At 73.5% G+C, this 45914-nt stretch carries 36 protein-coding genes and 1 pseudogene; 18 read left to right on the top strand and 19 right to left on the bottom strand.

The features are described 5' to 3' along the window. Nucleotides 1-179 precede the first annotated feature (179 nt). Complete coding sequence (locus Q8R60_14150; GenBank protein ID MDP3713613.1) at nt 180-10865, bottom strand: hypothetical protein; 10686 nt, start codon at nt 10863-10865, stop codon at nt 180-182. Between the two features lie 262 nt (nt 10866-11127). Here Q8R60_14150 and Q8R60_14145 point away from each other — a divergent pair, with 262 nt between their 5' ends. From Q8R60_14145 to Q8R60_14135, 3 genes and pseudogenes are all read left to right on the top strand, one after another. After that, on the top strand, nt 11128-11586 hold the full coding sequence (locus Q8R60_14145) for a hypothetical protein (protein MDP3713612.1): 459 nt from the start codon (nt 11128-11130) through the stop codon (nt 11584-11586). Further along, nucleotides 11555-12004, top strand: a pseudogene (locus tag Q8R60_14140) (SDR family oxidoreductase). Before Q8R60_14145 ends, Q8R60_14140 begins: the two are co-directional and overlap by 32 nt. A gap of 92 nt (nt 12005-12096) precedes the next feature. After that, a complete protein-coding gene (locus tag Q8R60_14135; GenBank protein MDP3713611.1) occupies nt 12097-13143 on the top strand; it encodes an SDR family NAD(P)-dependent oxidoreductase in 1047 nt (348 codons plus the stop codon). Here Q8R60_14135 and Q8R60_14130 read toward each other — a convergent pair. From Q8R60_14130 to Q8R60_14120, 3 genes are read right to left on the bottom strand one after another with little or no spacing between them, the layout of a single operon-like run. Beyond that, nucleotides 13124-14581 carry a carotenoid oxygenase family protein gene (locus Q8R60_14130; GenBank protein ID MDP3713610.1) on the bottom strand — a complete coding sequence of 486 codons (1458 nt, stop codon included), beginning with the start codon at nt 14579-14581 and terminating at the stop codon, nt 13124-13126. The two genes, Q8R60_14135 and Q8R60_14130, sit on opposite strands and share 20 nt — an antisense overlap. 1 nt (nt 14582) lies before the next feature. After that, nucleotides 14583-15800, bottom strand: a complete 1218-nt coding sequence (locus Q8R60_14125; GenBank protein ID MDP3713609.1) for an acetyl-CoA acetyltransferase — start codon at nt 15798-15800, stop codon at nt 14583-14585. Beyond that, nucleotides 15797-17200: a wax ester/triacylglycerol synthase family O-acyltransferase gene (locus Q8R60_14120; GenBank protein ID MDP3713608.1), complete on the bottom strand. Its 1404-nt coding sequence runs from the start codon at nt 17198-17200 to the stop codon at nt 15797-15799. The genes Q8R60_14125 and Q8R60_14120 overlap by 4 nt, the downstream gene beginning before the upstream one ends. Nucleotides 17201-17366: 166 nt before the next feature. On the opposite strand from Q8R60_14120, the gene Q8R60_14115 reads away from it, so the two are divergent. Next, nucleotides 17367-18215 carry an EAL domain-containing protein gene (locus Q8R60_14115; protein MDP3713607.1) on the top strand — a complete coding sequence of 283 codons (849 nt, stop codon included), beginning with the start codon at nt 17367-17369 and terminating at the stop codon, nt 18213-18215. Then, nucleotides 18212-19402: a hypothetical protein gene (locus Q8R60_14110; GenBank protein MDP3713606.1), complete on the top strand. Its 1191-nt coding sequence runs from the start codon at nt 18212-18214 to the stop codon at nt 19400-19402. The genes Q8R60_14115 and Q8R60_14110 overlap by 4 nt, the downstream gene beginning before the upstream one ends. 14 nt (nt 19403-19416) lie before the next feature. Here the strand turns inward: Q8R60_14110 and Q8R60_14105 are convergent, their stop codons facing one another. The 3 genes from Q8R60_14105 to Q8R60_14095 form a co-directional block, all read right to left on the bottom strand. Then, nucleotides 19417-20187 carry a thioesterase family protein gene (locus tag Q8R60_14105; protein MDP3713605.1) on the bottom strand — a complete coding sequence of 257 codons (771 nt, stop codon included), beginning with the start codon at nt 20185-20187 and terminating at the stop codon, nt 19417-19419. A gap of 191 nt (nt 20188-20378) precedes the next feature. Then, complete coding sequence (locus Q8R60_14100; protein ID MDP3713604.1) at nt 20379-21386, bottom strand: ATP-binding cassette domain-containing protein; 1008 nt, start codon at nt 21384-21386, stop codon at nt 20379-20381. After that, nucleotides 21383-22396 carry an ABC transporter permease gene (locus Q8R60_14095; protein ID MDP3713603.1) on the bottom strand — a complete coding sequence of 338 codons (1014 nt, stop codon included), beginning with the start codon at nt 22394-22396 and terminating at the stop codon, nt 21383-21385. Before Q8R60_14095 ends, Q8R60_14100 begins: the two co-directional genes overlap by 4 nt. Before the next feature lie 121 nt (nt 22397-22517). Between Q8R60_14095 and Q8R60_14090 the strand changes: the two genes are divergently transcribed. Continuing rightward, a complete protein-coding gene (locus Q8R60_14090) occupies nt 22518-23411 on the top strand; it encodes a hypothetical protein (protein ID MDP3713602.1) in 894 nt (297 codons plus the stop codon). Further along, nucleotides 23408-24376, top strand: a complete 969-nt coding sequence (locus Q8R60_14085; GenBank protein ID MDP3713601.1) for an NAD(P)H-quinone oxidoreductase — start codon at nt 23408-23410, stop codon at nt 24374-24376. Before Q8R60_14090 ends, Q8R60_14085 begins: the two co-directional genes overlap by 4 nt. 140 nt (nt 24377-24516) lie before the next feature. On the opposite strand, the gene Q8R60_14080 is transcribed toward Q8R60_14085, so the two are convergent. Then, nucleotides 24517-25392 (bottom strand): hypothetical protein, encoded by an 876-nt coding sequence (locus tag Q8R60_14080; GenBank protein ID MDP3713600.1) that lies wholly within the window; start codon nt 25390-25392, stop codon nt 24517-24519. Continuing rightward, nucleotides 25389-26561, bottom strand: coding sequence for a cysteine desulfurase-like protein (locus Q8R60_14075; GenBank protein ID MDP3713599.1), 1173 nt, complete (start codon nt 26559-26561; stop codon nt 25389-25391). The genes Q8R60_14080 and Q8R60_14075 overlap by 4 nt, the downstream gene beginning before the upstream one ends. A 90-nt stretch (nt 26562-26651) precedes the next feature. Here Q8R60_14075 and Q8R60_14070 point away from each other — a divergent pair, with 90 nt between their 5' ends. Further along, complete coding sequence (locus tag Q8R60_14070) at nt 26652-27107, top strand: bacterial proteasome activator family protein (protein ID MDP3713598.1); 456 nt, start codon at nt 26652-26654, stop codon at nt 27105-27107. Nucleotides 27108-27116: 9 nt separating this feature from the next. Here Q8R60_14070 and Q8R60_14065 read toward each other — a convergent pair whose 3' ends face one another. Continuing rightward, on the bottom strand, nt 27117-27917 hold the full coding sequence (locus Q8R60_14065; protein MDP3713597.1) for a Cof-type HAD-IIB family hydrolase: 801 nt from the start codon (nt 27915-27917) through the stop codon (nt 27117-27119). Between the two features lie 70 nt (nt 27918-27987). On the opposite strand from Q8R60_14065, the gene Q8R60_14060 reads away from it, so the two are divergent. Further along, the gene (locus tag Q8R60_14060) at nt 27988-28629 is read left to right on the top strand and encodes a hypothetical protein (protein MDP3713596.1); all 642 of its coding nucleotides are present in this window, start codon (nt 27988-27990) and stop codon (nt 28627-28629) included. On the opposite strand, the gene serS is transcribed toward Q8R60_14060, so the two are convergent. Next, nucleotides 28620-29879 (bottom strand): serine--tRNA ligase, encoded by a 1260-nt coding sequence (gene serS / locus Q8R60_14055; GenBank protein MDP3713595.1) that lies wholly within the window; start codon nt 29877-29879, stop codon nt 28620-28622. The two genes, Q8R60_14060 and serS, sit on opposite strands and share 10 nt — an antisense overlap. Before the next feature lie 39 nt (nt 29880-29918). Here serS and Q8R60_14050 point away from each other — a divergent pair, with 39 nt between their 5' ends. Beyond that, entirely contained in the window at nt 29919-30617 is a 699-nt protein-coding gene (locus Q8R60_14050; protein ID MDP3713594.1) for an AIM24 family protein, read from the top strand. 13 nt (nt 30618-30630) lie between these two features. On the opposite strand, the gene Q8R60_14045 is transcribed toward Q8R60_14050, so the two are convergent. Further along, nucleotides 30631-31248 (bottom strand): class I SAM-dependent methyltransferase, encoded by a 618-nt coding sequence (locus Q8R60_14045; protein ID MDP3713593.1) that lies wholly within the window; start codon nt 31246-31248, stop codon nt 30631-30633. Between the two features lie 40 nt (nt 31249-31288). Next, nucleotides 31289-31837: a DUF4446 family protein gene (locus tag Q8R60_14040; protein MDP3713592.1), complete on the bottom strand. Its 549-nt coding sequence runs from the start codon at nt 31835-31837 to the stop codon at nt 31289-31291. Nucleotides 31838-31880: 43 nt separating this feature from the next. Between Q8R60_14040 and Q8R60_14035 the strand changes: the two genes are divergently transcribed. The 3 genes from Q8R60_14035 to larC are packed head-to-tail and all read left to right on the top strand — an operon-like array spanning nt 31881 to nt 34125. Further along, nucleotides 31881-32180 (top strand): hypothetical protein, encoded by a 300-nt coding sequence (locus Q8R60_14035; protein ID MDP3713591.1) that lies wholly within the window; start codon nt 31881-31883, stop codon nt 32178-32180. Nucleotides 32181-32204: 24 nt separating this feature from the next. Beyond that, nucleotides 32205-32957: a nickel pincer cofactor biosynthesis protein LarB gene (gene larB / locus Q8R60_14030; protein ID MDP3713590.1), complete on the top strand. Its 753-nt coding sequence runs from the start codon at nt 32205-32207 to the stop codon at nt 32955-32957. Between the two features lie 7 nt (nt 32958-32964). Beyond that, entirely contained in the window at nt 32965-34125 is a 1161-nt protein-coding gene (larC, locus tag Q8R60_14025) for a nickel pincer cofactor biosynthesis protein LarC (protein ID MDP3713589.1), read from the top strand. Here larC and Q8R60_14020 read toward each other — a convergent pair. After that, on the bottom strand, nt 34122-34631 hold the full coding sequence (locus Q8R60_14020) for a hypothetical protein (GenBank protein ID MDP3713588.1): 510 nt from the start codon (nt 34629-34631) through the stop codon (nt 34122-34124). The genes larC and Q8R60_14020 overlap by 4 nt on opposite strands. A gap of 140 nt (nt 34632-34771) precedes the next feature. Here Q8R60_14020 and Q8R60_14015 point away from each other — a divergent pair, with 140 nt between their 5' ends. The 4 genes from Q8R60_14015 to Q8R60_14000 are packed head-to-tail and all read left to right on the top strand — an operon-like array spanning nt 34772 to nt 38387. Further along, complete coding sequence (locus tag Q8R60_14015) at nt 34772-35731, top strand: iron-containing redox enzyme family protein (protein MDP3713587.1); 960 nt, start codon at nt 34772-34774, stop codon at nt 35729-35731. Between the two features lie 10 nt (nt 35732-35741). Then, nucleotides 35742-36947 (top strand): arginine deiminase, encoded by a 1206-nt coding sequence (locus tag Q8R60_14010; protein ID MDP3713586.1) that lies wholly within the window; start codon nt 35742-35744, stop codon nt 36945-36947. Nucleotides 36948-36974: 27 nt separating this feature from the next. Further along, nucleotides 36975-37418, top strand: a complete 444-nt coding sequence (locus Q8R60_14005) for a hypothetical protein (GenBank protein ID MDP3713585.1) — start codon at nt 36975-36977, stop codon at nt 37416-37418. Between the two features lie 54 nt (nt 37419-37472). Then, nucleotides 37473-38387 (top strand): DUF4262 domain-containing protein, encoded by a 915-nt coding sequence (locus Q8R60_14000; GenBank protein ID MDP3713584.1) that lies wholly within the window; start codon nt 37473-37475, stop codon nt 38385-38387. Nucleotides 38388-38460: 73 nt separating this feature from the next. Here the strand turns inward: Q8R60_14000 and Q8R60_13995 are convergent, their stop codons facing one another. Next, entirely contained in the window at nt 38461-39240 is a 780-nt protein-coding gene (locus Q8R60_13995; GenBank protein ID MDP3713583.1) for a DUF5926 family protein, read from the bottom strand. A 180-nt stretch (nt 39241-39420) separates the two neighbouring features. Here Q8R60_13995 and Q8R60_13990 point away from each other — a divergent pair, with 180 nt between their 5' ends. After that, nucleotides 39421-40362, top strand: coding sequence for an FAD-dependent oxidoreductase (locus Q8R60_13990; GenBank protein MDP3713582.1), 942 nt, complete (start codon nt 39421-39423; stop codon nt 40360-40362). Here Q8R60_13990 and Q8R60_13985 read toward each other — a convergent pair. The 4 genes from Q8R60_13985 to Q8R60_13970 form a co-directional block, all read right to left on the bottom strand. Beyond that, nucleotides 40346-41551, bottom strand: a complete 1206-nt coding sequence (locus Q8R60_13985; protein MDP3713581.1) for an ATP-binding protein — start codon at nt 41549-41551, stop codon at nt 40346-40348. The two genes, Q8R60_13990 and Q8R60_13985, sit on opposite strands and share 17 nt — an antisense overlap. Beyond that, on the bottom strand, nt 41548-42351 hold the full coding sequence (locus Q8R60_13980) for a glycerophosphodiester phosphodiesterase family protein (protein MDP3713580.1): 804 nt from the start codon (nt 42349-42351) through the stop codon (nt 41548-41550). The genes Q8R60_13985 and Q8R60_13980 overlap by 4 nt, the downstream gene beginning before the upstream one ends. Before the next feature lie 13 nt (nt 42352-42364). Then, nucleotides 42365-43318, bottom strand: a complete 954-nt coding sequence (locus Q8R60_13975; protein ID MDP3713579.1) for an NAD(P)-dependent oxidoreductase — start codon at nt 43316-43318, stop codon at nt 42365-42367. A 1143-nt stretch (nt 43319-44461) separates the two neighbouring features. Continuing rightward, nucleotides 44462-45914, bottom strand: a 1453-nt coding sequence (locus Q8R60_13970; GenBank protein ID MDP3713578.1) for a DUF222 domain-containing protein, incomplete at its 5' end; no start/stop codon positions are given.

Raw genomic sequence — 45914 nt, 5'->3', positions numbered from 1 at the left:
GCCGGCATCGTCGTCGACCGCGTCCACGACTCCAACGTCGCCCGGTCTTGCTCCGTCAGTTCCACCACAGCAGTAGATGGCATGAGCCATCGTGACTGCCAACGCCGGCTATGTAAAGGAACTAATGCCGCACGACACTAGGCGAGCCCTCCCGCTCTCGATCCTATGCGGGTCGCCGCTCAGCAGCCGAGGTTGTTGCCCGGGTGCGCGGCGTGCGTCGGGCTGTTGTTGCCCGACAGCGGGATCGCGAGCTGCCGGGTGCCGTCGGTGCCCGACGCACCGTCGGCGCGAGCCAGCTCCTGCAGCGCCCTGACCGTCGACGGGCTAGGCACGCGCAGGACGTAGCCGCGGCCGTAAGCGCCCTCGCAGACGAAGAAGACGTTGTAGGCGCCGTTCCAGTCGACGAGCCGGTCGCCGGGCACGGGTCCAGCACCGCCGACGTCGGCCTGGAGGGCGTCCGGCCCGTCACCGCCGAAGACGACGTCGGACCCGTTGACCGTCGCCGCCACCAGGTCGGTGTCCGCGACAGGCGCGAGCGCGGCCCATCCGGGCGAGCCCACCAAGGGGCTGCCCTTCCACCAGGTGCCGATCGGCCAGCCGTCGCGCGTCGCCGTCCTGCTCTTGCCCTGACCGGCCGCCATCGCCTTCAGGTCGACGAGGTCGTCGCCGAAGCCGGCGTAGACCCGGTCGTCGCCGAGGCCGCCCCAGACGACGTCCGAGCCGTCACCGCCGAAGACGAGGTCGCTGCCGTCGCCGCCGTTGACGAGGTCGTCGCCCAGACCGGCGAAGACCCAGTCACGGCCGGTGCCGCCGAGCACGACGTCCCGGTCGCCGCCCAGGGCGTCGAGGACCTCGACGTCGTAGCCGAACGACTCCTCGAGGACGGCGACGGAGAAGGCACCGTCGGAGGTCGTGACCCGTCGCGCACCGCCGAGCTCTGCGGGAGTGACCCTCCGCAGCCGGCCGTGGTCACCCACGAGGGCGTTGCGGCCGCCGGCAGCGTCGAACCAGTCAGCGCCGCCACCACCGAAGGCCACGTCGTCACCGGCACCGACCGAGATCCAGTTGCGGACGGGCGCGGCCAGCCCGTGGTCCTTCGCACCGGCCACGTCGACGCGTGCGACCGCGCACGCCTCCGCGGTGGGCTGCGCCGTGCACGTCTCGACCGTGCGGGGAGCCGTCGCGACCCGGGACACCAGGTCCATCCGGTCTGGCACTCCCAGGACGCCGGTCAGCGACCCGTCGGCGCCGCGGTAGTCGACGTGGCCCCAGTCGCCGAAGACCAGGTCGTCTCCGGCCCCGCCCTGCAGGCGGTCGGCACCGTCACCGCCGAAGGCGGTGAAGCCGAGCACCGAGCCTGCGCCGAGCAGGCTGTCGTCGCCCTGCTCGAGGTTGACCACGAGGACGCCCTGGTCGGCGCCGAGGCCCACGGTCACCACGTCGTTGCCTGCCCCCGTGTTGAGGGTGCTGGTCGTGCGGACCGCACCGGTCCCGCTGCGGCCCTCCCAGGCCAGGACCGCCCGGTCCGCACCGTCACGCCGCGCGCCGGTGAGGGAGACGGTGTCCGCCTGCGCACCGAGCCACGTCGTGACGCCCTGCGCAAAGCTGCCCTCGGTCGCGGTGTAGGTCACCACACCCAGGCCCGTGACGGCGAGGCTCCGGTCCGTCGCCGTGGCGGTCCGCCCGACCGTGCTGTCCCTGTCGCTGACCATGAGCAGGTTCTCGCCGCCGGCAGCGTCCAGGTCGACGCCGCCCCGGATGTCGTCGAGGGTCCCGCGCAGCAGGCCGGGGACGGGCGCACCCAGCACTCGGGGCTCCGCGCTGCTGACGAAGACGCGGTCGTCGGCAGCCGAGGTCCGGAGCTCGGTCGAACCGGCCAGGGTGCCGCGCACGTTGACGTCGTCCGCCGCCGTCCCCGTCTTGATCCGCAGGACGTCGACCGAGGCGTCGTGGCGGACCGGCGCCGCCATCTCGAGGCCTGTCACCTCGGCGAGGTCGGCCATCGTCAGGACGCCACCCCACGAGCGCGGCCGGGCCGTGCGCAGGTCGACATCGGCCCGCACGGGCACGGTGCGGGACCCGGAGTCGACCTCGACGACGTCGACGCCGTCACCGCCGTAGACCTCGAGCGGCGCAGTCACGCCGACCGCGGTCCCGCTGCCTGCGCGGACGGTGCCGCCACCTCCGTCGGTCCAGACCCAGGTCGGGCCGTCGACGGCGTCGAGCTGCACCCGGTCTGCCCCACCACCGGTGTGGACCTCGGTGCGACCCTCGCGGGCAGTGGCGGCGTAGGGCGCCTCTGCCGGCAGGGAGTACGCCGCATGAGTGCCGACCGCCTCCAGCACGTCGGCGCCCGAGCCGAGGACGACCCGCAGCCGGTCGAGGCCGCGCAGGCCGATGCCGCCCTGCACGATGTAGCTGCGCGGACTCCCGTCAGGGCCGAGCTCGGCGAGCGCGAAGGTCTCCGGAGCGGCGTCGGTCAGGCCCGCGATGCGGATGCCAGCGGTCGGTCCGGTGCCCTCCCGCCTGATCGTCCCGGACTGACCCGCTGTCATGGCCGAGCCGTCGACGTAGGCCGTGTGCTTCGCGGTCTTGTCCACCGCGTCGCCGGGAATCAGCGCGTCGACCGGGCTGTAGGCCACGTCGCCGGCGAGCAGCAGCGGCTCGGGGAAGGCGAGGTCGACCGAGGCAAGAGCGCGCTCCGCCGCGGGCGACAGGTTGCGCAGGTCGGCGACGACCTCGACCGTCCCGTCGACCTTGCTCAGGTCACCGGCATCACCGACGACGTAGGACGATCCGTCCTCACCGCCGATGAGGTAGGTCTCCGAGCCGCTCGGGGCGCCGCGGACCCAGAAGACGTCGTTGCCCTGCAGCCCGTAGAGCACGTAGCGCTGGACGTTGGTCGCCGCGCTGTCGATGGCGCACGCGCCACTCGCCGACACGGGTGCTCCACGGTCGGGCTGGCGGGGCAGCGCTCGGAGGCCAGGTGTCCCGGCCAGTCCGCCTGCCGCGATCGCCGCCTCGTCGAGAGTCGAGGAGCGGGTCAGCCGAGGGTCGAGGGCGGAGACACCGGGGGCCGTGCTGCTCGGCACGCAGACTGAGACGCCGGTCGGCGTGACCGTGAAGCCGTCCTGCAGCTCGGTGCCGATGGCCACGAAGGTGTTGAAGCCCGCGCCGCCGTCGACGGCCACCTCGTTGTTCGCGACGTACTCGAAGTCGTACTTGAAGGTGTCGTTGCCGTCGCCGCCGGTCGCCTTGATGGAGCCGTTGGAGATGAAGGAGCGCAGCGTGAAGGTGTTGTCCCCGCCGCCGCCCTCGAGGGTCAGCGTGTCCCTGTTGCTGTAGACGGTGAACTCGTCGTTGGCGTCGCCGCCCGTGACGGTCGTCGGGTGGCTGATGCCGTAGGACAGCCAGCCCCGGATCGACTCGCGGTAGCGGAACTGGTCGTCGCCCCAGGGGCCCTCGGTGAGCGAGCCGACCGGGCTGGACGGCGAGGTCGGGGTCCGCACTGCCGCCACCCCCGCTGCGGTGGCCGGGGTGATGGTGTCGGCGTTCCAGCCGAAGATCTGCCCGACCTGGAAGTGGCTGCCGACCGTGCCGGAGCCGCGGCCGCCCTGGATGGTCGTGGCGGTGGCGACGTCGTCGAGCGACACGTCGTCCTCGCCGGCGACGCCGTCGACCAGCAGGCCCTTGAAGGAGCTGTCGTAGAAGACCAGCTGCGTCGCGCTGGCCGTACCGGTGTAGGAGTGCGACACCGGCACCGGGCCGCCCGGGGCCTGGGATGGCGCGGTGGGCGACAGGGCCTTCGTGTTGGCTGCGTCGCGGCTCAGCACGGCGACGACGCCCTCGTCGGCCTTGGAGGCCGCACCGCCACGGTCAGGTCCGGTGATGGCCTGCCCCTTGACGCGGGCCCGCAGCAGGATCTTGTCGGTCCCGGTCGTCCCCTGGACCACCAGTGTGTCGGCCTTGGCGCCGTCGTCGGCGCCGTAGTCGTGGGCGCGCACGGTGCGGTCGTTGCCGTTGGTCTCGACGGTGACGATGTCTGTGCCGGGGCCGCCGTCGACGTACATCCCGACGGGGCCGTCGAGGACCCTGAAGTCGTCGGCGCCCGTCGACCCGAGCAGCCGGGCCATCGAGGTCGGGTCGCTGGTCTCGATCACGCCTGCCGAGGAGGTGAAGCGGCCGCCGAGGCCGTCGACCACACCGGTCACGCCCGCGCTCGAGGTCCCGAGGTCGAGCACCATCGAGGTGCCCTCGTGCTCGATGCGGTCGTTGCCGTAGCCACCTGGAGCGGGCTGGTAGACGACGGCCGACGGGCCACCGCGGACCAGGTCGTCGCCGCTGCCGAGGACGACCACGTTGCAGCCGGTCGCGCAGCTGCCGAGCCCGTTGCCCGAGGTGACGTCGCGCGGGCCCGTCCCGTCGGCACCGATGACGACGGTGTCGTTGCCGGCGCGGGTCTCGATGCGGTCGGTCCCTGTGCCGCCGTCGAGCAGGTCGTCGCCGCCACCGCCCTTGAGCGTGTCGTTGCCGGCACCCCCGAAGACGTTGGCCGGGGTGGTGACGTCGGTGGAGATGGTGACGGTGTCGGCGCCCGGACCGAGGTCGGCGTAGATCTCCTCGACCGCGTCGACCGCGAACAGCATCGCGTCATAGGTCGAGCCCGCCAGGCCCGCGGCGCCGCTGACCCTGAGGTACTGCGTGCCCCTCTTCCCCTCGGACCCCGTCGTGTCGGTCCAGAGGTCAACCGTGAAGCCCTCGTCGGCGATGGTCCTGCCGTCGAGCCGGTCAGCGGCGTAGGGACCGGCGTTGAGGATGAGCCGGCGCTCCTCCAGCTGCGCCACCCGAGGCGCCTCAGGGCAGGTGATGGACTCGTCGACGAGCACCCAGTCCTGCGCCCACGAGCCGCTCCACACCTTGATGCCCGCGACCGTGGCGGAGCCACCGAAGGCCAGGCCGGCCTCGAGCTGGACCGTCGGCCGGAAGATGCAGAAGGCGTCGGCGAGGCTCGCCTCCGGGCCGTCGATGCGGTGTCCCTTGATGACGCGTGCCATCTCGTCGACGTGGAACATCCCGTCGCCGCGGCCCGCCTCCGGGATCGCGGGCGACTCGTCGTAGAGGTCGAGGCCGCCCTCGAGCCGGACGTAGCCCGACCCGCTGAAGGTGGCCTCGGCGATGCCGAGCACCGCGAAGCGGCCGTCGACCCGGGCGGAGACGCGCCCGCCCAGAGCGATCAGCGGCAGGTCGCGCTCTCCGTCGTAGGCGTCGACGAGGTAGAGGCCGTTGACGGGGTTGCCACTGGTGAGGCCGTGCGAGCTGTAGCCGACACCGACGCGCAGGACGACGCCGACCGCTCCCTCCAGACCGACGGACAGCTCGGCCTCGAGGAAGGCGACGTCGAGCTTGAACAGCGTGCGGGAGAACTTGATGCTCAGCCCGAAGTCGACCGGCGGAGGGGCGATCTCGATGAAGCTGACCGGGTCGACCTCGCCGCCGAAGAGCAGCGTCGCGGCCGACATCGGGTTGTCCAGGATCGGCATGCTGACGATCTGCCCGAACGACGGCCGCTTGGGCGGCGTGCCCGCGAAGGTCGTGGTCGCCGGCCCACCGGTGCTGACCCGCGGTGCGCCCGGCTTCGCCGGAACCTTGGGCGCGGGCGGCGTGAAGGTCTTCGACCCGCCCGCCGAGCTCGACAGGGTCCCGATCAGCTCGCGGATGAAGGCCAGCTCCGGGACGGCCCAGACCCCGCCCGTCTCCGGCTCGAAGAAGCCCGACTCCGCCTTCGGCAGGACGGTGTAGCCGCCCAGGTCGACGAAGGTGCCCTTGGCCATGGGCGTCGGGTCGTCCTTCAGGCTGGTGGCCACCTCGTCGAGGTCGAGCAGGAAGCCGAACAGCTTCCACGACGCGTCGCCGGACAGGGCGACGTCGAGCATCGAGCGGACCGTCTGGTCGACGACGGGGATCTCGGTGTTGAGCGCGTCGCGGACCGGCTTGGCCTGCGCGACCGGGTTGTACTTGTTGAGCTCCACCAGCGCGGGCTTGACCACGCCCTCGAGCAGGCCCGAGGCGTCGATGGCGACGAACGAGTCCTCGTCGGCCTTGCCGATCGAGAGGTTGGGCGAGGGCAGCTCGAGGCCCTTGGCGAGGACCGCGTCGACGGTCCAGTCGAAGTGGACCGGGAAGCGCAGGACGGGGACCTCCTTGGCGAGGTCGTCCGGTGTCTGGATGACGATCTTCGCCGTCGCCGCGACGCTGATGCGCGGCTCGAAGATGCTGTCGAGGGTGCGGCGGCGGCTGGTGATGTCGCTCAGCGTCAGCGCGCTCGGCATGTCCAGGGCGAAGCCGGCGGCGTTGGTGCCGTCCGGGCCGAGGGTGCCGGTCAGCCCGAGGTCGATCTCCTCCAGGGTGAAGACGGTGACGCCACCGACCTTGAGGCCCCTGCGGTCGGAGGCGCTGCCCGAGCCGCCTGCGGCGTCGAGCTCGGCGCGGCTGTGCTGCAGGGTCGCCTTGCCGTAGATCTCCAGCAGGCGCGTGGCCTCGTCCTCGCCGTCGAGGTCGAAGCCCTTGACGTAGAAGCCGTCAGCGAGACTGAGCCCGAGGGTCAGGCCGAGCCGGTAGCCGGCCGTGACCTCGAGGTTCGCGCGGGTGTCGAGCTCGAAGCCCGGCACGTCGAGCAGCTTGGGGGTGTCGAGCGTGCGGAGGTACTGCTGCTCGAGGGTGAGCCCCAGCTCGACGCGGGTGGCGTTGCCGATCTCCACCTCCTCGCCGTCGTCGTCGTAGAGGCGCAGCGCGATCTCGCAGGTCCCTGCAACGGCCAGCGGCGCGCACACCTCCTCCTGGAGGGTGTCGTTGATGCCGTCGACGAACGGCCCCTGCTCCTCCTCGACAGTGGCCCAGAGCTCGTCGACCGCCGTGGAGAACGCCTGCAGGTCCTTACCCACCTGCGAGAGCTTGGCGAGCTCGTCGCCGACCAGCGGCAGGCTCGTCGACAGCGCGTCACTGCTCGCCAGTGCCCGGCCGACGAAGCGGCTGGTCTGCGACGTCCCGCGCACCAGCGTCTCGAGGTCGAGCGTGAGGCCGGCGAGCTCCCAGTCGGCCGGGCTCTTGCCGGGGGCGAAGGTGCCCGTCCCGCCGTCGACCAGGTCGGCGAGGTCGGCGCTCCAGGCGAGCTCGAGCGGTCCGGCGGGGCCGCCGATGGCCGCGTCGACGGAGAGCGCTCCCCCCCAGGTGAGCGAGGAGCCGGCCCCGTCGACGAGCAGGTCGCTCAAGCGGCTCAGGGTGAGCCGACCGTCGGTGCCGAGCGCAGACAGCGCGACCGTCACCGAAGGCGTCGCCTCGACGCGACCGCTGACGTCGGTCGACAGCGGGCCGAACGTCACGTCGCCGGCCACGTCGGCCGAGACGGTCCCGGACAGCGTCGGGTCCGTGGCCTCGTCGACCGCGAGGAAGAGACGGTCGTCCAGCGGGTCGGTGGCCGCGCCGTCGAGCATCAGCCCCAGGGTCGGGGTGAAGCTCGCACTGCCCTGCGCGGTGAGCTGCGCGCCGCCGTCCGACGGCGCGATCCGGACGGGTAGGGGTCCGTCGTCGCCGAAGCCGACGTCGAAGCTGAAGGGGTACGACGCAGACTCCTCGACGCTGAGCGGCACGGCGACGAGAAGTGCGCGCTTGCCTGCGTAGGCCTGGATGTCGACGGTGACCAGCTCGGCCGGGAGGCCGGCGCTCACGAGGCCGGCGGCGAGGGCTGCCTGCAGGGCCGTGAGGCTCTGCGGGTCCAGGCCCTCTACGGTCTCGGCCAGAACGCGGAGCTTGGCGTCGAACGCGACCAGGTCCTGCACCGAGACCCCGACGAAGGGCAGCTCGAAGGCGGCGTCGCCGGTGCTCGTCACGCCGGCGAGGCGGTCGAGCAGGCCAGTGACCATCCGCACGACCTGGGCCGGCGTCGTGGAGCGCAGGCCCGTCCACTCGCCGAGGGAGTAGCACAGGCCGGTCTCGCCCGAGGTGAGGTCGGCGCAGCTGCCGTCCACCGTGATGGTCGTCGGCCGGACGAGGTCGGCCACGTCGCCCTGCAGCCGGAACTGCGCGGGCGCGGTCGGGAAGGCGAGCGCGTTGGCGAGCCGGAGGTCGACGGCCATCGAGCCGCCGAGCGAGGCGTCGACCAGCCCGGTCAGGGACGCCGGGCCGGTGGGCGGGGTCTCTGCCTTCGCCGCGTCCGCGGCCGAGGCCATCCCCGCGAGGGTCAGCGGCTTGCCCGTGGTGTTGGTAAGGGTGAGCGCCACCGTCGGCAAGACCGTGGCGCTGCCCGTCAGCCCGAGGTCGAGCAGGCCGAGCTGCGCCGTGCCGCCGAGCCCGGTGCCGGTGATGCCGACCGACGCTGCGGCCAGCGGCTCTGTGCCCAGCCCGGAGATGGAGAGGCGGTGGCCGATCGAGAGCGGCGCGCCGGGCGGCGGGACGTAGTAGACGAACGACGGCAGGGCCTCCCGCGCCGCTGTCGACGCGGCCAGCAGGTGTTGCTTGGCCAGGGCCGCGCACGCGGTCACGGGCACGGTCGGGGCGGCTGTCGTGCCGGCGAGCGACGGGTTGTCCGCGAGGAAGTCCGGCAGCGCGCGGGCGTGCTTGAGCCCGACTCCCCGACAGACCTCCTCGTCGGTGACGGTGTGAGCTGTGTCGGCGGCGTCGTCGACCCCGGGCAGCAGGACCTTGCCGCCGTCGGTCCACGCGAGCGTGTCGCACGCGGCGGTCGGCTCGCCGTCGCTCAGCACCTTGTTGGCCGAGGCGAAGGCCGTCGTGCTGTAGCCGGGCAGGATGCCGAGCGCGACCCCGCGGCACAGGTCGCCGGGGACGATCCAGTCGCGCGCCGGGTGGCCGGGGTCGACCACAGCCTGCGCCTCGGTGAGCCCGAGCGCCGTCTTGATCTCTTCCTTGGTCCGCAGGTCCATGCGGAGCTGGAAGGCGAGCGTCGCCGACGCGGTGCCCTTCCAGGTGCCGGCGCTCAACGTGGTGCTGATGCCCCCAAGCGGCCCGAGGTCGGCGGAGCGCGTCATGTCGTCGCCGACGGCGAGGTCGAGGGTCGGCCCGGCGTCGCCGGCAGCGACCCCCGTCGGGGTCGTGCAGGTGCCGGCGTCCTCGAAGAGCACCCGGCAGACCGACAGCCGCACGTCGTAGGTGATGGCGTCCGGGGTGACGGTCAGCCCCTCGAGCGCACCGGCTGTGCCGCAGGTCATGAGGCCGCTCCGGCACAGCGTGGCGACGAGGTCCTGCGCCGACGGGTCGCGCCGACCCGCCGTCGTGCCGTCGCCCTCGAGCTCCTCGATCAGCCCGGTGACCTCGGCCCCGACCTGGTCGGACAGCGCGAGGACGTCACCGACGGTCAGGCCGACGGCCGGCAGCTCGGTGCCGAAGCCCTCGACCCCGTCGAGCGAGCGCAGCCAGGACCCGACCCACTCCAGGCCCATGACGAAGGCGCGGGTGTCGAGCGTCGCGAACTGCGGCAGCTCGGCGGCCCGGAAGGCGGAGTCGCCTGTGACGACCGGTGTGGTCGTCGCGAGCAGGGCCAGGCTGGCCGCGGAGGTCTCGTCGGTGAGGGCGACCAGACCCGCGAGGTCCCAGGTCGCGGGGCTCCACTGCACGCCCAGCGGCGAGGTGCCGGTGGTGAGCGCGACGCGCGTCACGGCGGCTGCGCTGTCGTCGTAGGACACCGCGCTCAGGTCTAGGCGCAGGGAGCCGCTCACCGAGGATGTGGTGCTGCCGGTGCTGCCGGTGCTGCAGGACGTCGCGCAGACGACCTTGGCCGAGAGGGTGTCCACCACGACCGCCTGCTCGGGGGTCACCGTCACCATGCCGATGCGGGCGGTGCCCGGGAGGGTGAGGGAGCGCGGCTCCATGCTCAGGTCGATCGCCTTCAGCACCGGTCCCGTCGTCGCACCGGACGTGAGGGTCAGCGAGCCGCGCAGGTGCAGGTCGAAGGTCGTCGTGCCGTCCACGGCGTAGGGCAGCGCGGACACCGTCGTGAGCTGCGTGGAACTGCGCCGCCCGCTCGACTCCGACGGATCGAAGGCCATCGTGATGTCGGACCCGCTGAAGGTCACCGCACCGATGCCCGGGACCGCCGTGAGCGCGGCAGCCACACCGTCCTGCGTCGTGGCCTGCCCGGCGAGGGTGATCGCGTCCGCGAGCGTCGGGAGCAGGGCGGTCAGCGGTCGCGGCGTGGACGCCAGCCGCGCGGTCGCGGACAGCGGCGGCGGCTCGGTCGCTCCCGGCACCGCGTCCGGCACGACCACCGTCGACGGACCCGCCACCGGTGCGACGTTCTGGAACCACGTGCCGACGAAGGGCAACGGTCCGAAGGCCTTGCCGTCCACCTGCACCGCGCTCAGAGCGCTCAGGGGTCGCCGGGCGTCAGCCGCCGTGAGCGGCACGACCTTCGACAGCTCCGCGGACACCACCGCGCCGGTCGCGTCAACGGCCGTGCCGCCCGGGATGACGACCGCCGAGACGTTGGGGGTCACCTCCCCCGTCGGGACGGTCAGGACGTACGACGAGGAGCTGCCCGTCACCGCCGTCGGGGCCACGCGCCTCGCGCCTGTGCGGACCGACCACGCCGAGGGCGAGACGAGCGGGGTCGTGGTCGTGCCGGAGACCGAGGCGTGCAGCGGCTGCGAGAGCGCGACTGTCAGCGTCGTGTAGGTGGCCGAGGGGACGACCGAGGTCACGGTGGGTGGGTCAGGGGTGGGCGAGACGGCCAGGGCCATCACGGCACCGGTCACCAGCGCCGCACCGACGGTGCCGAGCAGGACGAGGCGACGGCGCGGGACACCCGGGCCCGTCCTGCCGTCGGGACCGCGCTGGCCTCGGCTGCCGAGCGTCATGACGTCTCCTCCCGGGCCGTCGCCCGCGCGTCGTGCGGCTCCGCCGGACACACGCGCGCCGGACGTCAACCAGGGCCCCGGGCCCGTGCCCTCACCGTGTCGCGCTGCCCTGCGGAGCGCCAGCGCCAGCGCCGAACACCATCACAATTGACCAGCAGGTCTGGCCGCAAGGACGACTCTCGGCGGTGCTGACGACCCGGGCTCGGGGCACCTCGGCCGGGGATCGCCCAGGGACCGTCCGACATCTGGTTGGCTGGTGCCGGTGAGCGCCAGCCTCGACCCCACCCCCGTCTACGACGCGATGCTCGCCGACCTCGTCGCGCGCGCCCGCGAGGGCGACGCCGCCACCGGCGTGCTCGCCACCGCCGCGACCCTGCACGAGCCCGGACCCGGCGGCACGTGCCGCGGCTGCGGGCTGCCGACGCCGTGCCCGACCGCTTCGCTGCTCGACAGGTCCGTCGACCTCGACGAGGCACGGCTCGAGGCCCGGCGCCTCCTGCTCGCGCGCGCCGTCGAGACCGCCGCCACCGGCGCAGCGGCACCCGCGGTCGCGCCGGCAGCGCTGCCGGCGGCCGGCCCGCAGGAGCCTCCCGGCGTAGGTCTCGACGAGGACGAGGAGCGGCCAACGCCGGTGCTGCCGAGCGCGGCGGAGCTCTTCGCCCCCAACCCCGGGACGGCGCGGGCGCTCGATGCGCTGCTCGGAGGCCCCACGCGGAGGTAGCCGCGGGTGTAGGAAGGCGACCTCGACGACGAGGGAGCATGTCGTGACGTACTTCGTGACCGGAGCCACCGGGTTCATCGGCAAGCGCCTGGTGGCGCGACTGCTGCAGCGCGAGGGCGACGTGCACGTCCTGGTCCGCGCGCAGTCGGTCGACAAGCTGGCCGCGCTGTTCGACGACCCGCGGGTGAAGCCGGTCGTCGGTGACCTCGCCGAGCCGATGCTCGGGGTCGATCCCGCAGGGCTCGCCGGCGTCACCGAGGTCTTCCACCTCGCCGCGCTCTACGACATGACGGCCAGCGCCGCCACTGCCGAACTGGACAACGAGACGAGCAACGTCGCCGACACCCGCCACGCCGTCGAGCTCGCCAACGCCCTCGGCGCGACCCTGCACCACGTCTCGTCCATCGCCGTCGCGGGTGAGCACAAGGGCTTGTTCCGCGAGGGCAGCTCGCCGAGGCGCGGCGGTCCTTCCTCGCCGACCTCGGCATTCCCGACGAGGTCGTCGGCCACATGGCGCTGGTGCCGCAGTTCGACACCCGCGACGCGGAGCGGGCGCTGGCCGGCAGCGGCATCGCGGTGCCGCCGCTCGCGGACTACGCCTGGCGGCTCTGGGACTTCTGGGAGCGCCGCCTCGACCCCGACCTGCACAGGGACCGCTCGCTGCGGGCCGCGATCGAGGGCAAGCGGGTCCTCATCACCGGCGGCTCGTCGGGCATCGGCGCGGCGGCGGCCCACCAGATCGCCGCGGCCGGCGGCATCCCGATCATCGTGGCCCGCACGCTCGACAAGCTGCTCGAGGTGCAGCAGGAGATCACCGAGGCCGGCGGCACCTGCCACGTCCACACCTGCGACCTGTCGGACCTCGAGGCGATCGACACCCTCGTCAAGGACGTCAACGAGGCCCACGGCGGCGTCGACTTCCTCGTCAACAACGCGGGCCGCTCGATCCGGCGCAGCATCAAGCTGTCCTACGACCGCTTCCACGACCTCGAGCGCACCATGCAGCTCAACTACTTCGGGGCGGTGCGCCTCATCACCGGGCTGCTTCCCGGCATGACGGCGCAGCGCTTCGGTCACGTCGTCAACGTGTCGTCCATCGGGGTGCAGACCGGTGCGCCGAGGTTCTCGGCGTACGTCGCCTCGAAGGCCGCGCTCGACGCCTACTCGCGCATCGCGGCGGCCGAGACCCTCGGCCACGGCGTCACCTTCACGACCATCCACATGCCGCTGGTGCGGACCCCGATGATCGCCCCCACCAAGATGTACGACGCCTTCCCCGCGATCACGCCCGAGGAGGCCGGCGCGATGGTCTGCGAGGCGCTGCGCTCACGCCCGAAGAGCATCAACACCCGGCTCGGCACCGCCGCCGAGGTCCTCTACGCGGTCGCCCCGAAGGTCGCCGACCAGGTGCTGCACCTGGCCTACAAGGCCTTCCCCGACTCGACCGCTGCCAAGGGCTCGGCATCGGCTGGTGGGTCGGACGAGCCGGCGGAGGACCCGCGGCTGTCCGGCGAGCAGCTCGCCCTCGCGCACGTCCTCAAGGGCGTCCACTGGTAGGCGACCAGAAGGAGTGGGTGCCGCTCGAGATGCGGTGCGGCAGCCGCAGTCGGCAGACCGTCGACAGGTCGCGGGCGTCGAGCAGCACGGCTTCGCTGGTGTCGGTCGTCAGGTCGGACACGAAGGTCACGAGGTAGCCATCGTCCTCGGCGGTGGAGCCGGTGCGCGGCGCGAAGGGCGCCTCGCTGCCGATGCGACCCTCGCCGAAGGACACCCGCTGCTCGGCGCCGGTGACCATGTCCTGCTTCACGAGGCCGTCGAAGGCGAACATGCCCGGCACGCCGGTGGCGCAGTAGGCGTAGCGGTAGGGCCGCCCGCCGTGGCCGCCGTTGATCATCCCGAACTCCATGTAGCGGTCCGACAGGTCCTCCTCCTTCACCGCCCCGGTGACGAGGTTGAGCCGGTAGCGGCGCGGCCGCGCCTCGAGCCGGTTGAGGTCGATGTGGCGGTAGAAGGCCTTCCACTCGTCGTCACCGGCCTGCCGGCGCGGCGCGGGGTTGCCCTGGAAGAAGCCGTCGAGCACGATCTCGTCGCCGTCCTCGTAGGCGTTGATCCAGTGCAGGACGTAGGTGGCCTCGCACTCGAACCAGCGGATGTCCTCGGTGCGGCCGAAGCGCGGCACCACCGCGAGGCGCATCGGCAGGTCGGGGTAGAACCGCGGCAGGTGGATGTCGGAGGTGAGCAGCTGCGGGTCCCAGAACAGCGGGTGGTCGTTGAGGATCGAGTAGCACTCGGTGAAGGCCATGTCGTGCGGGAGCCGCGGCCCGGGCAGCGGCACGTCGATCCAGTGGACCAGCTCGCCCGCGGCGCTGACCACGCCGTAGTGCATGTAGGGCGCCTGCTTCGAGTAGTTGAAGACCAGCATCTCGCCGGTGCGCTCGTCGACCTTGGTGTGGGCGCTGATCCCCTCCTCGGGCACCCACGGCAGGGTGCCGCGCGGCTCGAGGGTGAGCCGGTCGTGGGCGTAGAGCTCGCCGCACATCCAGAAGCTGGTCAGCGCCTGCCCGTTGTGCACCACGACGTCGGTCGAGCTCGCGTCCTTCATCCGGGTGCGCGCGCCCCAGCCGTCGGGCCGCAGCGAGTTGGCCGGCATATCGAGCATCCCGGTCCACAGCGGGCCGCCCGCCTCCTGCTCGGCAAGGAATCCGGCGGTCCGCACGAAGCGGTTGCGGTAGGACGCGGTGCCGTCGGCGAGGTGCAGCTGGTGCAGCATCCCGTCGCCGTCGAAGGGGTGGTAGACGCCGATCGAGGGGTGGACGGGGTTCTCGGTGTTGCGCAGGTAGACGCCCTCGAGGTCCGTCGGTATGTCGCCCTCGATCACCTCGAGGTCGGTCGCGTCCCACTCCGCGAGGTTGGGCTGCCACGCCCCGCTGCGGTAGGGGTGGTCGTCGGTCGCGGGCAGCGTCGACAACGGCGCGGACACCTGGACAGCGGTCACGTCAGACTCCGATCAGCAGGCTCACGGTGGTCGTGGTGGAGCCACCGATGTTGAGGGTGCCGAAGGCGCGGGCGCCCTCGACCTGGCAGCCGCCGGCGGTCCCGGTGACCTGCCGCACGGCATCGAGCGCCATCCGCACGCCGGTCGCACCGACCGGGTGGCCGAGACCGATGAGGCCGCCGCTGGGGTTGACGGGCAGCTCGCCGTCGCGCTCCAGCGTCCCGGACTCCACGGCCTTCCAGCTCTCCCCCGGGGCGGTGATGCCGAGGTGGTCGATCGCGAGGTACTCGCTCGGCGAGAAGCAGTCGTGGGTCTCGACCCCGTCGAGCGCGAAGACGTCGGGCAGCCCGGCCCGGCGCAGGGCATCGAGGAACGCCTCACGGACGTGCGGCAGGACGTACGACGACGACGCGCTGCGCCGGAGCTTGTCCTCGAGCGGTAGCCCGACCGTGCGGTGGCCCCAGCCGAGCAGCCGGGGGACGGTCGCGAGGTCCCGACCGTGGCGGCGGGCCCACTCGGTCGCGAACTCCGCACCGGCGAGCACGAGGCCCGCGCCGCCGTCGGTCACCTGGCTGCAGTCGCTGCGGCGTACGACGCCTGCGACCACGGGGTTGCGCTCGTCGTCCTCGCCGAAGTCCGCGACGGTCCAGGTGCGGGTCTGGGCGTAGGGGTTGTCCTTGGCGTTGCGGTGGTTGAGCTCGGCGATCCCCGCGAGGTGGGCGTGGTCGAGGCCGAAGCGGCGGTCGTACTCCTCGGCGACGCGGGCGAACTGGTGCGGCCACACGAAGGGGACGTCGTCGTCCTCGTGACCGACCCAGGCCGCCGCCCGCAGCAGCCGCGCGGCCTCGTCGCCGGGGACGCTGCGCTCCTGCTCGACACCGACGACGAGGGCGACGTCGTAGCGACCTGCCTCGATCTCGGCCGACGCCGCGAGCAGCGCGAGGCTGCCCGACGCGCAGGCTCCCTCGTGCCGGCTCGCGGGCGCGCCCCACAGGCCGGGCACGACCGTGGCCGGCATCGCGCCGAGGTGGCCCTGACCGGTGAAGAGCTGGCCGAACGCATTGCCGACGTGGACGGTCTGCACCTGCTCGGCGTCGACGGCCGCGTCGGCGAGGGTGCCCTCCACGACCTCCCGCACGAGGTCGCTACAGTCGAGCCCCTCCCGCGCGTAGTTGCGGGCGAAGTCGGTCTGCGCGCCACCGAGCAGGAAGACCGTCATGACGCGGTGTCCACCAGCTCGGCGAGCGACTCGCGCAGCAGGTGCGCCAGCCGGTCGACGTCGGGCACGTGGTCGGCGTCGGCGACGAGGCCGTAGGTGACGCGCCCGTGGTAGCTCATGATGCCGATCGCGAGGGTGTGCTCGGGGGCGAGGAAGGCGAGCGGGACGAGCTCCTCGAGCTGCCGACCGAGCAGGTAGATAGGGATCTGCGGGCCGGGCACGTTGGTGACGAGCAGGTTGTAGAGCCGGCTCGAGAAGCCCAGGCGCGAGGCGCGCGCGAGCACCGCCGGCGGCAGGGCGTTCTCGATGGAGGTGAGGACCTTCGCGCCCTCCGCCTGCTTGCCGGACTTGAGGTGCTCCATGCCGGCCCGCACCTGCACGAGGCGCTCCACCGGGTCCTTGGTGCCGACCGGCAGCGGCGCGTTCATGATGGCGATCTCGTTGCCGAGCGCGCCCTTCTTGGCCTCCGGTCGCAGCGACACAGGGACGCAGGCGCGCAGCACCAGGCCGTCGGTGTCCGTGCCGCGCTCGGCGAGGAAGCGACCCAGCGCACCGGCGACGGCAGTGAGCACGACGTCGTTGACGGTCGCGCCGCCCGAGGACGCCTTCACCCGCTTGTAGTCGGCGAGGTCGGTGTCGACGATCGCGACGAGGCGGTGGGGACCGGGCTTGCGGTTGAGCAGCGTCTTCGGCGCGGCGTCGACGAGCGGCTTGGCCGCCTCGACCACAGCGGTCACCGCGTCGGTGGCCGACCGCAGGCCCTCCTTCGGGCTGGTCGCCAGCGCGAGGCCCCGGCCGCCGAGCTCGACGAGGTTGCGCACAATGCCCTTCGCGCCCGCGGCCAGCAGGTCGAGCGACCCGGGCGTCGACTCCGCCGTCCAGGGGGGCGGCTCGGGGTCGACGACGTCGCGCTCGAGGTCGAACAGCACCGTCATGAGGTCGACGCCGCTGACGCCGTCGATCATCGCGTGGTGGGTCTTCGCGACGATCGCCCAGCGACTCTCCCCGTCGACCGCAGCGAGTCCCTCGACGAGCCACATCTCCCACAGCGGCTTGCTGCGGTCCAGGCGCTGCCCGATCACGCGGTCGACGAGGTTGAGCAGCTCACGCTGCGACCCCGGTACAGGCAGGGCGGTGTGGCGGACGTGGTATTCCAGTCGGAACGTGCTGTCCTCCACCCACAGCGGGCGGCCGGTGCCGAGCGGCATCTCCTGCACCCGCTGGCGGTAGCGCGGGAGCCGCGGCAGGCGGGCGTCGATGTGCGCGCGGAAGGCCTCGATCGACGGCGCCGGTCCCTCGAATACCCCGAGCGCCCCGATGTGCATGTGGGCGCCGCCCTCCTCCATGTGGAGGAAGCCCGCGTCGATGCTCGTCAACCGGTCCAGGTGCCCCTGTGCCACGCCATGCCTCCCGATCACGCTGCTGGGTGGCACACCTTGTCACGACACGGAGCAACGCGGATGTGACTGCGGGGTTGCCTGACCTTTCGGTGCTAACCCGCACAAGTCCGCGACGAGATACCCGATCGGGTGCACAGCGGCTCCTCCTGTGAGCCACGCTGATCCGGTGCACCGGTCCCCGCCCCGCCAGCTCAGCGCTGCTGCGCTGACCGCTGCGCTGGACACGGGCGGCCTGACCGTCGTCTACCAACCGGTCGTCGACCTGCGGTCCGGCTACGTCGTGGCGGCCGAGGCGCTGGCCCGGCTGCGCCTGCCCGACGGCGGCGTGCTGCTACCCCCGTCGGCCTTCCTGCCCACCGCGGAGAGGCACGGCCTCGTCGGGCGGCTCGACGCGATGGTCGCCGACATCGCGATCCGGCAGGCCGCGCTGTGGTGGGAGGCGACCGGCGAGCGTCCCTTCAGCATCGGCATCAACGTGTCCGTCGCCGACCTCGACGACTCCGCGCTGCCCTTGCGGATGCAGGCGCTGTGCGCCGAGGCGGGGTTGCCGCTCGACGCGCTCGTCGTCGAGGTCACCGAGTCGCTGCTGTCGGTCGAGGGGCGAGGCCACGAGGACGTGCTGCGCTCGCTCGCGGCGCTCGGCGTCAACGTCACGATGGACGACTTCGGCACGGGCTTCTCCTCGCTGTCTTACCTCAAGCGCTTCCCCGTCAAGGGCATCAAGATCGACCGGTCCTTCACCTGGGACCTCGACACCGACCCGGCCCTCACCGTCGCACTGGTCCGCTTCGGGCTCGAGCTCGGCGTGCACGTCGTCGCCGAGGGCGTCGAGACGGAGTCCCAGCTGCAGGCGCTGTGCCAGGCCGGCTGCCCCTTCGCGCAGGGCTACCTGTTCAGCCCGCCGTTGCCGGCCGCGGAGCTCACCGCGCTGCTCGACCGCCGCTTCGTCCTGCCCCGCCCGGTCGCGGTGCCGCGGCCCCGCACCGTGACGGCAGGCCTACCCTCGCCCCGGTGAGTGCCCTCGCCCGCTACGCCACCGTTCTGCGCCCGCCCGGCGCCAGCGCTGCCCTCACCGCGAGCGTCGTCGGACGGCTGAGCCTCGGCATGACCGGGCTCGCGGTCCTGTTGCTGGTCAAGGACACGACCGGCTCGTACGCCGTGGCCGGTGCGGTTTCGGCCGCCTACGCGCTGGCCTTCGCGGTGGCCGCCCCTGGGCGCGCGCGTTCCGCCGACCGCGGCGGTCCGCGCCGGGTGCTCGTGCAGTGCGGCCTCGTGCACCCGATCGGCCTGGTCGCCCTCGTGGCGCTCTGCTCCGTCGACGCGCCGCTGGTCGCGCTGCTTCTCGCCGCCGTCGCGGCCGGTGCGACCGTGCCTCCGCACGGCGCCGTGATGCGCGCGCTCTGGGGCACCCTGGTGCACGGCCCCGGCATCGCGACCGCCTACGCCCTGGAGGCGGTGGTCGTCGAGCTGTGCTTCGTGCTCGGCCCGCTGCTCGTCGCGATCGGGATCGCGCTGGAGGGGCCGTCCACCGCGCTGCTGCTCTCGGCCGGGCTCAGCTCCCTCGGTGCGCTGTGGCTCGCGGGGCTGCCGGTCGTGCGCACGGTCGAGCCACACCCCGACCGCGCAGCGTCGTCGTACGGCCCGTTGACCTCCCCCGTCGTGCGGGCCCTGCTCCTCACCGTCTTCTGGATCGGGCTGGGCTTCGGGTCGGTCGAGGTGGCGGTCACGGCCTTCGTCGAGGAGGCGGGGCGCTCGACCGGTGTGACCGGGATCGTGCTGGCCGTGTGGAGCCTCGGCTCGATGGCGGGCGGCCTGGTCTACGGCTCCCTGCACCCGACCACCCGGCCCGCCCGGCAGTTGCCGGTGCTCGTCGCCGCGCTGGCCGTCGCCTCGATGCTGCCCGTGCTGACCGGCACCGTGCTCATGCTGTCGGTGGCGCTGTTCGCCTACGGCACGACGATCGCTCCCTTCAGCGCGTGCAACTCGGTGCTGCTCGGAGCGGCCGCGCCGTCGGGCACCGTCACCGAGGCCTTCGCCTGGAACGGCAGCATGATCTTCGCGGGCGCCGCCGTCGGCAGCGCCGTCGGCGGGGTCCTCGCCGAGCACTCCGGGTCGACGGCGGCCTTCGCCCTCACCGCCCTCGGCGGGCTCGGAGCGGTCGGCTCGTCGGTGCTGGGGCTGCGGGCGCTGCGCGCCGGTTAGTCAGGCTCGCCCGGTCAGGGGCGGGGCGCGACGAGCAGCGACTGGGCGCCGACACCGACCGGTCCGTCGAGGTCGGACAGCCGGGTCGTCGCGAGGCCGGTCTCGCCGACGGTCGTGACCGCGTCGACGCAGACCCACTCGCCGACCGGCTGCCGGTGCACGTGGACGGTGAGCTCCGGGTTGATGAAGTGCCACTCCCGCAGGTCGAGCTCGCTGGACAGGCCGTTGCCGCTGTCGGCCACGGCCAGCAGCCGCTGCAGACCGCTCGGCTCCTCGTCGGGCACGACCGACTGGCGCAGGCGGCTCCACGCCGTCGCGGGCCCGGGCTCGAGCCAGTGACCGCTGACGAGGCGCCACTCGACGGCCGAGAGGTAGCCGTCGCCCCAGCCCTCGACCGGTCCGCTCTCGCCCTGCGCGGGCAGCGGGGGCGGGGCCGCGGCGCGCGGGGCGACGGTGACGCCCTCGGTCCTCCGGACCCGCCACGCCCGGGCGACCGCGACGTCGCGACCCTGCGCCGACAGGCTCGCCTCGACGAGCTCGACGCTGCGGCCGGGCCTCGTGACGCGCGCGGTCAGGTCGAGCTCGCCGACCGGGACCGCGCCGAGGATCTCGACGGTCACGCGGGCGACGACGGTGTCCTCGCGCGGTGCGCACCGCTCCACCGCGCGGCCGAGCAGCGCGCTCGGCGGACCCCCGTGCTGGAAGCCCGGGTCCCACGGACCCGTCGTGTGGGTGGTCGCCCACCAGCGGGTCCCGTCGGAGCCCAGCGGCTCGTAGAAGCTCACCCGCCCACCCTGCCACCCACCCCGCTGCCCGCCCCGCCACCCCGCCGCCCGCCCGACCTCATCTGCCGGTCCCGCCCCCTGACTCCCTCGGATTGGGTGGCATTCCTCGGCGTGGCGGCGCGCGGCGCGCCGAGAGAACCCACCCAATCGGTCCCGGGGCGGGGTGGGCGGCTACGGGTGACGGGTGCGGGCTACGGGGAGGGGACGGTCGGGCGGCGGGTGCCGCGGCGCCGGCCGAGCAGAGTGGCAACGCCGTCGGCACCGACCAGCGTGCGGAACTCCGCGACGTCGTACGCCGTGAGGGTCGTGTTACGCCGCGCCCTGGCGGTGGCGGCGCGCGGGAAGCCGAGCAGCGGGGCGAGCTCGCCGAAGTAGTCGCCGGGCTTGCAGAGGGCGAGCCGCTCCTCCTTGCCGTCGGCGCGCTCGCGCAGGAGCTCCACCTCGCCGTCGGTGACGACGTAGACGAGCCGGCCGCGCTCTCCCTGGCGGAACAGCACCTCGCCGGCAGCGAGCTCCACCTGCTGACGGGCGGCGCCGTCGGCGGTCGCGGCCGCGAGGTCGACGACGCGGTCGCCGAGCGGCAGCATCCGATCGTCGTGGGTGGCGACCACGACCACCCGGCCGGCGGTGGCGAGCCGACGCAGCAGCGCGAGGACGCCCTCGACCTGCAGGTAGTCGAGGTGGGCGGTCGGCTCGTCGGCGAGCAGCAGCGGCGGGTCGTGGGCGAGCGCCCGGGCGATCGCGACCCGCTGCTGCTGACCACCCGAGAGCTGTCCCGGCCGGTGGCCCGCGCGGGCGGCGAGGTCGACCTCGTCGAGCAGCTCGGCGGCCCGCAGCCGCGCCACCGCCCGCTTGGTGCCGGTGGCGAGCAGCGGCGTCATGACGTTCTCGAGCGCGGTCAGCGACGGCACCAGGTTGAAGGCCTGGAAGACGACGCCGACGGTGCGGCGGCGGTAGGCGGTGAGGTCCGCGCCCGACAGCCCGACCAGCTCGGTGCCGGCGACTCGGATGCTCCCGTCGCTGGGGGTGAGGATGCCGGCGAGGCAGGACAGCAGCGTGGTCTTGCCGCACCCGGAGGGCCCGAGCAGCAGGACCATCTCACCGTCGAGCGCCTGCATGGTGAAGCCGTCGAGCGGCCGCACGTCGTAGTCGCCGCTGCGATAGGTGACCGTCAGGTCCTCGACCCGCAGGCTCGTCATACCGCCGCTCCGAACGCCAGAGCCGGGTCGACCCCGACCGCGCGGCGCAGTCCGCTGATGCACGCGACCAGGCCGGTGAGGACACCGACGACCGGCAGAGCCAGGACGTAGGCGGTCGGGATCGTGAACGCAATCGGGAAGACCGGCACGAGGGCAAGGGCGACGAGGATCCCCACGAGGCTGGCGCCCACGGACAGCACCACGGCCTGCACGGCGAGGCCACTGGCGAGCGACCGCGTCGACCAGCCGGTGGCCTTGTAGACGGCGAAGTCGCGCGCCCGCTCCAGCGCCGACAGGTAGACGACCGAGCCGATGACGAGCGCGGCGACCAAGGACAGCAGCAGCTGGGCGAGGCGGATCGAGGCGACCGCGCCCTCGAGCGGGCGCAGCAGCCCGAGCCGGGTCTCGTCACGGGTGCGCGACGAGAGCCCCTCGGGCAGCAACTCCGGCACCCCGCGGGTGACGATCGCCGACGCGACGTCGGCGCCGCCGACGACCGCGTCCTGGACGTCCCCGATCCGCAGGAAGAGCAGCGGCTGCCCGGCGTTGATGGTTCGGCCCTCGGTGGTGCCGACGACCTCGAACCGCCTTCCTGCAAGGTCGATCCGCTCACCGACCCGCGCCCCGAGGGAGGTGTCCGCCACGACCTCGCCGACGGCCTGCGGGAGCCGTCCGGTCACGCCGTCCGGCTGACCGAGCCCACCGTCGGCGTAGCCGACGAGGTTGACGTCGACGATGCGGTCACGACGCACCGTGTGGTGCAGGACCACGATCGGGTCGGCCCGCTCGACGCCGGGCATCCGCGCGACCTCCTCTGCCCGGTCGGCCGCGACGACCGACGGAGTCGTGAAGACGCCGTCGACGCCGGTCGGCGTGACCCAGGCGTCGGCGCCCACGAGGTCGACCGTGCGCTGCGCCTCGGCGGTGAAGCTGCTCGACAGCCCGGCCATCACGAGCGTCATCGCGAAGACCAGGGCAGCCCCGGTGCCGGCGATCACGAAACGGCGCACGCGCCACTGGAGGTCCCGCCACGTCGTCAACCACACCCACGCACCCAACACCCTCACGGGGTTTCGCACTGTCGCCCTCCCGACAGCCCACGACCCCCTCCTGTGCCGCAGACTGGAGCCCATGCGCCTGCCCCGTCTCGTCACTGCCGCCACTGCTGCCGCCGTCGCCCTCGTCGCCCTGACCGCCTGCGGGGGTGACCCCGCGACCACCGCCGGAGGGGCCAGCCCGTCGAGCGCGACCACCACCGCGAGCAGCGCGGCCACGCCGGACGCCTCGACCACGTCCGCCGGACCCGGCACCAGCCAGGCGCCGACGACAGGTGGCGGGCCGGCCGCAGCAGGGACCAATGCGCCCACCAGCGGAGCGACCGGCGCAGCGCCCCGTCGTACGACGGCCGCCGTGGCCCCTTCCAGCGCCGGCAAGACGGCCGAGCGGCAGGCGACCGCACCGGGCGACTACCTCTACGACAGCAGCGGGACCTTCAGCCTCGGCGGGGCACCGCAGCCCGTCGACGGCACCTCGACGCTCACCGTCGACCCGGTCGTCGACGGCACGCAGCACTCGGTGCTCGAAGGCGAGGACAGCCGTACCGAGCAGGACGTGCTGGTCCGGGAGAACGGCACCTACGTCGCGCGGCTGCAGATCACCAACGCAGGCTTCGACAAGGCCTTCGAGTTCGACCCTGCCGAGGTGCTCGTGCCCACGCCGGCGACGGTCGGCACGACCTGGTCGTGGGTCGCGACGAGCACCGACGGCAAGACCCGCGCGACGCAGAACTCCAAGGTCGTGCGCAGCGAGACCCTCACCATCGGTGGAAAGCAGGTCGCGACGCAGGTCATCCAGACGACGCTGCGGCTGTCGGGCGACATCAGCTACACCGGCGAGATCACCACCCACTACGCCGAGTCGCTGCACCTGCCCGTCAAGGAGCGGACGAAGGGCAACGGCACGGTCCAGGGCTTCTCGTTCTCGATGGACGTCACCGCGACGGCCCGCTCCACCACGCCCGCGTGAGGGCCGTGACGCTGCCGTCCTTCGGCGGCCCCGAGGCCCTCGTCCTCGTCGACGTCGACGACCCGGTCGCGGGACACGACGAGGTTGTCGTCGACGTCGTCGCGACCGCCGTCAACCGCGCAGATCTCCTGCAGCGCCAGGGCCTCTACCGCCCGCCGCCCGGCGCGACCGCCGTTCCCGGGCTCGAGTGCAGCGGCCGCATCAGCGCCCTCGGCGAGGGCGTCGTCGGGTGGCAGGTCGGCGACGAGGTGTGCGCCCTGCTCTCAGGAGGGGGCTACGCCGAGAAGGTCGCCGTCCCCGCCGGTCAGCTGCTCCCCGTGCCGACCGGCCTGTCAGTGGTCGACGCCGCGGCACTGCCCGAGGTCGCCTGCACGGTCTGGTCCAACGTCTTCGCGCTGGCCGGTCTGCAGCCGGGCGAGACGTTCCTCGTCCACGGTGGCACCTCCGGCATCGGCACCCACGCGATCCAGGTCGCCTCGCGGGCCGGCGCGACGGTGGTGTGCACCGTCGGGTCGCCGGCGAAGGCCGAGCGCGCGCTCGCGCTGGGAGCGGACCGCGCGGTGCTCTACCGCGACGAGGACTTCGTCGAGGTCGTCCGCGGACTCGGCGGGGCCGACGTGGTCCTCGACAACATGGGTGCGGCGTACCTCGGTCGCAACATCGAGGCGCTCACCACCGGCGGGCGGCTGGTCGTCATCGGGTTGCAGGGCGGGGTGAAGGGCGAGCTCGACCTCGCGGCGCTGCTCGGCAAGCGCGCCTCGGTCCACGCCACCGCGCTGCGGGCCCGGCCGCTGCACGAGAAGGCCGCCATCGTCGCGGAGGTGCTGGCCCACGTGTGGCCGATGGTCGAGGCCGGCGAGGTGCGGCCCGTCATCGACCGGGTGCTGCCGCTCGCCGACGTCGCCGAGGCGCACCGCGTCGTGGGCGCCTCCGAGCACGTCGGCAAGGTGCTCCTCACGACCTGACCCGCGAGCAGGACCGCCCCCCGCCCCCGTCCTCGCCCGCTCCCTCATGATCGACAGGCGATCTGCACGTGCCGCCCGGCGAGTCCCGTGCAGATCACCTGGTGATCTCCGGGGGAGGTGGGGAGGTGAGGTCGGGCGCCTCAGGTCGCGGCGGCGCGCTCGCGGTCGCGGGCCTTGGACAGCAAGGGCATCCCGCCGTTGTCGAGGATCGCCGTCGACAGCGGCTGCACCAGGTCGCGCAGCCGCAGGGCGCGCTCCTCACCGAGGACCTCCCATGGCGGCAGCGCGAGCCGGTCGGTGGCGTCCTCGGCCTCCTGCCGGGCGGCCCGGCCGGCATCGGTGAAGGCACCGTCGGCATCGAGCCGGCCGCGGGCCTGCAGGGCGGCGACCGCGCCGTCCCACTCCTCGTCGGAGTAGCCGCGGGTCGCCTGCAGCGCGCGGCGCGACCACGACTCACGGGTCGTCACGTGCAGCACCGCGGCCTGCAGCCCGGTGAGGCCCTGGCCGACGAGCGCCGCGATGTGGCCGTCGCCTCGGAACTCGCGCAGCAGCGCGACCGCGTGCCACAGCCGCAGCGCCGGCGCCTCGGGCCAGGCGAGCGAGGCGTGCCCGGCGTAGAGCGGGCGACCCTCGACGGCGCAGCCGGCCGTGGCCTCGGTGGCGAGCTCGAGCGCCTCGGTCACGTCGTCGAGCAGCGGGCCGCACAGCCGGGTGATGGCCCGCTCGACGCCGCGGTAGCGGGCGGCGAGCACCTGCTCCGGCGAGGCGATGTCCCACGCGTCCTCGATGCCGAGCCGGCACACCGCGGCGGAGAAGTTGAAGAACGTCGACTGCACGACCTGCCACGGCACCGCGCCGAGGCACGCGGCCCGGGCGGGGAAGTAGGCGTGCGCCGGGTTGGCCGCGCCGTCGAGGCCGATCGCGGCGTACTCCTCCTGCGGCTCGGGCGTGAAGTAGACCATCGCGTGGAACGGCTCCATCGCCTTCCACATCTCACGCGAGACAGTCGGGTTCACGGCAGGGCCTCCAGGAGTCGGTCGACGTCGTCGTCGGTGGAGTAGCAGACCACGCCCGCCCGGACCGCCCCGTCGGGGAGCCCGAGCCGCGCCATCAGCTCGATCGCGTAGTAGTGCCCCGCCCAGACCGCGACGCCCTTCGCCCCCAGCTCCGCAGCCACCTGCTGGGGCGTGCGCCCCGCCACCTGGAAGGCCACAGTCGGGGTACGCCGGGTCGGCGCGCCGACCAGTGACACGTCGTCCCTGCCGGTGAGGGAGTCGGTGAGGCGGGCGAAGACAGCCTCCTCGTGCGCAGCGAACCCCGCCATCGCCGACAGCACCTGCTCGCGTCGCGTCGCACCCGCGCCCCACGAGGCGATCCAGTCGACGGCCGCGGTGAGAGCAGCGAGCTGCGCGAAGGCCGGTGTCCCGAGCTCGAAGCGGTCGGGCACCTCCTCGGTGCTGGCGAGCAGCTTGTCGGGGTGCAGTGTCTCGAGCAGCGCCGGCGAGGCCGCGTGGACGCCGAGGTGCGGGCCGTACCACTTGTAGGCGCTGCAGGCCCAGACGTCCGCGCCGCTGGTCGCGAGGTCGACCGGCAGGTGCGGTGTCGAGGCGACCCCGTCGACGACGACGAGGGCCCCTGCGGCGTGGGCGAGCGCGGCGATCCGGGCGACGTCGGGGCGGGTGCCGGTGGCGTTGGAGGCCGCGGTGACCGCGACGAGCCGGGTCCGCTCGGAGACGAGGTCGTCGTACTCCTGGAGCTCGGTCGTCTCGTCGACGTCGGCCCACACGACGGTGGCCCCCGCGCGGGCGGCGGCCTGCACCCACGGGCGGATGTTGGCGTCGTGGTCGAGCCGGCTCACGACCACCTCGTCGCCCGGCTGCCAGGTGCGCGCCAGCGCCGAGGCGAGGACGTAGGTGCCGGCCGTCATCGACTGGCTGAAGAAGACGCCGCGCGGGTCGGCACCGAGCAGGTCGGCCGCCGCGAACCGTGCGGCATCCACGATGGCGTCGGCCCGGTGGCTGCTCGCGAAGGTCCCGTGCCGGTTGGACACCGCCTCGGTGAAGGCGCGGTGGGCGGCGTCCGCGACCGACCGCGGGACCTGCGTGCCGCCCGGTCCGTCGAAGTGGGCGAGGCCCTCGGCAAGGGCGGGGAAGCAGTCGCGGACGGCGCCGACGTCGAGGGTCATAGCCCGAGCCAACCGCATAGGGTGCATCGCATGTCCGAGGAGCAGCAGCAGGTGGTCATCGTGGGTCCCGACGGTCAGCCCGTGGGGAGCATGGCGATCCCCGAGGCGAACGGCTCGGAGGAGCGCAGCCCGGCCGACCTCGTCGAGCAGCCCGCGAAGGTCATGCGGATCGGCTCGATGGTCAAGCAGCTGCTCGAGGAGGTCCGCTCGGCGCCGCTCGACGAGGCCGCCCGCGAGCGGCTGCGAGAGGTCCACTCCCGCTCCATCAAGGAGCTCGAGGACGGCCTCGCGCCGGAGCTGCAGGAGGAGCTCGAGCGGCTGACACTGCCCTTCACGACCGACGCGACGCCATCCGACGCGGAGCTGCGGATCGCGCAGGCCCAGCTCGTCGGCTGGCTCGAGGGGCTCTTCCACGGCATCCAGACCGCGCTCGTCGCGCAGCAGGTCGCGGCCCGCGTGCAGCTCGAGCAGATGCGTGGCCGGCCCGCCATCGGCCCAGGCCCAGACCAGCCCGGCGCGCCCGGCAGCACCGGGCAGTACCTCTAGCCAGACCCGCTAGGAGAACCAGCGCTCGAGGACGTCCGCGACACCGTCGTCGTCGACCGGGCCGGTGACCTCGTCGGCGACCTCGAGGACCTCGGGGTGGCCGTTGCCCATCGCCACCCCGCGACCTGCCCACAGCAGCATCGGGATGTCGTTGGGCATGTCACCGAAGGCGATCACGTCGGCGGCGTCGATGCCGTGCGAGGCCGCGAAGGCCGCGAGCCCGCTGGCCTTGCTGACCCCGACCGCGGAGATCTCGAGCAGCCCGTCGTCGCTGGAGTGCGTGCACTCCGCGAGGTCGCCGAGCGCCTCGCGGGCCGCGGCGAGCAGCTCGTCGGAGCCGTACTCCTCGTGCCGGCCGAGCAGCTTGATGACGCCGCCGTGCACGAGGTCCTCGACCGGCTGGGGAGGCTCCGGCTGCTCCCACCTCGGCACGTAGGTCGCCTCGTGGCCGAAGCCCCGCTCGGGGTGCTCGACGGCGAAGGCGATGCCCGGCACGGCGGCGCGCAGGGACGCGACGACCTCGGCGGCGACGTCGGTGGTGAGCAGGTGCGCCTCCACGACCCGCTCGGTGTGCAGGTCGTAGAGCACCGCGCCGTTGGCGCAGACCGCGAGGCCGCGGTGGCCGGTGGCCTCGACCAGCGGGTGCATCCAGCGCGAGGGCCGACCGGTCACCATGACGAAGGGGGCACCGGCGGCCTCGACGGCGGCGATGGCCGCGACGGTGCGCGGCGACACCGTGCCGTCACTGCGGACGAGGGTCCCGTCGAGGTCGGAGGCCACGAGCCGCGGTGCAGGTGTCAGTGCTGGCATCGCGTCATCCTCTCACCGGCTGAGTAGGACTGCTCAGGCGCCCGGGCTCGTGCGCCGACACAGTGGACCCATGACCTGGTACGCCGCAGCCGCTCCCCGACGCCGGGTCCCCTTCTGGGCCAAGGCGGTCCTCGCCGTGGCCGCCGTCGCCTGCCTCGGCGCCGTCCTGTTCGTCGCCGCCGTGGTGGTCAGCTTCAGCGGGGGCCTCGACGACGTCCTCGACGTCCGCAAGCCGACCCGCGACAGCGGCCACGTGGTGAAGGCCCGGACCGCGGCGGTGGCGGCCCTGCCCGCGCGTCTGGCGGAGGTGACCGGCGGCGTCCCTGGAGCCACGGGCGTGCAGCTCCCGGACGACGGCTGCAGCGTGGGCCAGCACAACTGGAAGATCGACGACAGCTTCGACCTTGACTGCGTCGCCAGCCTGACCGAGGTCTGGCAGGGGGGCGGCGCCGAGTCGGGTCCGGTCGACGCGGAGGCGGCGGCGGTCGCGGCCGCCGTGGGCGCACAGCTCGACGGCCGCTGGTCGCCGGCTCCGAACAGCTACGGCGACACGGCCCGGTGGACCACGGGTCCTGAGGAGACCGCCGACGTCCTCGAGGTGGTCGTCACGCCGCTGGAGCCGGGGTCGCCACTGGGCCGCCAGGCCCTTGCCGCAGGCGCGCGCTACCCCCTCGTGCTGGTGCGGGTGAGCGAGCGCTACGTCTACGAGTGAGCCGCGAGGACCTCGCGGCCCTGCAGCCAGGGCCGCAGCGCCTCGGGGACGTGCACCGACCCGTCAGCCTGCTGGTGCACCTCGAGCAGCACCGCGATGGTGCGACCGATCGCGCACAGGGTGCCGTTGAGGGTCGCCACCGTCTTGGTGCCCGCCGCGCCCCGGTGGCGGATGCCGAGCCGGCGCGCCTGGAAGTCGGTGCAGTTCGACGTCGAGGTCAGCTCCAGCCAGCGCTGCTGCGACGGCAGCCACGCCTCGCAGTCGAACTTGCGCGCGGCGCTGGACCCGAGGTCACCACCCGCGACGTCGATGACCCGGAAGGGCAGCTCCAGCGCGGTGAGGAAGTCCTTCTCCCACTGCAGCAGCCGCTGGTGCTCGGCCTCGGCCTCGGCCAGCGCGACGTAGGAGAACATCTCGACCTTGTCGAACTGGTGGACGCGGATGATGCCGCGGGTGTCCTTGCCGTGCGAGCCGGCCTCCCGGCGGTAGCACGAGGAGAAGCCGGCGTAGCGCTTCGGCAGGGCGTCGAGGACCTCGCCCGAGTGGTACGCCGCGAGCGGCACCTCGGAGGTCCCGACGAGGTAGAGGTCGTCCGCCTCCAGCTTGTAGACCTCGGCCGCGTGGGCGCCGAGGAAGCCGGTGCCCTCCATCGCCTCGGGACGCACCAGGGAGGGCGCGATGACCGGGACGAAGCCGGCCGCGAGCGCCTGTGACATCGCGAGGTTGACCAGCGCGAGCTCGAGCAGCGCGCCGTCGCCGGTGAGGAAGGCGAAGCGCGAGCCGCTGACCTTCGCGCCGCGCTCGGTGTCGATCGCGCCGCCGATGCGCGCGGCGACGTCGAGGTGGTCGAGGACCGGGAAGTCGTACGACGGGACGTCGCCGACCTGCTCCAGCACGACGAAGTCGGCCTCCCCGCCGGGCGGGGCGCCGGCGACGACGTTGGGGACCGCGAGGTGGGCCAGCCGCAGCGCGGCCTCCGCCTCGGCCTGCGCGGCCTCGGCCTGCTTGACCTCTGCGGCGAGGGCCTTGGCCCGCTCGAGCACCGCCGGCCGCTCCTCGGGGCTCGCGGTCTTGACCGACTGCGACACCGACTTCTGGTCGGCCCGCAGGCCGTCGGCCGCGGTCACCGCGGCCCGACGGGCCTCGTCGGCGGCGAGCAGCGCGTCGACCAGGGACGGGTCGTCGCCGCGGGTGGTCTGGGAGGCGCGCGCCCGCTCGGGGTCGTCGCGGAGCAGCTTGAGGTCGATCACGGCCGAAGGCTACCGGCGGTGTCATGGCAGATTGGTGGCATGCGCAGCGACCTGTTCGGGGCCCACCTCGAGACCACCAGCACCGAGACCCTCAGCCTGCAGAACCCCAGGCTCCTCAAGGCCTCCCTCGACGGCGAGCTGCTCGCCCGACAAGGCTCCATGGTCGCCTACCAGGGGCAGGTCGAGTTCGCCTACGAGGGAGCCGGCGGCGTGGGCCGCTTCCTCAAGAAGGTCGTCACCGGCGAGGGCGTCCCGCTCATGCGCTGCCGCGGCAAGGGCGACGTCTTCCTCGCCCAGGACGCCTTCGAGCTCCACATGATCGACCTCGACGGCGACTCGGTGACCGTCAACGGCGACAACGTGCTCGCCTTCGAGCCGGGCCTCACCTGGGACATCCGCCGGGTCGAGGGCGCCTCGGTGATGTCGGGGGGCGTGTTCAACATGGTGTTCACCGGCACCGGCCGCCTCGTCATCAGCGCGTGCGGCACCCCTGTCGTGCTCAACGCCGCGGAGGCCCCGACGTACGCCGATCTGCAGTCGGCGATCTGCTGGTCCTCGTCGCTGCAGACCCGGCTGGTCCGCACCGCCGGTGCCGGCGCCCTCATCCGTCGCGGCTCCGGGGAGGCGTTCCAGCTCGCCTTCGCCGGCCAGGGCTTCGTCGTCGTGCAGGCGTCGGAGGGCCCGGTCGTGCCCAAGCACGACCACGGCGGCGGCGGGGGCGGCGGCCTGTTCGGCTGACGCGCCCTGCCCCTCAGGGGCTGACGGCCACGCCGAGCGCGTCGGCCGCGACGAAGCGCGGCGCGCCCTTCTCATAGAACTCCTCGACGTGGCTGATCTCCAAGCCCGCGCCCGTGACGAGCGCGACGATGGGCCGGTCGAGGTGGCAGCCTCCGGCGATTCGCTGCTGGATGCCGTCGAGCCGACGCTGCCAGACCTGGACCTCCGGGTCGGGGGCGAGCCCGTGCTCGACGAAGTGGAAGGTGCCACCCGGCCGCAGGACGCGGCGCACCTCCGCGAGCGCCCGGCCCACGTCCGGGATCGTGCAGAGCGTCCAGGTGGACAGCGCGCAGTCGAAGGAGTCGTCGGCGAAGGGCAGCGACTGCCCGTCGAGACCGGCCCGCTCGACGCGGGTGGTCGTCGCAGCGAGCCGCTTGGCCGCGAGCTTCCACCCGACGTCGGCGGGCTCGACCGCCGCGACCCGTGTGACCGCCGGCGGGTAGTGCGGCACGTTGAGCCCCGAGCCGAAGCCGAGCTCCAGGACCTCGCCGTGCAGGTCCGCGCAGACGCGGTCGCGCAGTGCGGGTGCGTCACCCATCGCGCAGGCCTTGTCGACGATGCGCGGGACGACCTGGTCGCGGTAGAAGCCCATGCCGACGACTGTCCTCCGGGGACGCCCCGAGGGGAAGCCGTCAGCGGCGGCGGCTGCGGCGGGGGGCGGCAGGGAGGTCGGCGTCCTCGTCGGCGGGCCGAGCGACGGTGCGGGTCGCGTAGCCGATCGCCTGCTCCTCCTCCGGCGACAGCGAGTGGCCGGAGGCGCCGCCCTTGACGCCCTTGGCGTAGGTGCGGGTCTCGGAGCGGCCGTTGATCGAGGTGAGCACGAGGCCGTCACCGGCGTCGTCGAGCAGCGCGGCGGAGAACGACAGCCGCCCGCCCATGTCGCCGAAGGCGTCGTAGCGGACGACGGCCACGTGGCGCAACGCGTCGGACAGGTCCGCGCGCGCGGCGGCGAGGTCCTCGCGCAGCATCGTCACGTCACGGCGCAGGCCCTCGGACTCCTTGTGCTGCGTGGCGATCGCCTCGACGAAGCTCGCGCTGGCATCCTCGCCGACGAGCGTGTCGTAGGCCTTGCGCAGGCGGCCGACGCGCACGAGCAGCGCGAGCGCGAGGCCGAGGGACAGGACGGCGACCCCGGCAGCGACAAGGGCGACGACCTCGAGGGAGCTGTCGTCGAGGAGCACAGCCCGAGGGTAGCGGTCGACCCGTGCCGGGTAGTGCCACGACGTGGACCAGGTACGACGGACAGGCGCCGAGGCGCCGGGCTGGCTGCAGGCACTGCGGGCCGGCTTCGTCCTCACGTGCGGCGCGATGGGCGTCGCAGTTGCCCTGCAGGGCGCCTGGTCGTTCGCCGGCCTGATGGCCGTGGGCGTCTTCATCGCGGGCTGGCAGCTGGTCCACCGCCGCGGACTGACGGCCGAGGAGCTCGACGGGGTGCGCTGGCGCCTCGGTCTCGCCCGCTGGGTCCTCCTCGTGGGCGGAGCGCTGCTCGTCGGGCTCTACCTGCTCTCCTTCGCCGTCGACTGACGCAACCGCACTAGCCTGCGCAACGTGGACCGCGACGAGGTGAGCCGCCTGCTGGAGGCGGTCGCAGCCGGGGCGACGCCGCCGGTGGACGCGCTCGACCGGCTGGTGAGCAAGCCCTACGAGGACCTCGCGCACTCCCTCGTCGACCTCCACCGCGGCTTGCGCACGGGCGACCCCGAGGTCGTCTACGGCGCCGGCAAGACGACGGCGCAGGTGCTCGACATCGTGGGTGCGCTGCAGGGCGGCCGCGCGGTCCTCGTCACCCGCGCGACCCAGGAGACCGCCGACGCGCTCGCGGACCGGTGGGCGTGCACCGTCGAGCCGGGGCCCGCCGGCAGCACCGTCGCGGTCGGCGACCTGCCCGAGCCGCGCGGTGTCGTCGCGGTCCTCGCGGCAGGCACCAGCGACGGGCCGGTCGCCGCCGAGGCAGCTCTCACCGCCCGCGTCTTCGGGGCGCAGGTGACACGCGTCGACGACGTCGGCGTCGCCGGGCTGCACCGCCTGATCGCCGCGCGCGAGGCGCTCGACACCGCCGACTGCCTCGTCGTGGTCGCGGGCATGGAGGGAGCGCTCCCGTCCGTCGTCGGTGGGCTCGTCGGGACGCCGATGGTCGCGGTGCCGACGAGCGTCGGCTACGGCGCGAGCCTGGGTGGGCTCGCCGCACTGCTCGCGATGCTCAACTCCTGCGCACCCGGCGTCAGCGTCGTCAACATCGACAACGGCTTCGGCGCCGGCGTCTTCGCGGCCCGGGTCGCGCGGCGGGCAGCGCCGAGATGACCGCCCCGTGATCGGCTGGCTCGACTGCTCCGCCGGGGTGTCGGGCGACATGCTGCTCGGCGCCCTCGTCGGCGCGGGCGTCGACGTCGCGGTCCTGCAGCGGGCCGTCGACGCGGTGAGCCCCGAGCCGGTCGCGCTACGGGTCGAGCAGGTCACCCGCGGCGGGCTGGCCGCGACGCGTGTCCACGTCGAGGTCGCCGACAGCGCGACCTCCCGCAGCTGGGTCGACGTCCGGGCCCTGCTCGACGCGGCCGACCTCGACCCGCCCGTGCGCGCCCTCGCGACCCGGGCTTTCACGCTGCTCGCCGAGGCCGAGGCAGCGGTCCACGGCACCCACCCCGACGACGTGCACTTCCACGAGGTCGGCGCTCTCGACGCGATCGCCGACGTCGTCGGCGCGGCGGCGGGACTGACGGCCCTCGGGCTCGACGCGCTCACCTGCTCCCCCGTCGCGCTGGGCAGCGGCACCGCCCGCACCGCCCACGGCCCGGTCCCCGTGCCCGTCCCCGCCGTCGTGGCGCTGGCCACCGGCGTGCCCGTCGTCGCCGGGGCGGTCCCGCACGAGGCCGCGACACCGACCGGCCTCGCGGTGGTGAAGGCGGCGGCCACCGGCTTCGGCGTACTCCCCTCCATGGTCCTCACCACGAGCGGCACCGGCGCCGGGGGGCGCGACCCGGCCGAGGCGCCCAACGTCGTACGCCTGCTCCTCGGCACCCCGACCGGTGAGCCGGCCGGTGACCTGATGGCGCTGGTGCTCGAGACCAACGTCGACGACCTCGACCCGCGGCTGTGGCCCGAGGTGCTTCGGCGACTGCTCGCGGCCGGGGCCTCCGACGCGTGGCTCACCCCGATCCTCATGAAGAAGGGGCGCCCGGCCCACACCCTGTCGGTGCTGTGCACCGACGCGGTCGCATCCGAGGTCCGACGGGTCGTCTTCACCGAGACCACCACGATCGGGCTGCGCGAGAGCCGGGTCGCGAAGACCGCGCTCGCCCGCAGCGAGTCCGTCGTCGACGTGGAGGGGCAGCGCATCAGGGTGAAGACCGCGAGCCTCGACGGGCAGGTGGTCAACCGGATGCCGGAGTACGACGACGTCGTCGCCGCGTCGCTCGCCCTGGGTCGTCCCGTCCGCGAGGTGCTGGAGCAGGCGCGGCGGGTGAGCGGCTAGACCTGCTGGAGGAACGTCAGCGACCCGACCCCGCGGGCCAGCGGCGAGCTCACGACGTCGAGGGTGACGAGGGCGGCGTCACGGTGGCGGACCCGCAGCAGCGCGCGGGCGGTGCGTCCGGACTCGAGCGCCTGCAGGGGGGCGAGGCTGTGTCGCTGGTCGGGCTGGGGCCGCGCCCCGAGCGAGAAGTCCACGGCGCAGACGAGGTCGGCGAGGCGGGCCCCCACCTGGTGGTCGTCGAGGTCGAGCAGCACGGCAGCAGCGTCGCTGACCGCGGCGAGCCGACCCTCGGCGTCGACGACGAGGCAGGCGTCCTCCGACGAGGCCACGGCCGACAGCCACGGCAGCAGCGTGCCCGGCTCGAGATCGAGGGTGCGGGGCAGCGGCGCGCCCGTGGGCGCGGGCGCCAGGTCGCGGGGCTCGAGGGCGCGCAGCGGCAGGCGCAGCACGACCGCGCGGTCGTGCTGACTGGTCCCGGTCCCCCCGGCGGCGAGCAGTCGCACCATCAGGCCCGGCACGCTAGTCGCCCGGAACACCCCTGTCTGTGCCCGTCACCCGCACGGAGCAGTGACGGTTCAGTCACCGCGGTGCGGGCACAGGCGGAGTGCTGCTCGCCGCTGCGCAGTGCTCGGACCAGGAGGACGCCATGACCCCGCTCACCTCACTCGCGCAGGTGCTCGCACGAGCGCTCGCCTCGGGCGACCTGACCGGGCTCACCGGTGCGACCCCGGTCGACCGCCGCGACCGCTTCCTCACGCTGCTGGCCGTCTACGACCTGCACACCGCCCCGCTCGAGGTCGTCGGTGACGCGGCGCGCCACCAGCACGCGCCGGAGGTCGCCGCGGTCAAGGCCCGGCTCGAGGCCGAGTGGCTGGTCGAGCTCGAGGCAGCGTGGGAGACCGCCGAGACCCTGCGTACGACGACCACCGCTGACGAGGCCGTGAAGGCGATGCGCGTCATCGCCGCGAAGGACCGGCTGCCCGACGCCTACCGGTGGCTCGCCAAGGACGCGGGTTGGGCCGAGCTGGTCGACTTCCTCGCTCTGGAAGGCGGCCCCGACGGCGGCTTCGACGACCTCGTCGCGGTCTGCCAGGTCGGGCTCGCCGGCAGCGCCAAGCTGGAGCTCGGCAAGAACTACTGGGACGAGATGGGGCAAGGCGACCCCGACGGTGTTCACACCGTCCTGCACGACCGGCTCGTCGCCGCGCTCGACATGCCGCGCGTCCCGCGGTCCCAGATGCCGGTCGAGGCGCTGGAGCGCGCGGCGCTCGGTGGCCTGCTCGCGACCAACCGCTGGCTGCAGCCGGAGATGCTCGGCGCGCTCGGACTGCTCGAGCTGCAGGCCGGCCCGCGCTGCCGATTGGTGCTGCAGGCCTTCGACCGGCTCGGGGCCCCCGCCGACGCCTACCCGTTCTACGTCGAGCACGCCGAGGTCGACCCGGTCCACGGCAAGGACTGGCTCGACAAGGCCATCGCCCCGACCGTCGCGGAGCGCCCCGAGTGGGGTCCGCGGATCGTCAAGGGCGCCTGGTGGCGCTCGCAGGTCAACCTCGCCTTCTTCGAGGCGGTGCGCCGCTCGCTCGTCGGGGAGTCCGTCGCCGCATAGGGTTCGGTCCGTGCCGCACCTCGTGACGTCAGAGACCGGACGGCTGCGCACCGTCCTGCTCCACCGGCCCGGCGCGGAGCTGTCACGGCTCACGCCGCGCAACAACGCCGACCTGCTCTTCGACGGCCTGCCCTGGGTGTCGCGCGCCCAGGAGGAGCACGACGGGTTCGCGCAGGCGCTGCGCGACCGCGACGTCGAGGTGCTCTACCTCGCCGACCTGCTCGTCGAGGCGCTCGAGGTCGCCGAGGCGCGGGCCGAGGCAGTGCACGCCGCGGTGTCCGCGCAGGTCGTCGGGCCCGCGCTCGCGACGTCGCTGCACCGCTGGCTGCTCGACCTGGCGAGCGACGAGCTCGCCGACCACCTCTGCGCCGGCCTCACCCACGAGGAGCTGCCCCGCACCGGACCGGAGGGCGTCGTCTCGCGCATGGCGGGTCCGGGCGACTTCGTCGTACCCCCTCTGCCCAACCTGCTGTTCACCCGCGACTCGTCGGTGTGGGTCGCCGACCACGTCGCGGTGACCCGGCCCTCGATGCCGGCGCGGCAGCGCGAGACCACCCTGACCGGCGCGATCCTGCGCCACCACCCGCGCTTCGCCGGGACCCCGCTGCTCTACGGCGGGTCCAAGGAGGAGGCGTGGTTCGAGGGCGGCGACGTGCTGCTGCTCGCGCCGGGCGTCGTCGCGGTCGGTGTCGGCCAGCGCACCACCCCCGCCGGGGTGGAGGCCTTCGCGCTGCGCGCCTTCGCGAGCGGTGTCGCCCACACCGTGCTTGCGGTCCCGATCGCGCAGGAGCGCGCGACGATGCACCTCGACACCGTCTGCACGATGGTCGACGTCGACGCGGTCGTGATGTTCCCGGCCGTCGCCGACACCCTGATGGCCTTCACTGTCACCTCCGACGGCGACGGCGGGGTCGCCGTCGACGCGCCCCAGCCCTTCCTCGACGCCGCCGCGAAGGCCATGCAGATCGACCGGCTGCGCACCGTCGACACCGGCCTCGACCCGGTCACCGCCGAGCGCGAGCAGTGGGACGACGGCAACAACACCCTCGCGATCGCGCCCGGTCTGGTCGTCGCCTACGAGCGAAACACCGTCACCAATGCCGCGCTCGAGGCGGCTGGCATCGAGGTCGTCCGCATCGCCGGCTCGGAGCTCGGTTCGGGCCGCGGTGGACCCCGTTGCATGTCCTGCCCGGTGCTGCGCGACCCCCTGGACTGAACTGCAAGGGGGGAGTACGACGAACACATGCCCGTGATCACCGGTGTCCGTGTCCTGTTGGCCCTGGCCCTCGCCGTCGTGGCGATCGTCCATCTGAAGATCTCGCCCAACTACGCCGACATCGGCAGTCCGTTGAGCTTGCGCGGCCAGTTCGTCCTGCAGGGCATCGGCGGCCTCGTGCTCGCAGCGGCAGTCCTGACGCCGCTCGTCCGCTCGCTCGGTCGACTGGACCCGCTGGTGTGGCTCGCCTCCCTCGGCTACGGGGTGGTGTCGCTCGGGCCGCTCGTCTACAGCCGCTACAAGCCGCTGCCGATCCCGGGTTTCCCCGAGCCGGGCTTCCAGGAGACGTGGGAGGCCGAGGGAGCGGTGCTGTCTGCCGTGTCTGAGTCCGCTGTCATCGTCTTGGCCCTCGTCGGCCTCGCGCTGACGCTCGCGGCCCGCTCACGCACCCGCGAGCCCATCGCCGCCTGACCGAGCCTGTGGACGGCGGCGGGTCCACCGCCGCCGCGCGGGCATGATGACCGCGTGCTCAGGAGACGACGCGACCGGTCCGAGCCCGCGTGGATGGGGCCGCTGCCCGCAGCGGCAGGGTGCGACTGCCACGTGTGCCGGCCCGAGGGTCCCTACGACGCGATGGACCGGCGGCTCATCGACACCGTGCTGCAGCACGGCTGGCAGGTCACGCTGGTCTCCGACGAGGTCGCCTGCAGCGACCCCGGGCACGACCACGCCGGTGACAGCTCCCACCACGGTGAGGACCACGAGACGGTGGCGTTCGCCTACACCGTGGGTCTCGGGCACCGCGCCGGCCACCCCGAGCTGCTCATGTCCGGGCTCGACCCGCAGCTGATGCACCACGCGCTCAACGACGTCGCCCAGCGGGTGATGGCCGGTCGGCGCTACGCCGCCGGGGACGTCCTCGAGGGGGTGCTTGGCGGCGTACCTGTCGTGCTGGAGCGACTTGCCGACGCCGCGCTCGCCGACACCGTGACCTGGGCGGGGTGGTTCCACCGGGCCCGCCCGGAGGCGCTGGTCGTCGTGTGGCCCAGCACCTCGGGGGTCTTCGCGTGGCAGCCCGGCGCGCCCGATGCCCTCGACGAGCTGCAGCCTCCGGCCTGGCGCGAGCAGCTCCGCCACACGGGCGGTGTGAGCGTCGACCCGGACTGGGTCTTCGCCGAGCCGCCCGAGCATCCCGTCATGTCGTGCACCCACGTCGTACGGCGCGGCGACCCGGTCCTGTCGGCCGCGCGCGAGTCCGACACCTGGACCGTGCACTGCGGAACCCCCGGCCATGTCCCCGCAGAGCTGCTGACCGTGCACCTCGCGCACGTGGTCCGTGCCGCACCGAGCCTGCGACAGCTCGCCGACCTGGCGCCGGGCGAGCAGGCCGTGCGCACCGACCCGGACGCGAGCTGGCAACGGTCACCACCCCAACGCTGATCAGCGCGAGCAATGCCTCACTTCAGGAGATTGGGAAGCGCGGTGTTCCTCGCGTTGATCAGCGACGTCAGGGTCAGCGGAGGGTGAGCTGGCGTGACAGCAGACCGGCGCGCGCGCGGCGGGCGTCGGGGGTGAGCGGGTCGGTGACGGCGAGGGCGGCGTCGAGGCGGGCGCGCAGCGCGGCGGCCGGCTCCTCGACCGCCTCGGCCGGCAGGTCCACCGGCAGGTCCCACACCGGGCAGAGCAGCCCGTGGGCGCGGAACGACCCGACGTAGCGGGTGCCCTCGCCGAGGCCGAGGCCGCCATCGACGGCGACGCGGGCGAGGGCGTCGAGGGTCGGCTCCTCGTCGGTCGGCAGCACCCAGCGCAGGTGCGAGCGCTCGCGCATCCGGCACCAGTAGGCGCTCTCGACGCTGGTGAGCCGCGCGGTCGGGACGACCGAGGCGTTGGCCCGCTCGATGGAGGCGGCAACCTCGCCGTCAGGGTCCGACGCGCCCTCGACCCAGTAGTCGAAGCCGTCGTGCAGCGTGGTCTGCAGGACGTCGTCGGCGAGCAGGTCCTGCAGCCGGGGGGCGTCGGCCGGCGGCAGGCCGGCCGGCGTGATGGCGGCACCGGGGGTCGACTCCAGCGCGAGCGAGAGTGCCCAGCCGAGGTCGCGGCTCGCGTCACCGGAGCGCGCGCCGACCTGCAGCCCGAGGAAGATCTTGCCGTCCGCGCGCACCATCGCCGGCCACGCGAGCGGCAGCACCGTGGACAGCATCACCGAGCGGTCCTCGTGGCCGCGCACGGTCAGCGGCGCGGTCGCGGCCGGGACGACCTCGCGCAGCGCGACCCACTCGGTCTCGGCAGGCAGGCCCGCGAAGGGCCGGGTGACCAGCCGGCGGTCCTCGCGGGGCTTGGACGGGGCGGACTTGCGACGGCTGCTGATCTCGGACTCCCTGACAGGGCGGGACGGTGACAGGACCGGCCGAGCCTAGCGACGCCGCCACGGCGCGGAGTCGCGACACCGACTCGCACGGCCTACCGTCGAGGCGTGCGCGTCGCCGTCGTCGGAGCCGGGCTGTCCGGCGTCGCCTGCGCCCGACAGCTGCACGACGACGGCCACGAGGTGGTCGTGCTCGACCGCGGCCGGGTCGTCGGCGGCCGGCTCGCGTCGCGCCGGCTGCCCGACCGCGACAGCCGCCCGGTCGACCTCGGCGCGAGCTACCTCACCGCCCGCGACCCGGGCTTCCAGGCGCAGGTCGACGACTGGCTCTCGCGTGGCCTGCTGCACCCGTGGACCGAGCACTTCGCCGGTCAGCGGGGCGAGGGCCCGCTGCGCTACGGCAGCCCGCGCGGTCTGCGCTCGCTCGTCGAGGACCTCGCTGCACCGCTCGACCTGCGGCTGTCCACCGAGGTCCGCGAGGTCCGGGGCACCAGCGTCGACGGCCAGGAGTACGACGCTGCCGTTCTCGCCCTGCCCGACCCCCAAGCCGCGGCGCTGCTCGAGCCGGGGACCCCGGCGCACCAGGCCGTCACCGGCCGCGCCTGGGAGCCGGTGGTGGTCCTCGCCGCCGGCTTTGTTGCGCGCACGTGGGACCTCGACGGAGTGTTCGTGCACGACGACCCGGTGCTGTCGTGGGTCGCCGACGACGGCACCCGCCGGGGCGACGGGGCGGCTGTGCTCACGGCCCACTCGACGGGCGGCTTCGCCTCGGCGTACGCCCTGGCCCGTCCTGGTGCTGCTCCTCCTCGCGACCCGGTCGAGGCCGGACCGCCGATGGTCGCCGCGCTGCGGCGGCAGCTCGACCTGCCCGAGCCGGTGTGGACGCACGTGCACCGCTGGTCGTTCGCGCGGCCGGCGGAAGGGCGCGACGAGCCGTTCTGGTTGGCGGACCGGCTGGGCCTGTGCGGCGACGGGTGGGGCACGCCGCGGGTCGAGACGGCATGGCTGTCCGGGCGGCGGCTCGGGGAGCGGCTCAGCCGGGAAGGCTGACCTCGACGACGGTCCCGCCGCCCTCGCGCAGCGCTGCCGACACCGTGCCGCCCTGGGCCTCGACGTAGCGGCGCACGATCCACAGGCCCAGCCCGGCGCCGCCGGGCCGCCCACCTGGCACGACCGGCTCGCCGCGGACGAAGCGGTCGAAGACGCGGTGCAGGTCGGCCGGGGCGACGCCGACGCCGCGGTCAGCGACCCGCAGGACCGCGCGGCCGCCCTCGGTCGTCACGGTGACGTCGACGGGGCCGCCCCCTGGGGAGTACTTCACGGCGTTCTCGACGAGCTGCCCGACGACCGGCTCGACCTTGGCCGGGTCGCCCGTCGCGGGGACGGCGTCGGGAGCGTCGACGCGGACGTGATGGTCGGGCGAGCTGCCTGCCACCCCCGACACGACCCGGCGCACCTCGGCCGCGAGGTCGAAGGAGCGCAGCTCCACCTCGACGCCGGCAGCCCCTGCGTGCGAGCCGCGCATGAGCTGCTCGACCAGCTCCGCGAGGCCGGTGGCACGGCCGACCATCGTCGCCACCATCGCGCGGCGGTCGGCGTCGGGCAGCGACTCCCACCGGTGCAGCAGCGTGTCGCCGAAGCCTCGGACAACGGCGAGCGGCGTGCGCAGCTCGTGACCGGCGACGGCGAGGAAGAGGTCCTTGGCGGTCTCGAGCTCGACGAGCGCCTGCTCGGTCTGACGGCGCTGCAGGTCGGCCGCCTCGACCCGCGCGGCGTCGTGCAGCGCGACCCCGGCGTGGGCGGCGAGCAGCTCGAGCACGTCGAGCTGCTCGGCGCTGAGGGTCTTGCCCGCGTCGAGCGAGACGTAGAGGCCACCGGTCACCGCGCCGGCCGCCTCGGTGGACGCGACGGCGAGCACACCCGCCTGCCCGGTCCAGACCTCGGCGTTGAGGGAGGGGTAGGCCGCGGCGTCCGCGACGAGGGCCCGGCCGCCGGTCGGCAGGTCGGCGAGGGCACTACCCGCGAAGGGGAAGCGCTGGCCGAGCAGCGAGCCGGGCAGCTGCCAGACGGCGGCCACCTCGAGCTGGTCGCCGTCGAGCACGCAGTAGCCCGAGCCGTCCGCGTCGAGCAGCTCCACGGCCCCGCGACACAGCTGCTGCAGCAGCGCCGGGGTGTCGCTCGCGCTCATCGTGCTGACCACCTCGGCGAGGCGGCGCGCGAGGCTGGCCGGGCGGTTCACAGGCGACCGAGTCGGCGCAGCGCGCGTCGCGGGTGGTTGCTGATGACGGCGTCGACACCGAGCTCGACGACCAGGTCGATGTCGGTCGGCTCGTCGCAGGTCCAGACGTGCACGCGGTGGCCGCGCGCCTGCACCCGCGAGACGTACGACGGGTGGGCGCGCACCACCTCGATCGACGGCCCGGCGGCGTAGACCTGCGACGGCAGCGAGCCGTCGCGGTAGCGCACCGGCACGCGGTCCATGAGGTAGACGGTCGGGACCTGCGGCGCCATCGCGTGCACCCGCCGCAGCGAGGTGGGCGCGAAGGACATGACGGTGACGGGGCTGACGCTGCGGGTCAGCGGCCGGGCCACCCCGTAGCGCTCCAGCAGGTCGACGAGCGCCCGCTCGACGAGCCCGCCGTACCTCGTGGGGTGCTTGGTCTCGATGTGCAGCTCGACCCTCGTGCCCTCGACGAGCTGCAGCAGCCGCTCGAGGGTGAGGACCCGGCCGCGGTCGAGGTCGGGCTCCTCCCAGCTGGCCTCGAGCAGCGGGTCGCCGCCCGCCTTCTTCCACGAGGCGAAGTCGAGCTCCGCGAGCTCGGCCAGCTCCAGGGTCGACACGACTCCGCGGCCGTCGGAGGTGCGGTCGACCTTGCGGTCGTGCACGCAGACGAGCACGCCGTCGCGGGTCAGCCGCACGTCGCACTCCAGGGCATCGGCCCCCTCGTCGATCGCGAGCTCGTAGGCCGCGAGGGTGTGCTCCGCATGGCTCGCCGAGGAGCCACGGTGCGCGACGACCTGCGTCCTCCCCCCGGTCACGTCGTCGATCCTGTCAGGAAGGACGACGGCGTACGACGGGATCCGCTGCGTTCACCACATCGAGGACGGGCTCACCCGCGAGGGCGCGCTGCAGGTTGGCCTTCGCCTGGGCCACGATCCGCATCGCCGCCTGCTGCGAGGTGCCCGCGAGGTGCGGGCTGAGCAGGACGCCGTCGAGGGCGCGCACCGGGTCGCCCATCGGCAGCGGCTCGGTGGAGAAGACGTCGAGCGCGAAGAGCACGCCCGTGGCTGCAGCCTCCGTGACGGCCTCCTCGACGAGCACCTCTCCTCGGGCGGCGTGGACGAGGACGGACCCGGGCTTCATCCGGCGCGGGTCGACCAGACCGCGAGTCTCGGGGCCGAGCGCGATGACGAGCACGACGACGTCGCTGGTGGTGATCAGCTCGTCGAGGCCCTGCCAGGTCGCGGGCGCGTCCGGCTTCTGGCTGCGCGACCAGTAGGTCACGTCGCAGCCGAAGGCGGTGTAGAGCCGCGCGGCGAGGACTCCGATCGGGCCCATGCCGACGATGCCGACCTTGCTGCCGGCCAGCTCCCGACCGCCGAGCTCGGTCTGCGGCCACTCGCCTCGGCGTACCGCCTGGTCCGCCTGCAGCGTCTTGCGCAGCACGTTGAGCGTCGCCCCGACGCACCACTCCGCGACGCTGACGCTGTTGGAGCCGGCGCAGTTGGCGACCGGCACCCCCTGGGCCGCACACGCGGCGAGGTCGATCCCGTCGGTGCCGACGCTCGGCTGCTGCACGAAGCAGACCCGGTCACCCGGGGTCGTGATGCGCAGCTGCGGGGTCCAGTCACCGAGCAGCAGGTCCACGGTCGGTACCAGTTCCTCGACCGCGGCCTGGGTCCGCTCGGCCGGCACGACGACTTCGAGCCGCTCGTCACCGAACAGCAGCTCCAGCAGGTCCTTGGGCATCGGCGGCAGGGCCAGCAACCGCCACGGCTCGGTCATGCCTGCGGACGCTACTGGTCGGGCGCCAGGCCGGCGCGACCCGGCAGGTGTCGAGCTCACCGCTGGCTCGCGGCGTGGGTGCGGGGTGATCACCGCGCGGAACCGCGCTTTATCGGGCGCGAGCAGTGAGCGGAGCGCGTGCTGATCACGGGTGTGCCCGGTGTCCGACGCGCTGTCTCGGTGGACGCTCCGCACCAGAGCGCGGACATCTGACCGAGTCCTGCGTCAGGAGGAGGCAACGCTGGGGCACTTTCTCACGGTTGACGATCACCGACGTGGCGGGACCTACCTCCCTTCGGGGGTCCAGCCGCCGACCGGACGTTCACCTCATGAGGGTCGGGGAGCGCGCAGCTGCTGGCCCGAAGTGAGATGGCCGATGACGGGCTGTACGCCGGCCACCCGGGTCTCGTCGTCGACGTGTACGGAGACATGGTCACCATGAGCGTTGTCGCCGGCTACTCGGTCGCCATCAGTCGCGGCGACCTGAGTCCCCTATTCGATGGCGACTACATCAGCAGGGGGCGGCGAGTCGTGCAGAAGTCGCATCCGACAGAGGATCGACAGGTCGGGACGTGCTTCGAGATTGCCGGTGACGAGTGGCCAGTGGGCCACGAGCCTTCTGTCTAACTAAAGCGGAGGCGCGGACCAGCTACCGGCACTTCGTGGCGGCCGATTTGCCCTGCGGCCCAGCGGCAAGTCCACGGGTCTCGAGTCGTGCGCGATCTCAGCAAGCCCCCCGCGGCTCGCGCTCGGGACTGCTTGCGTACTCCCATCAGCATGAGCGAGGCCAAGAAACCCCCGGCGGCGGCGGCGAGAACCCCAGCCACCGTGGCAACCGCACTCGCGGGCCAGGTAGGCGTCAACAGTAGAAGGACGCCGGCCAGGGCGTAGAGCTGATAGATCTTGTTGTACACCGCTTTGATCGTCGGCTGTACGAACGGCGGCGGCCCTGCCAGCGCGACCCCTGCAGCCAACCCGAGGTGCGCAATGGCAGTAAACGGGCGGCCGGCGGCTGTGAGGACCACGGCGACAGTGACAAGCCCGATCATAACGATCACTCGCGTAGGTGACCAACGACTCATCCGGGTTCAGGCGCGTTCATCTGGCAGCGGAAGCAGACCACTTCGCAGAGGATGATCCCGGTTACGCGGCCGCGGAGCTGAGGATGGTGTGGAGGCGGTGGCTCGCCGCTGCTGCGGTGCGGGCCTGGCGCGGCGGTCGCGTGGGCAGGGGTGGCGGCCAGGCCTGCGTGCTGTCGTGGTCGGCGGTTCGGAAGCCGCGTTGGTCGAGGAGCCGGCCGTCGCGCAGGCGCAGGGCCGCGCCGTCGTGGACGCGGGCGTGGCAGCTGCTGGTGCCGTGGCACAGCGGGGCGCAGTTGACGAGGTCGGTGGTGCCGCCGTCGCGCCACCACAGGGCGTGGTGGAGCTCGAGGCGGTCAGCGGGGGCTTGGCAGCCGTCGGTCGCGCACCGCCACTGCCACTGGGTCATGCTCGCGAGCCATTGCGGGTGGGTGAAGACCCGGCTGCCCCGTCCGACGTCGAGCACAGCGCCTTCTTGGTCGAGCACGACCCGGGTGAGGGTCGCGTTGCACAGCAGCATCTCCAAGGAGGTCTCTGCGACCGCGCTCCCGTCGGGGTAGGTCGCGGGTGGCACCGGGTCCCCGAGCAGCTCCGGAGGCAGTGCCGCCTCGGATCCAATGGTGCCGGTGGTGTCGGTGTGCGGGAGGAGCTGCCCGTCGCGGGTGAACAACGGTTCGGTCAGCGGGTCGGGGAGCCGGGCGCCGCTGTCGGGGCACGTGACCGGCACGCCGTAGAGGTCGCGCTGGCTCTGGTGCGCCGCGAGTCGGGCTTCGGGGACGGTCACGACGAGCTGCACCCCACGGCCCCGGGTCACGGTCTCCGTCCGGGCCATCCAGAAGCTGGCGATCCCGACCAGCGCGTCGACGTCACGCTGCGCCGGGGTGCGGGTGTCGCCTGCGGTCTGGTCGTTGCGCCGCCACGCGCTCAACGCTGCTTTCAGGACCTGCCCGCTGTGGGGGTCGAGGGTCCCGATCAGGTTCCACATCCCGGCGAACCCCTCGGTCAGGGAGGCCTTGCGCTCGGTGACCTTGTCGCGGTCCTCCTGCGCTGCCGGCTCCGGGGCCAGAGCGCGCAACCGCTTCGACAGCTCGCGTTGGAGCACGAGGGGGTCGGTGAGCTCCGCGAGGTCGCTGAACGCCTGCTCCTGCTCCACCAGCCACTCAGGGGTGTTCAACGCGGTCCCGAGGACGCGCTTGTCGAGCAGGTCGAGGCTGGTCAGCAGCACCGAGGCGTGCGCGGCGGTGATCCGCGCCGACCGCAGCAGCCGCTCCACCGCCGGCCGCGCCCGCAACCCGCGGGCGAGCTTCGCCCACCGGCGCGCCTCACCCGGGCTCATCGGCGCGGACGTCTCTGTCGCGGAGTGCCGGGCGAGCCAGGCCCACTGCGCCCGCGACCCGGTCTGCTGCCAGGTCTGCGTCGCATCCACGACCTGCAACCGGCCAGCGAGAGCGGCGGCGATCTCGGCCTGCATCGCGAGCAGCTCGTGCACATCCGCCGCAGCCGTGAGCCCGTCAGCA

The organism is Mycobacteriales bacterium (assembly GCA_030697205.1).
In the GTDB taxonomy this organism is placed as follows: Bacteria; Actinomycetota; Actinomycetes; order Mycobacteriales; family SCTD01; genus JAUYQP01.
Note: the sequence above shows the minus strand (reverse complement) of the source record. Positions and strands in the feature narration are given on the sequence as shown.

What these genes read in the sequence shown, in the direction of transcription:
- Q8R60_13975 (MDP3713579.1), bottom strand. Translation starts at nt 43,318, where the DNA reads ATGACCGAGCCGTGGCGGTTGCTGGCCCTGCCGCCGATGCCCAAGGAC.
- Q8R60_14050 (MDP3713594.1), top strand. Translation starts at nt 29,919, where the DNA reads ATGCGCAGCGACCTGTTCGGGGCCCACCTCGAGACCACCAGCACCGAG.
- Q8R60_14150 (MDP3713613.1), bottom strand. Translation starts at nt 10,865, where the DNA reads ATGACGCTCGGCAGCCGAGGCCAGCGCGGTCCCGACGGCAGGACGGGC.
- Q8R60_14015 (MDP3713587.1), top strand. Translation starts at nt 34,772, where the DNA reads ATGACCCCGCTCACCTCACTCGCGCAGGTGCTCGCACGAGCGCTCGCC.
- Q8R60_14100 (MDP3713604.1), bottom strand. Translation starts at nt 21,386, where the DNA reads ATGACGAGCCTGCGGGTCGAGGACCTGACGGTCACCTATCGCAGCGGC.
- Q8R60_14005 (MDP3713585.1), top strand. Translation starts at nt 36,975, where the DNA reads ATGCCCGTGATCACCGGTGTCCGTGTCCTGTTGGCCCTGGCCCTCGCC.
- Q8R60_14065 (MDP3713597.1), bottom strand. Translation starts at nt 27,917, where the DNA reads ATGCCAGCACTGACACCTGCACCGCGGCTCGTGGCCTCCGACCTCGAC.
- Q8R60_14020 (MDP3713588.1), bottom strand. Translation starts at nt 34,631, where the DNA reads ATGGTGCGACTGCTCGCCGCCGGGGGGACCGGGACCAGTCAGCACGAC.
- Q8R60_14045 (MDP3713593.1), bottom strand. Translation starts at nt 31,248, where the DNA reads ATGGGCTTCTACCGCGACCAGGTCGTCCCGCGCATCGTCGACAAGGCC.
- Q8R60_14070 (MDP3713598.1), top strand. Translation starts at nt 26,652, where the DNA reads ATGGCGATCCCCGAGGCGAACGGCTCGGAGGAGCGCAGCCCGGCCGAC.
- Q8R60_14125 (MDP3713609.1), bottom strand. Translation starts at nt 15,800, where the DNA reads ATGACGGTCTTCCTGCTCGGTGGCGCGCAGACCGACTTCGCCCGCAAC.
- Q8R60_14060 (MDP3713596.1), top strand. Translation starts at nt 27,988, where the DNA reads ATGACCTGGTACGCCGCAGCCGCTCCCCGACGCCGGGTCCCCTTCTGG.
- Q8R60_14075 (MDP3713599.1), bottom strand. Translation starts at nt 26,561, where the DNA reads ATGACCCTCGACGTCGGCGCCGTCCGCGACTGCTTCCCCGCCCTTGCC.
- Q8R60_14135 (MDP3713611.1), top strand. Translation starts at nt 12,097, where the DNA reads ATGGCGCTGGTGCCGCAGTTCGACACCCGCGACGCGGAGCGGGCGCTG.
- Q8R60_14090 (MDP3713602.1), top strand. Translation starts at nt 22,518, where the DNA reads ATGCGCCTGCCCCGTCTCGTCACTGCCGCCACTGCTGCCGCCGTCGCC.